Here is a 48,167-nt window from a genome sequence, read left to right on the forward strand (position 1 = left end):
CGACGCAGGCCGTCCGTCGGCTGGTGCTCAAGCTACCGCCCTCCGCGGCCTGGGGCGCCCGCACCCAGACCCTGTCCGTGCTGGGCAGCACCGACGGTTCGACGTACTCCACGGTCGTCGCCTCGCAGGGCTACCGCTTCGACCCGGCGACCGGCAACACCGTGACCGTCACCTTGCCTGCCGGCACCAGCCTGCGCCATGTGAGGCTGAGTGTGACCGCCAACACCGGCTGGCCGGCGGGCCAGTTCAGTGAGGTGGAGGCGTATCTGTCTTGACCATGTCCGGCCCGGCCGCGTCCTGAGGGGCTCCGCGCTTCGCCGCCTGGATCTGTGCGTAGACATGGGTGCGCAGTTCGGCGAAGCGCGGGGCCACCCGGGTGTGCAACTGGTCGCGCTCGTCCGGGAGGTCGACCTTCAGCTGTTCCTGGACGACAGTCGGGGAGGCGGACAGGACGACGACCCGCTCGCCGAGGTAGACGGCCTCGTCGATGTCGTGCGTGACGAACAGGATCGTGATCCCGCGCTCCCGCCACAGCCCCCGTACGAGATCCTCCAGGTCGGCGCGGGTCTGCGCGTCCACCGCCGCGAACGGCTCGTCCATCAGCAGCACATCCGGTTCGTACGCCAGCGCCCGCGCGATCGCGACCCGCTGCTGCATGCCGCCGGACAGTTGCCACGGATACGCCCCGGCGGCATCCGCGAGCCCCACCGACCGCAGTGCGTCGGCGACCAGCTCTTTGCGCCGCGTCTTACTCAAGTCCTTCTGTTTCAGGGGGAGTTCGACGTTCTCGCCGACCCGCATCCACGGGAAAAGGCTGCGCCCGTACTCCTGGAAGACGAACGCCATCCCGGGCGGCGGCCCGGTCACCTTCCGCCCCGCCAGGAGCACTTCGCCGGAGGTGGGCGCCAGGAGCCCGCCGATGCACTTCAGCAGGGTCGTCTTGCCGCAGCCCGACGGGCCCACGAGGCAGACGAGTTCGCCGGCCTCGACGGTGAAGGTCAGGTCGCGCACCGCCTCGACCCGGCGCCCGGACCCCTCGTAGACCTTCTTCAAGCCGCGTACGTCGAGCATGGACCGACCTTTCACGGAGTTCACGGGGACCGCCGCGCGGATGCGCGCAGCCCGTGGTACCAGGCGAGCACCCGCCGCTCTACCACCTGGAAGAGGGCGGAGAGCACGAAGCCGAGCAGACCGAGCACCAGGATCCCGGTCCACATGTCGGGAATGGCGAAACCCCGCTGGAACTGCACGATGGTGAAGCCGAGCCCGTTGCTGGCCGCGAACATCTCGCTGATGACCATCAGGATGATGCCGATGGAGAGGGCCTGCCGCAGGCCCGCGAAGATCTGCGGGCTCGCCGAGCGCAGCACCAGGTGCCGCAGCCGGGCGGGGCCCGTGATGCCGTAGGAGCGGGCGGTCTCCGTCATCACCGGGTCCACCGCCCGTACGCCCTCGACCGTGTTGAGGAGGACCGGCCACACGCAGCCGCTCGCGATCACCACGATCTTCATGGTGTCGCCGATGCCCGCGAACAGCATGATGACCGGGATCAGCACGGGCGGCGGCACCGCGCGCAGGAACTCCAGGACCGGTTCGCACACCGCGCGCACCCGCCGGTAGGAGCCGATGACCGTGCCCAGCGCGACCGCGACGACGGCCGCCGTCGCGTACCCGGCGGCCAGCCGTTCCACGCTGGGCAGGACGTCCGTGCGCAGCCGGTCGGCCGTCCATACGTCCGGGAAGGTCTTGAGGATGGTCCGCAGAGGCGGCCAGTAGACGTTCGTGCTGCCGTCGGACGCCGCCCACCAGAGGGCGACGAGTACGGCCGGCAGGGCGAACACGAACAGCAGCCGCAGCAGTGCGCGCCTCACACCGCCACCTCCCCGCGCACCGACTGGTGCCACGCCAGCGCCCGCCGTTCCACCGTCCGGGCCCCGACGTTGATCAGCAGCCCCAGCAGTCCGGTGACCACGATCAGCGCGTACAACTCGGGCACGGCCTGCGAGGTCTGCGCGACGGCGATGCGCGCGCCCAGCCCCGGTGCTCCGATGACCAGTTCGGCGGTGATGGCGAGGATCAGCGCGACGGCCGCCGCCAGCCGTACGCCGGTCATGACGTACGGCAGCGCGGTCGGCCAGAGCACATGCCGGACGCGCGCCCAGGTGCCGAGGCCGTACGACCGTGCCGTCTCCTCCGCGACCGGGTCGACGTCCTGGACGCCGTAGAGGACCTGGATCAGCATCTGCCAGAAGGAGGCGTACACGACCAGCAGCAGCACCGAGCGGAGTTCGGTGCCGTAGAGGAGCACGGCGAGGGGGATCAGGGCGACCGAGGGGATCGGGCGCAGGAACTCGATCGTGGAGGCCGTGGCCTCGCGGAGGTACGGGACGACGGAGACGACGACCCCGACCGCGATGCCCGCGCCGACCGCGATCGCGAGTCCCAGTGCCCAGCCGGTGAGGGTGTCGCCGAGGGCCGTCCAGAAGGCGCCGTCGGAGAGTTCGTCGGCGAACGCGTCGGCGATGCGGCTGGTTGGCGGAAAATAGACGTCCTTGACCAGGCCGAGCCGCGGCACCGCCTCGCCGAGGGCGAGGAAGGCCGCGAGTCCGGCCGCACCGAGTGCGGTGTTCAGGCCCCTCACGGAAGCAGCTTGTCCAGGTCGGGGGCCGTCTTGAAGAGGCCGTCCTGGTCGCCCAGCTTCTCCAGCGCCTCGATGGAGGAGCGGTTGGCGTCGGCCGGCCACTTCGGCAGCGTGACCTGCGCGAGGACCGAGGCGGGGATCTTCGTGTACGTGGTGACGATCTCGCGGACCTCGTCGGGGTGGGAGTCGGCGTAGGCCAGGGACTCGGCGGTGGCCTCCTGGAACTTCTTCACCACCTCCGGGTTCTGCTGCGCGTACTGCGTCGACGTGAAGTACATCGCCACGGTCAGGTTCGGGGCGACGTCGACCATGGGCGAGGCGATCTCCACGCCGCCCTGGCTCTTGATGGTGGCGAGCGCGGGCTCGACGACCATGGCGGCGTCGATCTGCCCGCTGTCGAGGGCGGCCGGCATCTGGTCGAAGGCCAGCTCGACGAACTTCACCTTGTCCGGGTCGCCGCCCGCCTTGCTCACCGACTCGCGCACCGCGGTCTCGTTGATGTTCTTGAGGGTGTTGATGGCGACCTTCTTGCCCTCCAGGTCCTTCGCGGACGTGATGGAGCTGCCCTTCTTCACGGTGATGGCCCCGAAGTCCTTGCCCTGTACGCCCGTTGAGGCGACGCCGTTGGCCACTGCTTTCACCGGCACGCTGTTGGACTGGGCGATCATCAGTGACGTCATGTTGGAGAACCCGAACTGGAACTGGCCGCTGGCGACGCCCGTCACGATCGCCGCACCGCCCTGCGCGCTCGTCAGGGACAGTTTCAGGCCGTGCTTGGTGTAGAAGCCCTTCTTCACGCCGAGGTAGACGGGCGCCACGTCGACGATGGGGATGAGGCCCAGCTTGACCGTGGTGGTGCCGCCGGACGAGGTGCCCTTGTCCGACGTACCGGAGTCCCCGGACGAGCCACAGGCCGCGGTGGCGAGCAGGATGGTGCCGGCCGCGAGACCGGCGAGCAGACGACGCATGGCTCCTCCTGTGCAGACAACGGTGTTCCGACAGGCTGTGCGCACACCGCACAGTAGTGCTCGGTTGGTGCTCAGCGGGAACCTAGATCCGGCCGTCCGGCCGGGTCAATGGGCTTGGCTGACAAAATTGTTGACAGTTATCGAACCGCGCTTTCACCGTGTTCGGGAAGAGTCCGTACGTGTTCGGAATCAGTCCGTACATGTTCCCCGTGCGTCCACCGGGAGGCGACGATGTCCACGGCGGCCCGCGCATCGCATTTCGTGCGGTCGTTCGAGCGCGGCCTGGCCGTCATCCGGGCCTTCGACGCCGAGCACCCTGCCCGCACGCTCAGCGAGGTGGCCCGCGCCTGCGACCTGACCCGGGCGGCCGCCCGACGCCTGCTGCTGACCCTCGCCGACCTCGGCTACGTCCACTGCGACGGCCGTCTCTTCCGGCTCACCCCGCGCGTGCTCGAACTCGGCCACGCCTACCTCGCCGGACTGACGCTGCCCCGGATCGCCGAGCCGCACCTGAAGCAACTCGTCGCGGAAGTGAAGGAGTCGTCGTCACTGTGCCTCCTCGACGGCGACGACGTCGTCCACGTCGCCCGGGTCCCCACCCGCCGCATCATGTCCGCGACGATCACCGTGGGCACCCGCTTCCCGGCGTACGTCACCGCCGTGGGCCGGGTCCTGCTCGCCCCGCTGCCGGACGAGGACCTCGACGCCCGGCTCGCCCGGGCGGAGCGGCGCCCCCTGACCGCGTACACGATCGTCACGCCTCAGGCGCTACGGGCCGAACTCGGCCGAGTGCGCCGGCAGGGGTACGCGCTGGTCGACCAGGAGTTGGAGGAGGGGCTCCGGTCGGTCGCCGCCCCGGTGCGGGACCGGGGCGGCGCGGTGGTGGCCGGCGTCGGTCTCGCGGTGCACGCCGGCCGGGTCTCCGCCGCGTCGGTCCGCCGCGACCTGCTGCCGCCGCTGCTGGCGGCCGTGGCGCGGATCGAGGCGGACCTGCGGATCACAGATCCAGGACCAGCCGCTTCCCCCGGCACCGGGACACACAGATCATCATCGTCTCGCCGGCCTCCCGCTCCTCCTGAGTGAGCACGGAGTCCCGGTGCTCCGGGGTGCCTTCGAGCACGTCCGTCTCACAGGTGCCGCAGGTGCCCTCGGTGCAGGAGAAGAGCACCTCGACACCGGCGGCGCGGACGGTGTCCAGCACGGAGACACCCGGCGCGACGGTCAGCGTGCGGCCGCTCTGCGCCAGCTCGACCTCGAACTCGCCGTCCTCGCCGGTCGGTTGCTCCTTCGGCTGGAACCGCTCGACGTGCAGAGCGCCGGACGGACAGCGCTCCTCGACCGCGTCGAGCAGCGGACCGGGCCCGCAGCAGTAGACGAGGGTGCCGTCGGGGAGCGCGTCGAGTACCGAGCCGAGGTCGAGCAGACCGGACTCGTCCTGGGGCGCGATGGTGACCCGCGCCCCGTATCCGGCCAACTCCTCAGCGAACGCCATGGAGTTGCGGCTGCGACCGCCGTACAGCAGGGACCACTCGGCGCCCGCCGCCTGAGCCGCCGCCAGCATCGGCAGAATGGGCGTGATCCCGATGCCGCCCGCGATGAAGCGGTAGCGGGGAGCGGGCCGCAGGGCGAAGTGGTTGCGGGGGCCGCGCACCCGGACCTTGTGGCCCTGCCCCAACTGCTCGTGCACATGGGCGGATCCGCCCCGTCCGTCCGGCTCCCGCAGCACCGCGATCCGCCAGGCGGTGCGGTCCGCCGGATCGCCGCACAGCGAGTACTGCCGCTCCAGGTCCGGGCCGAGCACGACATCGATGTGGGCGCCCGGCTCCCAGGCCGGGAGTTGCTCGCCCAGCGGATGGCGCAGGGTGACAGCGAGCACCCCGTCGGCCGCGAACTCCCTGCGGTCGACGACGAGTTCGGCTTCGTGGACGGTCATGAGCTGTTTCCTCGCGGCTGGTGTCCTTCGGGGTGGCCGAGCATCCACTCCCACATCTCGACCGGGTCCTGCGCGCAGTGCTCGGCGCCGCAGTGGCAGGTGCCGTGCAGGACGTCGGTGCCCGGCAGCCAGTCGATGCGGTAGATCTCGCGCGGCTCGGGAGAGAGTCTGCTCACCGGACCTGCTCCACCGGCTTGTCGCCCTCCTCGACCAGCCGGGCGAGGATACGGCGGGCGGCCAGGCCGCCGGTGTCGATGTTGATGCTCAGCTCCTGGTAGCCGCTGCGCTCGGTGCCGAGCGTCTTCTGCAGCAGGTTGAGCGCGTCGACGTCCTGCATGACGACGGTGTGGTTGTTGCCCCGCAGGAACTCGGTGACCTCGTCGTCGTCCGTCGCCCAGTCCCGCGAGACCGCCCAGAAGTCGTACACCTTGCCGTCGGACGACGGCGTGATCGCGTACGTGATCTCGGTGTGGAAGCCGTTCGGGTCGCTGCCGTCCGCCTCGGGCAGCACGCCGACCGGGGCGATCCGGCTGTGCAGCAGATACAGGCACGGCGCGTGGTACTCGATGTCCTGCCAGCGGGTGATCCGGCCCTCGATGCCGGTCGAACGGGCGTAGAACGGCGGGCACTCGGCGTCGTCCATGCGCCGGCTCACCCGCACGATGCCCGCACCCTCGTCGACCTCCGTGCTGATCGGCGTCTCGGCGACCTCGGGGGTGCCGATGTAGCCGCCGTGCAGATACGTCTCGTGGGAGAGGTCGAGGAGGTTGTCGACCAGCAGCCCGTAGTCGGCGTCGATCGGCTCCATACCGCATACAGTCGTCCAGCCGGGAGAGTCGAGATGCCGGGCCCGCGGAATCGTCTGCGGGTCGGCCAGTGCCGGGTCGCCGATCCACACCCACACCAGCGAGTCCAGTTCGGCCACGGGGTACGAGGTGACGCGGGCGGTGCGCGGGACGCGTTTCTGTCCCGGCACGTACACGCACGTGCCGGTCGTGTCGTACGTGAACCCGTGGTAGCCGCACACGATCCGGTCGCCGTCGAGCCGGCTCTCCGACAGCGGGAAGCGGCGGTGCACACACCGGTCGTGCAGCGCGACGGGCGTTCCGTCCCCCTCGGTCCGGTAGAAGACCAGCGGCTCCCCGAGGATCGTCCGGCCGAGCAGCTCCTCGCGCCCGACCTCATGGCTGTAGGCGGCGACGTACCACTGGTTCCTGGCGAAGGCGGTCGTGTGAGGCATGGCGTTCCCGTCCCTGAGAGCGGGGCGCCCTCGCCCCGCGTGCCGTGGTTGGACTCAGGGTCGTGATGCTTGCCGCGGCTGGGCAAGGCGGCTTCTGTCAGACGGAAGAAGTTCCGCGGTGGCCCGAGTGCTTCGAGGATGTGGCCCCCGTGTCTGTAGCTTCTGACGTCGCGAGTGCCCTGCGGGGTGTGGGCCGCACGCGGGGCGCCCTCACTGAGAGGTGAGCAGCTACCTGTGCTTCTGCCACCGGTTCGGGTCCTCTTCCAGGGCCGCTCGATCCCAGTCGCCGTGTTCCGCGGCAGCCTCGTAGGTCGTCTGCAGGAATTCAGCCACTGTCCTGTCCGGGTCGGCCGCAGTGCGCACTGCCTCGTAGGGCAGGAGGAACTGGCCGTGGTCGGGGCTGTAGAAGGCGTCGGCCGGGATGACCGGACGGTTGGCGAATCCATCCGGCTCGGGATACGCGTACGAGTAAAAGGCCCCTTCTTCACCGCCCCCGGGCCAGAAGCCGCAGCTGCTCAACTCGCGGGAGTAGCCCTCCGTCATCACCCAGTCACCGCAGTTCGGGGCGCCGCCGGGATGCGGCGGGGCTGTTCGTCCCGAGAACCTCGTGCAGGCCAGGTCCATGGCGCCCCAGAAGAAGTGCACCGGGCTGACCTTGCCGGCGAAGTACGAGCGGAACTCCCCCAGCACCCGGTTGGCCTGCAGCAACTGCCGCCAGAACAGCTCTGCGGCACTTGGGTCGTAGGAAGCGTGCTGGTGGTCTTCATCGAAGGGGATCGCCGGGTCCACCTCGTTCGGATGTGCCTGGATCCTTGTCTCGATTCCCAGCTCACCCAGGGCGTGCATCGTCTCGTGGTAGAAGTCGGCCACCGGTCTGGGCTCCAGAGCCACGCTGCGGTCGGTGCCGTCGCTGCCGCGGATACGCAGCAGATGGTCGAGGAAGTCGAACTCGATGTCGAAGAACCCTGAGTGGTAGGGAACCGCCGACGTGGTCAGGCCGCGCGGGCTGACATACAAGGTGACCTGCCACCAGTGATTGACCAGGGGCGCGTGGGCCAGTCGGATCTTGCCGACGATCTGGGTCCACATGTGCAGGGTGTCCCGGGTCTCGGTCCAGTCGGCGACCCGCAGCTGCGGCCACATCGTCCGCGACACCTGGTGGGAAGCCCCGGCCACAGAGAGCTCCTTCCGGGACAATATGGCAGATACTGGCCACGCTGCCCCTGGCTGAAGAATCAGGCAACCCGGCGCGCCTCACCGGCCACCGGAGAGGGACGCTTGCATGCTCCACGAGCAGCCGGTGCGCCGGCATCGCAGGAACAGTGATCCAGCGGCCCGGTCTCCCCGGTGGAGGCGAGGTCCTGCGGAGTCGATTCGGAAGGACTTTTCATCATGAGCCTTGACCAGCCGACCCTGGTACTCGGGGCAACCGGAGGGCAGGGCGGTGCCGTCGTCGGCGCATTGCTGTCCCGGGGTGCCGCCGTCCGCGGCCTGGTCCGCAACCCTCGATCCGCTGCGGCCCGGCGCCTGGCCGGCCAAGACGTCGAGGTCGTGGGCGGAGATCTCGAGGACCGAGAGTCCCTGGCCTCAGCCATGCGGGGAGTAGCCGGCGTGTTCGCGATGACCACGCCCTTCGAGTCAGGACCGGCCGCCGAGATCGCACAGGGCCGAGCCATTCTCGCCGCCGCGCATCAGGCCCGTGTGCCACACCTGATCTTCAGTTCCGTCGCAGGGGCCGACCAGGACACCGGCGTGCCGCACTTCGAGACAAAGGCAGTCATCGAGCGGGAACTGGCCGCAGGCGAGGTGCCCTATACGATCCTGGGACCCACCTACTTCTTCGACAACGCACTCGGTGACGAGGAGCGGATCCGCCAGGGTGTACTCGATCTGCCGCTGCCACCGGACCGCCCTCTGCAGCAACTGGCACGCCCCGACCTGGGTGAGTTCGCCACTGCTGTCCTCGCCGCGCCCGACGCGTTCATCGGACGGCGCATCGAGCTCGCCGGTGACGCCCCCACACCCGGTGACATGGCCGCCGCGCTGAGCACGGCACTCGGTGGGACCGTTCGGCACAACGAAGTGCGGCTCGACGAGATCGGCAACGACGACATGCGAGCGATGTGGGCGTTCCTGCGCAGCGTCGGCTACAGCGTCGACCTGCAGGCGCTGCATGCCGCCCACCCCGAACTGCGTTGGACGTCGTTCGCGGGCTGGGCCCGAAGCACCTTCTCAACGGCACCATGACCGGGCTGCCTTGCCCGCGGGCCCCGGGAGGCGCAGGCAGGCGCATGAGGGTCCGCCCTGACTCGACCGCGTCCGGGCAGCCCATCAGCCCGGTGGGTCGCGCCCGGGGCTCATGGGTTGGAGCGGAGTTCGAGTTGCCGAAAAAGCATTGCCCCTGATCATGGTGAGGGGGGATTGTGCCCGGCTTTTCACCTCACTCCGCAGGAGTCCAGCATGGCCGATCTGCCCCCTCCCCCCACGCCGACCCTGGAACCTGACGCCAAGGCACTCGCGGAAGCGACCTCGCCCCATCCCAGGATCTACGAGGTTCCGCCGGAGCAGGGACGGGACCTCCTCGCGGGACTTCAGACCGGTGAGGGTGTCGACAAGCCGCCGGTCGACGAGGAGTGGGTGACCGTCGAGGCGGGCCCGTACGGGCAGGTCCGCACCCGGATCGTCCGTCCCGAAGGAGCAACCGGCGACCTGCCCGTGGTGCTCTACATCCACGGCGCCGGCTGGGTCTTCGGCGACGAGAACACCCACGACCGACTGGTGCGCGAACTGGCCACCGGGGCGAATGCCGCCGCCGTCTTCCCGGTCTACGACCGGGCGCCGGAAGCGAAGTACCCGTCCCAGATCGAGCAGAACTACGCCGTGGGCAAGTGGATCGTCGATCACGGCGCCGAGCACGGTCTCGACACCTCCCGCGTCGCGGTGTGCGGTGACTCCGTCGGCGGCAACATGGCCACGGTCTTCGCCCTCATGGCCAAGGAACGCGGCGATGTGGACCTCACGGCGCAGGTACTGCTGTACCCGGTCACCGACGCGGACTTCGACACCGCCTCCTACCTGCAGTTCGCAGACGGCTACTACCTCACCCGGGACGGCATGATCTGGTTCTGGGACCAGTACACGACCGACCCGCAACAGCGCGCCGAACCGTACGCCTCCCCCCTGCGGGCCACCCTCGAACAGCTCGAAGGACTACCCCCGACCCTGGTCATCACCGACGAGGCAGACGTCCTGCGCGACGAGGGTGAGGCCTACGCGGCCAAACTCCGGGAGGCCGGTGTCGACGTCACCGCAGTGCGTGTGCTGGGCATGGTGCACGACTTCATGATGCTCGACAGCCTGCGTGACTGCCGCGCCACCAACGTGGCCCGCCAACTGGCCGTCGCCGCCCTGAACAAGGCCCTCGCCGGCTAGTGCCGGGTTCCTCTTGGGCTGGGTAGTTCGCCTGGTGGCGGGGTAGTGGATGGTGCTCGGCGCGGGTGCCGGCCATCCAGTACCAGGGAGTCGCCCAGTCCCTGGGAACGGTTACGCCGGGCTGTTGCTCTCGTTCGTCCCACGGCCCCGGCCGGGGGGCAGGGCGGCGCCGTGCAGGTCCCCGGGAGTCCGCTCCCGGGGACCCACGGTCATGCCGTCCGCGTCACGCCGGTGTCCGCTCGGCCGCTCGCTCCAGACGGACGATGACGCTCTTCGACGTCGGGGTGTTGCTGATGTCCGCGACGCTGTCGAGGGGTACCAGGACGTTCGTCTCCGGGTAGTAAGCCGCGGCCGAACCCCGGGGAGTGGAGTAGCCGACGACGCGGAAGGCGTCGGCGCGACGCTCCGAGCCGTCGGACCAAATGCTGACGAGATCGACGAGGGCGCCGTCGGCGAGACCGAGGTCCGTGAGGTCGGCCGGGTTCACGAGGACGACGCGCCGGCCCCCCTTGATGCCCCGGTACCGGTCGTCCATCGCGTAGGGAATCGTGTTCCACTGGTCGTGCGACCGCAGCGTCTGCAGGACCAGGTGGCCCTTGGGCGCCTGGAGCATCGTGAAGTCGTTGACGGTGAAGACGGCCTTGCCGCTCGGTGTGCGGAACACCTTGCTGTTGACCGGGTTGGGGAGGCGGAAGCCGCCCGGACGCCGTACCCGCTCGTTGAAGTCCGCGAACCCGTCGACGACCCGGGCGATGCGGTCGCGGACGGCGTCGTAGTCGGCCTCGAAGTCCTCCCAGGGGATGTCCGGCCCGGCTCCCAGGACCCTGCGGGCCAGGCGGCTGATGATGGACACCTCGCTCAGCAGGTGGGCCGAGGCCGGCGCGAGACGGCCGCGCGTGGCGTGGACCTCGCTCATGGAGTCCTCCACCGTCATGAACTGCTCGCCACCCGCCTGGACGTCCCGGTCGCTGCGGCCGAGCGTGGGCAGGATCAGCGCCGTGCGTCCGCACACGGCGTGGGACCGGTTGAGCTTGGTCGAGATGTGCGCGGTCAGGCTGCAGTTGCGCATGGCGCGTTCGGTGACGTCGCTGTCGGGGGTGGCGCGGACGAAGTTGCCCGCGACGCCGAGGAAGACCTTGGCCCGTCCGTCGAGCATGGCCCGGATCGAGTCGACGGAGTCCAGCCCGTGCGCCGTCGGCGGGGTGAACCGGAATTCGCCGCCCAGCCGGTCCAGGAACGCCTGGGGCATACGTTCCCAGATGCCCATGGTGCGGTCGCCCTGCACGTTGCTGTGGCCCCGCACCGGGCACACTCCCGCGCCCGGACGGCCGATGTTGCCGCGCAGCAGGAGGAAGTTGACGACCTCCCTGATGGTGGGCACGCCGTGCTTGTGCTGGGTCAGCCCCATGGCCCAGCAGACGATGACGCTGCGGCTCTCCAGGACCCGCGCGTGCACCTGCTCGATCTCGTCACGGCTCAGCCCGGTCGCCTGGAGGACGTCGTCCCAGGACGTACGGCGGATGTGGTCGGCGAACGCGTCGTAGCCGGTGGTGTGCGCCGCGATGAAGTCGTGGTCCAGGACGGTGCCCGGCTCCTTCTCCTCGGCCTCGAGCAGCAGCAGGTTCAGCGCCTGGAACAGGGCCAGGTCGCCGCCGGGGCGTATCTGCAGGAACTGGTCGGCGATGTCCGTGCCACGGCCGATGACGCCGCGCGCCTTCTGCGGGTGCTTGAAGCGCAGCAGCCCCGCCTCGGGCAGCGGATTGACCGCGACGACCCGGCCGCCGCGGCGCTTGGTCTCCTCCAGCGCGGACAGCATGCGCGGGTGGTTGGTGCCGGGGTTCTGCCCGACGACGAACACGAGGTCGGCGTCGTAGAGGTCGTCGAGGCTGACGCTGCCCTTGCCGATGCCCAGGGTCTCGTTGAGTGCCGAGCCGCTGGACTCGTGGCACATGTTGGAGCAGTCCGGCAGGTTGTTGGTGCCGAAGGCCCGCGCGAACAGCTGGAGCAGGAAGGCCGGCTCGTTGGCCAGCCGGCCCGAGGTGTAGAACAGTGCCTCGTCCGGGTGGTCCAGGGCGCGCAGTTCGCGGGCGAGCAGGTCCAGCGCCTCGTCCCAGCCGATCGGCTCGTAGTGGTCCGCACCCTCGCGCAGCACCATCGGCTCGGTGAGGCGGCCCTGCTGGTTGAGCCAGTAGTCGGACTTCCGGCTCAGTTCGTCGACCGAGTACTGCCGGAAGAACTCGGCGGTCACCCGCCGGGAGGTGGCCTCGTCACTGATGTGCTTGGCGCCGTTCTCGCAGTACTCGTTGCGGTGCCGCTTGCCCGGCGCGGGCTCGGGCCAGGCGCAGCCCGGGCAGTCGAAGCCCTTCGCCTGGTTGATGTTCAGCAGGGTCAGCGCGGTGCGCGTCGGCGAGGTCTGGCCCAGCGCGTACTTCAGGGCGTGCACGACCGCGGGAGCGCCGGTGGCCCACGTCTTGGGCGCCGTCACGGCCAGCTCGTCCTCGTCCGGTTCGTCGAAGTCCCGCATCGAACGTCACGCCCTCTCCGTCATGGCGGCGAGCTCGTTCGGCGACGTCCATCGCGCCCGGGTGCGGGGGCAGCCGACGCGCCATCGGAGACACGCGGGCAGGACATGTCTCGCCAGCCGTTCGCACCACACTCTTCGTCAGCGCGTCGTCCCAGGTCAAAGTGGCAGTTGTTATCGAGTGACAGGCAGCACCGATCAACGCGCCGCGACTGCGGCCACCGGCAGCGGGCGACCGGGTGCGGTGGATCGTCGACGAGTGCGGTGGACCACTGACGGGCGCGGTGGATCGTTGACGAGTGCGGTGGACCACTGACGGTCGCGGTGGATCGTTGACGAGCTCGGTGGAACGTCGACGAGTGCGGTGGACCACTGACGAGCGCGGTGGATCATTGAAGCGTGCTGCTCCGCCAACTCGAATACCTCGTCGCCCTCGCCCGCGCCCGCCACTTCGCGAAGGCGGCGCAAGCCTGCTACGTCTCGCAGCCGGCCCTGTCCGAGGGCATCCGGAAACTGGAGGACGAGCTCGGCATCCCCCTGGTCCGGCGTGGGCGCAGGTTCGACGGACTCACCCCGGAGGGCGAGCGAGTCGTCCTGTGGGCGCAGCGCATCCTCGCCGACCGCGACGCGATGCAGGGCGAGATCCAGGCGCTGCGCTCGGGGCTGAGCGGCCGGCTGCGCATCGGGACCGTCCCGACCGCGGCCACGGCGGTCGCCCTGCTGACCCAACCGTTCTGCGCCGCCAACCCCTTGGCGACCGTCCAGGTGTTCGCCGACCTGCGGGCCGAGGACATCGTGAACAGACTCCAGGCGTACGAGCTGGACGCCGCCGTGACCTACCACAGCTCCGCCGTCGCGCACGGCTTCAAGTTCGTCCCGCTGTACCAGGAACGCTATGTGTTCCTGACCCGGCGGGCCGCTGCCGGCCCCGGCCCCGCCGAGATCTCCTGGGACGAGGCGGCCCAGCACCCCCTGTGCCTCCTGCACCCCATGATGCAGGGGCGTCAGGTACTCGACGCGGTGTTCGAGGCGGTGGGCGTCTCCGTGACCCCGCGGGTGGAGACCGATTCGATCGCTTCCCTGTTCGCGCAGGTCAGGGCCGGTCAATGGGCGAGCATCGTGCCGCATGCCTGGCTGCACGTCTTCGGCGTCCCCGCAGGGATGCACGCCGTTCCGCTGGTCCGCCCGGTCCGCACCGAGCGGATCGACCTGGTGCTCCCGGCTCGTGAGCCGGTCTCCGTGCTCGGACAGGCGCTGATCGACGTCGTCGGCAGGGCCGGCATCTCCGCCGCCCTGGAGCAGGTACCCGACTAGCGATGACGCCTCCGGCCGTAGCGTGCTGTCGGCTCAGACTGCCTTCGGCTCAGGCCCGCTGCCGTCATGTGTCCACGCCGCCGTCGGAAGAGGTGCCGCGGACATCGAAGGTGATCGTCGAGAGGGACTGGAGCGACGGACTAGAACGATTAAGTGCCGCCCTGTAACATGACGGCCTAATCGATTTAGCATTCCTTTCCCGCGGTGGGACGCGGGATCAAGGGGGTTGTCGCCGATGCCGACCATGGAACGTGCCGCCGCCGTAGGGCGGTCGAGAGCACCGACCGAACTGGAGGGGCTGCCCAGGCCGGGCCGATGCCTGGTCATGGGGATCCTCAATGTCACACCCGACTCCTTCTCCGACGGTGGCCTGTACGCGGACAGCCGCCGCGCGGTCGACCGGGGACTGGAACTCGCCGCCCAGGGGGCCGACATCGTTGACGTGGGCGGCGAGTCCACCCGCCCGGGCGCGCGCCCTGTGGGTCTGGAGGAGGAGCTGGCCCGCACCGTCCCGGTGGTGCGTGACCTCGCTCGGGCCGGCGTGTGCACGAGCATCGACACCATGCACGCTCCCGTGGCCCGAGCCGCTGTCGAGGCGGGAGCGCGCCTGGTCAACGACGTCAGCGGCGGGCTCGCCGACCCGGCCATGGCGTCGACCGTCGCCGCGGCCGGTGTCCCGTACGTCGCCATGCACTGGCGTGCGCCGAGCCGCGAGATGGACCGCCACGCGGACTACCGGGACGTCGTCGCCGACGTCACGGCCGAACTCAGCCACCGCCTGCGGCAGTTGACGGAGCAGGGAGTCGACCCGGCCCGTATCGTCCTCGATCCGGGGCTCGGCTTCGCCAAGCGGCCCGAGCACGACTGGACGCTCCTGGCCGGTCTGGGGCCGCTGCGGCAGCTGGGGTACCCGCTGCTCGTCGGCGCTTCGAGGAAGCGTTTCATCGGCGCGGCCCTCGCGGGCGGGGGCGCCGGTGAGGTGCCGCCCGCAGGGCGGGACGTGGCGACGGCCGCCGTCTCCGCGCTCGCCGCCGCGGGGGGCGCGTTCTGCGTCCGAGTCCACGAAGTCCGCGCCGGCCTCGACGCGGTGCTCATGGCGTCCGCGTACCTCGAACACCTCGACCGTGACAGCGACCCGGGCCGCGACGGCCCGCCGGGCGCGGGGCGCGGCGGGCACCCTGAGAAATCCGCAACCCGGCTCTCGCCCCGGGCGAGGCCCCTCTGCTAGCTTTCGCTAGATCGTTTTAGTGACACCAATCGCCGGTGGATCACCTGCGTCGGTGGATCACCTTCATCGGTGGATCAGGTGTGCCGGTCCCTCCGGGGCGTCTACTAGATCGATTTAGCTTTCATGGGACAGATCGCTACGAACACGAAAGGGAGCCGCTATGGCAACCCCCACCCTCCAGGACGGCATCGACAAGGCCGGCTCGCCCGTCAACCTGCTGTGGCAGCCGGGTGCCGAGCCGTGGACCCCCGAGGTCGTCGAGCCCGAGTACAGCGGCTGGCGTCAGGAGCAGGCCGCGTGGCACGAGGGCGTCGCCCTGCTCAACCTCTCGCACCACATGTACGACATGTGGATCGAGGGGCCGGACGCCACGCGGGTGCTGGCCGACCACGGTGCCAACAACTTCGAGAAGTTCGCGATCGGACAGGCCAAGCAGTACGTGCCGGTCACCCGGGGCGGCCACATCGTCACCGACGGGATCCTCGCCCGCGAGGGCGAGAACAAGTACCTGCTCAGCGGGATCCCGGCCGCGCAGCACTGGGTGCAGTACCACGCGGAGAAGGGCGGCTACGACGTCGGCTTCGTCACCGACCCGTCCTCGGCCTTCCGCCCGGGCGGCGGCGACCCGAAGCTGTTCCGCTACCAGATCCAGGGCCCGCTGGCGGCGGAACTCGTCGAGCGGACCTTCGGCGGGCCGCTCCCGGAGACGAAGTTCTTCCACTCCACGCCGGTCACCCTCGACGGCCGCCCCCTCCGCGCCCTGCGCCACGGCATGGCCGGTCAGGCCGGCTTCGAGTTCATCGGCCCCTGGGAGCACGCCGCGTACGTTCACGAGGCGTTCCTGACGGCGGGCGAGCCGCTCGGCCTGATCCAGGTCGGCGCCCTCGCGTACGCCACGCCGAGCGTGGAGAGCGGCTGGATCCCCTCGCCGGTGCCCGGCATCTACACCGACCCGGACCTGCTGGACTACCGCAAGTACCTGCCCCTGTTCGGCATCGAGGGCAAGCGCCCGCTGAACGGCAGCTACTTCTCCGAGAACATCGAGGACTACTACGTCTCCCCGTACGAACTGGGCTACGGGAAGATGATCTCCTTCAACCACGACTTCGTGGGCCGGGACGCCCTCGAGAAGGCCAAGGGCGAGGTGCTCCGTACCAAGGTCACCCTCGTCCTCGACGCGGATGACGTCCGCACCGTCATCGGACAGGGCGAGGACCCGGGCTTCGTCCTCTCGTACGCCCGGCACCGGGTGGAGAGCGACGCCGGTCTGGTCGGCGTCACGATGCAGAGCGCCTCGATCGACCCGGTGGGCACCGTACTGGCGCAGACCCTGATCGACTCCGAGCAGGCCGCACCGGGCACCGAGGTCACGGTGGTCTGGGGCGAACACCCCGGTTCCGGCACCGACCCCGAGGCCGATCTCGGATTCCCCCGCATCCGTGCCACCGTCCAGCCCTCCCCGTTCAACCAGCACGCGCGCACCCTCTACCGCCGCGACCGCTGACGCCGGCCGACCGCACGGAGAGAAAGCGAGACGAAAGACGATGAATCCCGCGAGCACGGTTCGAACGGCGGTCAGTACGTCGCTGCTTGAGGACTTCTCCCTGGAGATGACGGGCAAGGACGTCCCCAAACTCGAGGAAGCCCGCGACGCCATTCCCCAGGGCACCCGGATCAATGTCACCTTCCTCGGCAATGAGGACCTTCAGATGCGGCTGGATGCGGCGCGGGCGGTGAAGCGGCTCGGCTTCGTTCCCGTACCGCACATATCCGCCCGCCGTCTCGGCTCGCGCGCCGACTTCGAGCGGTTCCTGGCCGGCCTGCACGCCGACGGCACGTCCGACAACGTGTTCGTGGTCGGGGGAGACCCGGCGCATCCCGAGGGCCCTTACGCCGACTCCCTGTCCCTCATCGACACGGGACTGCTGCAGAACTACGGGGTCCGCCACGTCGGCTTCAGCGGGTACCCGGAAGGGCATCCCGCGATCGATGGCGGCGTGCTCTGGTCCGCCCTGGAGGACAAGCACGCGGCCCTTGCCGCGCAGCCCCTGGAGGGCGGCATCATCACGCAGTTCGGGTTCGACGTCGACCCGGTGCTCGCCTGGGTGGAAGAGGTCCGTCGCCGCGGCATCGGGGTCCCGGTCAGGATCGGTGTGCCCGGTCCTGCCGGAGTGCGCCGGCTCATGTCGTACGCGGCCCGTTTCGGGGTCGGCACCAGCGCCTCCGTCGTCAAGAAATACGGGTTCTCCCTGACCAACCTCATGGGCACCGCAGGACCGGACCGCTTCCTGCGCGACCTCGCCGCGGCCCACGACCCCGCCCGCCACGGCGACTTGAAGATCCACTTCTATACGTTCGGCGGGCTCAAGGCCACCTCCGACTGGGCCACCCGCTTCCGGAAGGAAAGCTTGGCATGACCCTCACGCAAGACACTCCGGCCCGTACGGCCAGGAGCAAGTCCCCTGCCCCGCAGGCTTCGCTCATCGTGCAGGGCGCCGACGCCACGGGGATCGTCGCCGCGGTGACGTCGGTCCTGAGCCGTCACAGCGCGAACATCGTCTCCCTCGACCAGTACTCCGACAATCCGCAGGGCGGCGCATTCTTCCAGCGCACCGTGTTCGGCCTCGACAGCTTCCAGGCCGCGCTGCCCGCCCTGCGGGCCGATCTCGACGAGCACCTGGTGGACGCGTTCGGGCTGAGCTACACGCTGCGCGACCTGTCGGTGCCCAAACGGGTCGCGATCTTCGCCTCCAAGTCCGACCACTGCCTGCTCGACCTGCTCTGGCGCCATCGGCAGGGCCAACTGCCCGTCACCGTCTCCATGGTGATCTCCAATCACCCGGACGTGGCGGAGGAGGTACGCGGCTTCGGCATCCCCTTCTTCCACGTCCCCTGCCAGGGGCCGGACAAGTCCGCCGCCGAAGCGGAACACCTGCGACTGCTCCAGGGCAACGTCGACTTCGTCGTCCTCGCCCGCTACATGCAGATCCTCTCGGCCGACTTCATCGCGAACGTCGGCGTCCCGATCATCAACATCCACCACTCCTTCCTGCCCGCCTTCATCGGCGCCGGCCCCTACGCCAAGGCCAAGGAACGGGGCGTGAAGCTGGTGGGCGCCACCGCCCACTACGTCACCGAGGACCTCGACGAGGGCCCGATCATCGAGCAGGACGTCGTCCGCGTCACGCACGCCCACACCGCCACCGACCTCACCCGCCGCGGCGCCGACGTGGAGCGCGCGGTGCTCTCCCGCGCCGTGCTGTGGCACGCCGAGGACCGGGTCATCCGCAACGGCAACCACACCATCGTCTTCGCCTGACGGCGAGAGGGCTCATCGACTCGCGGCGACTCGCAGTGATGCGCAACGACTTGCAGCGACTCTCATCGACAGGGGAAACCGCCCGGTGCAGGGGCAAGCGGCCTTGTCGTGCCACACCCCCAGAGACCGAGCCGGCCGCCCCGCCGGCACCGCCCGCGTGCCACCGCAGGGCGACCGCCGCGACAACCGGCGGCCGGCTCGGTCACGGCGCCGTACAGCCGCGGTCACACCGACCGCACGCAGCACACCCCTCTCACCCGGGCGACTCGTTCCTCACGATCCTCACGACAGGAAACGACAAGAAAGCGGTTCGCCACCATGACCACCAGGATCGACGGCACCAGCATCGCCCGACGGATCCGTTCACAAGTAGCCGAGGAGGTCACCGCAGCCAGGGCCACGGGTTCGGGGAGAATCCCCGGCCTTGCGACTGTCCTCGTCGGCGACGATCCGGCCAGCGCCGTGTACGTCGCCGCCAAACGGCGCGCCATCAAGGAAGCCGGGATGCGCGACTTCCACCGCCACCTGCCCCAGCACGCCACCCCCGACGACGTGGCCGCGGTCATCGACGAGCTGGCCGCCGACCCGGAGGTCTCCGGCATCCTGCTCCAACTCCCGCTGCCCCGGCAGCTGGACGCGGCCACGCTGATCGAACGCATCCCCGTCACCAAGGACGTCGACGGCCTCACCACCGCCAGCGCGGGCCTCCTCGCGCGTGGGGAGCGTGGGTTGCGCCCCTGCACACCCAGCGGCGTCATCGAACTCCTCGACGCCGAGGGCATTCCCCTCCAGGGCGCCCGCGTCGCCGTGGTGGGCTGGGGCGAACTCGTCGGAAAGCCCCTGACCCAGCTGCTGCTGCGACGCGGCGCAACCGTGTCGGTGGCCCATGAGTTCACCACCGACCTCGCTGCGGTCACCCGACCCGCCGGCATCGTCGTGGTCGCCACGGGCGTGCGCGGGCTCATCGGCCCCGAACACGTCGGGCCCGGCGCGGTCGTCATCGACGTCGGCATCCACCGCACTCCCTCCGGCCTGACCGGCGACGTCCGTTCGGACGAACTCGACGGCATCGCCGAACGCATCACCCCCGTCCCCGGCGGCGTGGGCCCCATGACCATCGCCATGCTCATGGTGAACACGCTGCGTGCCGCCCGGTGGAGCGCCGAATGCGAGGCCGTCGCAGCCTGAGCGCTCCGCGGGACGTGGGTTCGGCAGTTCGCCGGAGGGGCGCCGATCCTGGCCATCGGTGTGCCCGCCGTCACGAGAGGGCGCTGACTCGATCTGTACAGCTACAGGTGCGCCGAGAACTGAATCGATCTAGTCGCGTAAGCTGATCCCAGCTGCTTAATCGTTCTAGAGCCTGGGCGCCACTTTTGGTGACGCAGCCGGCCGGGACGACTCGGTCGACGGAGAGGGAGTGTGCCGGCATGGGCCGTTCGGGCCGGGTGACGTTGAGCGACGTGGCCAGGGCGTCCGGCGTGTCGCGGGCGACCGTGAGCTTCGTACTGAACGACGACCCACGGCAGACGATCTCCGCGGCCACCCGGGAGCGGGTCATGGGGGCCGCCCAGGACCTGGGATACGTCCCGCACGGCATCGCCCGCGCGCTGCGCGAGGGGTCGTCGCGCATCGTCGTGCTCAACGTGGACTGGGGCATGGAGGGCAACTTCTCCCGCAGCTACGTCCGGGGCCTGGACGAAGAACTGGCCGAACACGATCACATTCTTCTGGTCCGGCACGGGCACGCGCTCCCGGAGGCCACACAGAAGGTCCTCGACGCCATCGTGCCGCGGGCGGTGCTGCGGCTCGGCGAGGTCTACATGCAGGGACATGAGCCGATCGAGCAGGACTGGTCGAACGGGTTCGCCGCCAACGCCGCGCTGCAGATCGGCTACCTCGCCGAACGAGGGCACACCCGGATCGCCATGGCGATGCCCGATCATGAGTTCCCGCTGACCGAGGCCCGGCTCGGATTCGCCCAGGAGGCCGCCCGACGACTGGGACTTCCGCCCTTGGAGCGCTTCGTCGTTCCGCGGCCCCGGGAGGCCGGCGCGGCCGGCGTCGAGGCGTTCCTTGCGGCTCGCGCGGACGTGACCGCCCTGGCCGCCTTCGACGACGACATCGCGCTGCGCGCCCTGACCGCCCTGCGTGACCTCGGGCTGCGGGTGCCCGAGGACGTGGCCGTGATCGGTTTCGACGAGACCGAGTACGGCTCGCTGTCCACGCCCGCCCTCACCACCGTCCACATCGACGCCGAAGTCCTCGGACGGGTTGCCGCCCGCAATGCCCTCGGCATCGACACGGGGGGTCTGGCACCCGCGGTCGGCCGGATCGTGGTCCGCACGTCGGCCTGAGTGCCACGGGCCCGTCAAGGACCGGCCCACCGCCACCGCTGCCCCGTGCGGGACATGACCGGACGAGCGAAGAAGCATGCAGTGACGGTGTGACGCCGTGCGGTTGCCCGCATACACGCACGACATCCCGCCGGGTGGTCGAATGGCTCGGTCGGACATCCTGACACCCGTCGGCGTCGAGTCCTGGGCGGGCAGTATTGGCGTGTACGGGATGTGCCGGATCCCGCGGAACGCCTGCTACCGGATGTGCGGCGGAGGCGTTCTGGGTCATCCGGTGATTTCCGGCCCGCCCGTACCGGAGCGCACCTTGACGAGGACTTGGCGCATCGCACATCTCGCGTACCGACGACTTTCACGTCGACGCCATCGGACCCTTCCCTGTCGTTTGGTGCTCTTGGAACACTCCTTGCGCGCACATTCCGTCACGTTCCGGCCAGTTGCGCACGCCACGACGAGAAGGGTCCCTCACCCATGCCCGAGGTCAACCGGCGCCGCTTCCTCCAACTCGCGGGAGTCACCACGGCGTTCACGGCTCTGTCGAACAGCATCGAGCGTGCCGCCGCGCTCCCGGCCAACCACCGCACCGGGTCCATCGAGGACGTCGAGCACATCGTCGTCCTGATGCAGGAGAACCGATCCTTCGACCACTACTTCGGCTCGCTGCGCGGCGTCCGCGGCTTCGGCGACCCGCGCCCGGCGTCGCCCACGCCCGGCAGGCCGGTCTGGCACCAGTCCGACGGCGCCAAGGACGTCCTGCCCTTCCACCCCGACGCCGACGACCTGGGCCTGGCGTTCCTCCAGGACCTCCCGCACGGCTGGAACGACGGACACACCGCGTTCAACGGGGGCAAGTACGACAAGTGGGTGCCCGCGAAGTCGGCGACCACGATGGCCTACCTGACCCGCGACGACATCCCGTTCCACTACGCGCTCGCCGACGCCTTCACCATCTGCGACGCCTACCACTGCTCCTTCATCGGCTCCACCGACCCCAACCGCTACTACATGTGGACGGGCTACACCGGCAACGACGGCCAGGGCGGCGGTCCCGTCCTCGGCAACGACGAGGCCGGCTACGGCTGGACGACCTACCCCGAACGCCTCGAGCAGGCCGGCGTCTCCTGGAAGATCTACCAGGACGTCGGCGACGGCCTCGACGCGGCCGGCAGCTGGGGCTGGATCCCCGACGCCTACCGAGGCAACTACGGCGACAACTCGCTCCTCTACTTCAACCAGTACCGCGACGCCAAGCCCGGCGACCCCTTCTACGACAAGGCCCGCACCGGCACCGACGCCCGCACGGGCGAGGGTTTCTTCGACCAGCTCAAGGCCGACGTGCAGGGCGGCAAGCTGCCGCAGGTCTCCTGGATCGTCGCCCCCGAGGCGTTCACCGAACACCCCAACTGGCCCGCCAACTACGGCGCCTGGTACGTCGCCCAGGTCCTGGACGCGCTCACCGCCGACCCGGCCGTCTGGGCGAAGACGGCCCTGTTCATCACCTACGACGAGAACGACGGCTTCTTCGACCACCTGATACCGCCGTTCCCGCCGGGCTCCGCCGCACAGGGCAAGTCCACCGTCGACGTCGGCCCCGACCTGTTCAAGGGCGACAGCGGCCACATCGCCGGCCCGTACGGCCTCGGCCAGCGCGTGCCGATGCTCGTCGTCTCCCCCTGGAGCAAGGGCGGATACGCCTGCTCCGAAACCTTCGACCACACCTCCATCGTCCGGTTCGTGGAACGCCGCTTCGGCGTGCACGAGCCGAACATCTCGCCCTGGCGACGCGCCATCTGCGGCGACCTCACTTCGGCGTTCGACTTCTCCCGCGGGGACACCAGGCCGGTCGCCCTCCCGGACACCGACGGCTACCGGCCCCCGGACGGCGACCGCCACCCCGACTACGTACCCACCCCGCCCGCCAACCCCGTCCTGCCCGGGCAGGAGCGCGGCTCGCGGCCCACCCGACCGCTCAGGTACACCCCGGTGGTGGACGGATCGGCGGACCCGGCCGCCGGGAAGTTCACGCTCACCTTCGCCTCCGGCGCCCACGCCGGCGCGGCCTTCCTCGTCACCTCCGGCAACCGCACGGACGGGCCCTGGACCTACACCACCGAGGCCGGCAAGTCCCTCTCCGACACCTGGAACACCACGTACTCCGGCGGCTCCTACGACCTGACGGTGCACGGCCCGAACGGCTTCCTGCGCACCTTCAAGGGCCCCGGCAAGGGCGCGGCAGGTCCCGAGGTCACCGCGCGGCACACCGGCGACGACATCGAACTGACCCTCACCAACAAGGGCTCCGCCACCGTGGAACTGAAGGTGACGAACGGCTACGGTGGCCGCGCGCGAACCGTCGGAGTGCGGCCCGGCGCCACCGTCCGGCACACCGTCGACCTGACGGCGAGCAGGCGTTGGTACGACCTCACCGTCACGTCCGCCGCTGACGCGACCTACCTGCGACGGTTTGCCGGACATGTCGAGAACGGCCGCCCCGGCGTCAGCGACCCCGCGATCATCACGGGGTGACAAGGTGTAAAAGCGCGATGAACAGCGCATCCTGGGGACTGGTCAGGGCCCCGTGCGCGCACGGTAGTGTGCCCCGGTGACCACGCAATCGAACACTCCTGCAGGCTGGTACCCCGATCCGCACGGGGCGCCCCAGACGCTCCGTTACTGGGACGGCGTGCAGTGGACCCAGCACACCAACCCCGATCAGCAACAGGGTGCGGGCCAGGCCCAGGTGCCGCAGCAACAGGGCGGTCCCGACCCGCGCGTGCAGCAGCAGGTGAGGCAGGAAGCCGGCGTCGCTCCGAGCGGCGCCGGCGGCGGCACGCTGTTCTCCGAGCCGGTCCTGGTGGTGAACCAGAAGGCCAAGCTGATCGAGCTGACCAACGAGTACAAGGTCATGGATCAGAACGGCAACGCGCTCGGCTCGGTCGTCCAGGTCGGACAGAGCGCATTGAGGAAGATCCTGCGCTTCGTCGCCAGCATCGACCAGTTCCTCACACACAAGCTGGAGATCCGCGACGCCTACGGCCAGCCCGTCCTGCTGCTCACGCGCCCGCGCAAGATATTCAAGTCGCGGGTGATCGTGGAGCGTCCGGGCGGTCAGCCGGTCGGCGAGATCGTCCAGCAGAACGTCTTCGGGAAGATCAACTTCGCCATCAACGCCAACGGCCAGAAGGTCGGCGCCATCAAGGCGGAGAACTGGCGGGCGTGGAACTTCGCGATCGTCGACCACGCGGACAACGAGGTCGCCCGGATCACCAAGACCTGGGAAGGCCTCGCCAAGACCCTGTTCACGACCGCGGACAACTACGTCCTGCAGATCCACTACCAGCTGCCCGAGCCGCTGCTGAGCCTCGTGGTGGCGACAGCCCTGACCGTGGACACCGCCCTGAAGCAGGACTCGCGGGGTCTGGGCTGAGGTCGGTGACGGCGGACGGCTTAGGCAGGGCGGGCGGGGGATCCTGCATACCGTATGTGCGAGGTGGGCGGTATCTCGTATGCCGTAGGCACCCGGCATGCGGGATCCCGTATGCCGTATGGGGACGGTATACGAGATCCCGTACACCGCATCCACGCGGTATCCGGTATGCCGTACGCCGCACTCGCGCCGTGTGCGGGATACCGCATCCCGGATTCCCGCACACGCACGCTTACAGCGAGGTCAGATGCCCCGGATCCGACTGCCGGGGCATCAATGCCGGTTCGGCCGACGCCGTTTCCGGTTCCAGTGCCAGTACCGCGGCCACGGGGTGCTCCTCGAGTGGATCGGGCAGTTCGGGCCGATCCGGTGCGGTGCGTGAGAGCAGCACGACGCCCCACGATGCGAGCCCTGCTCCCGCGAGCGCGAGCAGTACTCCTGCCGCGCCGCCTTGCAGGCGTTCGCCCAGCAGTACGAGCCCGATCGCCGCGGCGGCCATCGGATTCGCCAGCGTCACGACCGCCAGCGGCGCGCCCAGGCCGCCCCGGTAGGCGGTCTGTGACAGCAGCAGCCCGCCGGTGGCGAAGGCTGCGACGAGCAGTGCCACTCCGATCACCTGCACGCTGAGCACCGGGCCCGAGCGGTCGGTCGCGGCCACCGTCACCGTCTGTGTGAGTGCCGAGGCGACCCCGGAGGCGAAGCCGGACGCGGTCGCGTGCCGCAGACCGGGCCGCGCGCCCGGCCGTGACAGCAGGCCGATGGCCGCCGCCGTCGCCGCGGCGACCGTCAGTGCCTCGGGCACGCTCAGTACCTCGTCGGGTGCGGAGCCCGACGCGGTGACCAGGATCGCGCTCAGTCCGGCCAGGGTGTAGGCGGTGCCTCGCCACTCGTTCGCGCTGACCCGGCGTCCTGCGATCCGGGCGCCCAACGGCACCGCCGCGACCAGGGTGAGCGCGCCGAGCGGCTGCACCACGGTGAGGGGGCCGTACTTCAGGGCCACGACGTGCAGCAGGGCGGCGGAGGCGTTCAGTCCTACCGAGCTCCACCATGCGCCGCTGACCAGCAGTCCGAGTGTGCCCGAACCGGAGGAGCGGGAGGCCAGACGTTCCTGGGCGACGGCCGCGGCCGCGTAGGCGACGGCGGAGAACAGGGACAGGACGACGGAGAGCAGGGTGGCGTTCATCGGCCTGCCCCCGCCCCCGCCAGTACGTGTTCCTCGGCCGGTGCGAGGTCCTCGTGGGTGCGTCCCGCGGTCGTCGCCGTGCGGTGCGGCAGGTGGATCACGGCGAGCGCCAGGCAGAGCAGGGCGCCGGCCGCGATCGAGTCCAGCCAGTAGTGGTTCGCCGTGCCGACGATCACCAGCAGGGTCACCAGCGGATGCAGCAGCCACAGCCAGCGCCACCGGGACCGGGTCGCGGCGATCAGGCCGATGGCCACCATCAGTGCCCAGCCGAAGTGCAGTGACGGCATCGCGGCGAACTGGTTCGACAGGTGGTCGCTCCCGGGTGGCCCGTACACCGATGGGCCGTACAGCTGTGCGGTGTCGACGAGGCCCGTCGCCGCGAGCATCCGCGGCGGGGCGAGTGGGAACGTGAGATGCAGCACCAGGGCCGCCGCGGTGAGCGCGGCCAGGACTCGGCGGGCCCAGACGTAGTGGGTGGGGCGGCGCAGGTAGAGCCAGACGAGGAAGCCCACGGTGATGGGGAAGTGGACGGTCGCGTAGTAGGTGTTGGCGATGTGCACCAGGGTGTCGCCGTGCAGCAGTACGGCCTGTACGGAGCCCTCGCCGGGCAGGTGGACCGCTCGTTCCAGGTCCCACACGCGGTGTGCGTTGTGGAAGGCCTCGCCGGTGTGGCCCGTCGCCAGTTGCCGGCCGAACTTGTAGACGAGGAAGAGTCCCGCGACGAGCAGGAGCTCACGGACGAGCGGTGGCCGCGCTATCGTGTCGGGCTCCGCCTCTGCAGGCTCGGTTCGGGCATTCATCCCCCGGCCCCTTTGCTGACGGTGGTGCGTGTGCTGGTGCGGGCGAGCCTCGGGCTCGTCTTTCTGCGTACGCGAATCTGTACATGGCATCGATACGGCGTCGTACCGATACGTCAGTGTACCGATACGTTGGAGTACCGGTACACTGGCGTATCGATTGACATGCGACACACTTGAGTGGGGCCCTCGGGGGCCCGCCGGACACCAGTGAGGAGAAGTGCCGATGACGTCGCAGGCCGCGGACGAACCGGAGACGGTCGTCGCCTCGCGCCGCTCCAAGCTCACGCCCGAGCGCGAGCAGGAGTTCTTCGACGCCGTTCTGGAACAGATCCGCGAGTGCGGCTACGACTCCCTCACCATGGACGGCGTAGCCACGAGCACCCGGTGCAGCAAGTCCACGCTCTACCGGCAGTGGAAGACCAAGCCCCAGTTCGTGGCCGCGGCGCTGCGCGCCAACCGCCAGGTGCGCTTCGTCGGCATCGACACCGGATCGCTCGCCGGCGACCTGCGCGAGGTGGCGCGGGCCGCGGGCGACTGGTCGGGCAGGGACACCAAGCTGCTCCAGGCGCTCGCCCACGCGGTCACGCAGGACAGGGAGCTCCAGCAGGCGCTGCGCGAGGCGCTCGTCGAGCCGGAGGTCTGTGCGCTCCATGAGATCCTGCGGCGTGCGGTGGAGCGCGGCGAGGTCGCCGCCGACCAGCCGGCGCTGGAGTTCGTGCCCGCCATGATGTTCGGCATCTTGCGCGTGCGCCCCATCCTGATGGGCGAGTACGCCGACTCGGACTACCTCGTCCGGTTCGTGGAGGCCGCCGTGCTGCCGGCACTCGGCCTCGCCTGAGACCCAGGCCGCCGTCCACGGGATGACTGGACGGTGACCTGCTCGCGCCGCACCGTGGGGACGGGGGCGGCGCGCACCCCCCGGCCGGGTGGGGTTCCTCTTGAGCGGAGAGGCGCCCCACCCGGCCGACTGGTGTGCCGGGGTCGATCAGATGTCAGACGTCCTGGCCGCTGCCGCTTCCGGTCGACACCTTGATGCCCTTGGTTATGTCGTCGATCACCGACACCTTCTGGTCGGCGTCGATACCGAAGCGGACCACGACGATCTGCGAGGAGCTCGCCGGGGAGGGGAACGCCAGCGACTCGACGTAGCCGTCGGCGCCCTTGCTCGTGACTGCCTTCCAGCGGACCAGGTAGCCCTTCTGACCGGCCACCGTCACCGCCTTGGAGGCCAGCACCTGGTGCGAGGTGATCTTGCCGTAGGTGGTGCCGCCGTAGGACTCCTCGGCGTTCGCCGAGATGTCCGCCTTGGCGACCGCCTCGGCCGTGGAACCGCTGGTGCCCAGCGCCAGAGCGGGTGCCGAGTAGGCGCCGCCCTTGGTGCACGACTTGGAGGTGTCGCCGGGGCACTTGTAGGAGTCGTTCGATGTGACCTGCGCCCCCACGGTGATCTCCTGGCCGTACCAGTCGTCCGGGATGGGGATGCTGATCCCGCTCACCGCGTCGGTGACCGAACCGCTCTCGATCTTCGGCGCCTCGGACTGGTCGGGCGCGGGCGACTGCCCGCCGGTGCCGCCGGAGCCATCGGAACCACCGGTGCCGCCGGAACCACCAGGGCCGCCCTGGCCGCCCGACTCGCCGAAGGGGCCGCCCTGGCCGCCGGAGCCGTTCTGCCCGCCGGGCGCGCCCTGGCCCTGCTGCGTGGCAGTGTTGCCGCCGCCGCCGTCCTTGGTCAGCGCGTACACGCCGACACCGATGCTCGCGAGCACCGCGACGGCGACGCCGACGGCTATGCCGGTACGCAGCCCGCGCCGCTGTCCGCCCGCCGGAGGCTGGGCGGGATACGCCGGGTAGGGCGGAGAATCCGGGTATGCCCCGTCGGTCGGCGGCTGCGTCGGGGGACCCCATACGGCGGCCTCCCCCGCGGGGCGGGTCTGGTCCGTCCACGTCTTGCCGTCCCACCAGCGCTCGGTGGCGGGACCGTCACTTTTCTGCCCGGGGTCGGGGTACCACCCGGGAGGAGTCACCTGCGTCATGGCCCCACCGTATGAGGCGTCGGTGAAAGGGGGATGAGAGGGCCCCGTCTTCGGTTCGACGCAGGCCGCTCCGGCGCGGACGGACGTGGGGGAGCCGGTGCCCCCGCGCCCCGGGGGCCCCGCTCCACTGGCGTGATCCCGCCGTCAATTCACCATCCGGCAACCGACGTTGACGCCCCGGGGCGGCTCCCGCAGGCCTTCCGCGCCGTCCGGGCGCATCCGCCGTCACTCTTCACGGCAACAGGTGCGCGGACCGGCCTCCGCTTCGTGGGCCGGGCGGCTACGCTCGAGATCTGCACGTCGTTCGGGCGACTTGGGGAGGTAGCGGGATGACGGAGGTCAGGCCCACGGCGGCCGCCTCGGCTTCCCTGTGGGAGCGTGACAAGGAAGTCGCCGCCATCGCACGGGCGGTGGACACCCTGTGCGCCGACCGGTCGTCCCCGGGCAGCCTGCTGGTGTTCCGGGGCGAGGCGGGACTCGGCAAGACCGCGCTGCTGGCCGAGACACATCGCATCGCCGAAGCCCGTGGCTGCACCGTGTGGTCCGCCCGTGGCGGCGAGACTCTGAGGTCCGTCCCCTTCAATGTCGTACGGCAGTTGTTGCAGCCCGCCCTGGTGTCGCTGCTGCCGGAGGAGGCCCGCGAGTACCTCGGCGACTGGTACGACATCGCGGGCCCCGCCCTCGGCATAACGGAACCGAGCGAACCCCGTGCCGACCCGCAAGGCGTGTGCGACGGTCTTGTCGCCGCCGTGCGCCGGCTGGCCAAGCGGGACTGGCCGCTCGTCCTGCTCGTCGACGACGCCCACTGGGCGGACCAGGAGAGCTTGCGCTGGCTCAGCGCGTTCGCCGAACGTCTCGACGACCTGTCCGTCCTCGTCGTCGTGGCCCGCCGCCCCGGCGACGTCAGCGGCGAGAGCGCCCGCCACCTGGACAGCGTCGCCGCCGCCGTGGGCGGCCCCGTCACCAACATCAGCGCCCTGACCCCGGACGCGGTCGCCGGCCTCACCCGCGCCAGGCTCGGTGCCCACGCCGACGCCCCGTTCTGCCGCGAGGTGTGGGCCGTCACCGGCGGCAACCCGTACGAGACGAACGAACTCCTCGCCAAGGTGCAGGACAGCGAGCTCGAGCCCGCCGAGTCCTCGGCCGGTGAGCTGCGCGCCCTGAACCGCTCGGCCCGCGGCGGCGGCCTCGTCGCCCGCCTGGAACAGCTCGGCGTCGACGCCACCCGCTTCGCCTGGGCCGCCGCCATCCTCGGTACCGGCATCTCCGTCGACCTGGTGGCCAGGCTCGCCACGATGGGCCGCGACGACGCCGGGCGCTGCGCCGAACTGCTGCGCAGCGCCCGCATCCTGACCGAACCCGACCCCACGGCGGGCCCCGCGAAAGAGGGCGACCTCCAGTTCCTCCACCCGCTGATCGCCTCAGCCGTCTACAACTCCATCCCGGACGCCCTGCGCACCGCCATGCACGGCATCGCCGCCCAGGTCGTCACCGACTCCGGACGGGGTGCGGCTGCCGCCGCGCGCCACCTCCTCCAGGTCCACCCGGACGACGACGAGGAACTCGTCGAGCAGCTGCGTGAGGCCGCCCGTGAACACATCGCCGTCGGCGCCCCCGACGCGGCCCGCCGCTGTCTCGAACGCGCCCTGCTGGAACCGCCCCGGCCCGAGGTCCACGCGCGCGTGCTCTACGAACTCGGCTGCGCCACCCTGCTGACCGCGCCCGCCCGGACGATCGGCCATCTGCGGACCGCGCTCGCCATGCCGGGCCTCGACGGCGGCGAACGCGTCGACGCCGTCTTCCGCCTTTCCCAGGCCCTGCTCCACAACGACCAGCTGGAGGAGGCCGTCCGCACCGTCGAGGCGGAGGCCGCCCGGCACCGGGCCGGGCCCTCCCGGATGCGGCTGCAGGCCGTGCAGTACATGTGGGAGGGCATCCACGGCGAGGCGACCTCACCGGGCCGCTCGGAACGCCTCGCGGAGCTCGCCCGCACCTGCACCGGCCGCGACAACTCCGAGCGCGCCCTGCTCATCCTGCGCGCCTTCGACGCCATGGCCCACGGTGAGAACGCCGAGGAGGTCGTCGAGGTCGCCGACCGCGCCCTCGTCAACGGCCGTCTCGCCCCCGGCCTCGGCTGGACCGACACCGAGTGGGGCAGCGAACTGCTGATGATGCTGGGCAATTCGTACGCCTACGCCGACCGCCTCGACCGCGCCGAGAGCCTGTTCGCCGAGGCCCTGCGCACATACACCATCGCCGGCTGGAGCGGCGGCCACCTCGCCCTGTCCAACGCGTTCCTCGGCCTCGCCTACCGCAGGCAGGGCCGCCTCAGGGACGCGGAGACCATCCTGCGCGAGTCGGTGCGCCTGGCCGAACGGGTCGGCCGCGGCCTGCCCCTGTACTGGTCGGCGACCTGTGGACTCGTCGACACGCTGCTGGCCCGCGGCCATGTCGAGGAGGCCTGGTCGGTCGCCGAGCAGTACGGCTTCGCACCGCCCTACCCGTCCACCATCGTGCTGCCTGACACCCGCTCCGTGCGCGGCCGCCTGCTGCTCGCCGTCGGCCGCACCAAGGACGGCATCAACGAACTGGAGGCCGCCGAGAAGGCGGCTGCCGCCCGCGGCGGTCACAACCCGGTTCTTGCGCCGTGGACCGTCGACCTCGCCAGGGCCCTGGCCGTCGAGGATCCGGCCCGTGCCGCCCGGCTCGGCGCCGACGCCCGCCGCCAGGCCGAACGCTTCGGCACGGACACCGCCATCGGCGAGGCGCTGCGCTGCGCCGCCGCCCTGGAGACCGGCCAGCGCGCGGTCCGCCTGGCCGGCCAGGCGGTCGCCTACCTCGAGTCGTCGCCCTGCCAGTACGAACACGCGGCCGCCCGCGTCGAATACGGCATCGCCGCCCGTTCGGTCGCCGATCTCAACCGTGGCCTGGCGCTGGCCCGTTCGTGCGGTGCGGACGGGCTGGTGGCGCAGGCGCGGGAGGTGCTGGACACGGGACGGGGGCTGCGCTAGGTCACCTCCGGGTCACTTCGCCAGCAGCTGGTCGGTCACGGCCGCCAGCCGCTTGCGCACCTCCGGGTCGTAGGCGGCCTCGTGCGCCCGCGCCGGCCGTGTGCCGTCGAAGTAGCCGCCCGTGCCCAGGTCCCGGGTGGCCAGCGCCAGGACGCCGGGCGCTCCGTCGGCGACCGAGTTCCAGGGCGCGACGCCCGCCTCGCGGACCATCGCCGTGTCCATGTAGGTCGCCGGGTGCAGCACGTTCACCGCGACGCCGGTGCCTTCCAGCTCCTCGGCGAGCGCGAACGTATGGGCCGCGAGCGCGAACTTGGCGCGGCAGTACGCCGAGACGCCGCTGTAGCCGCGGCCGAGTTCGGGGTCGTCGAGGTCGAGGGGCTCCTGGCCGGCCGAGCCGACGTTGACGATCCGGGCGGGGGCGTTCGCCCGGAGTACGGGCAGGAGTGCGCGGGTGAGTGCGACCGGCGCCAGGTAGTTCACGGCGAGCCGCAGTTCGTGGCCGTCGCTACTCGTCTCCCGGCCCAAGCCGCGCGCACCCCCGCCCACGCCCGCGTTGTTGACCAGCACGTCGAGCTCGGGGCGCGTCTGGGCGACCCGAGCGCCCAACTCGCGCACCTGCGTCAGCGAGGCCAGATCGGCGACGAACCCCTCGGCCTCGCCCTCGGCGCGCAGTTCGGCCACGAGCCGCCGCGTACGGTCCGGGTCGCGGCCGTGGGCGAGGACGACGTGTCCGGAGCGGACCAGCTCGAAGGCGACGTACCGGCCGAGTCCGGAGGTGGCACCGGTGATCAGGATGGTGGACATGTCTCCACCGTAGGCATGCCGCGGGGGAGTCCGCGAGGTGCCGTTGAAACTACCACCAGCAGGGTCACCCTCGGCTGTCGTCCTCCTCGGCCAGCACCCGCTGCGCCGTCGCGAACGCCGAGTTCGCCGCCGGCACCCCGCAGTACACGGCCGTCTGCAACAGCACCGCGCCGATCTCCTCGGGCGTGAGTCCGTTGCGCCGTGCCGCCCGTACGTGCATGGCCAGCTCGTCGTAGTGGCCGTGCGCCACCAGCGCCGTCAGCGTGATCATGCTGCGTTCGCGGCGGCTGAGCGTCGGGTCGGTCCAGATCTCGCCCCACGCGTAGCGCGAGATGAAGTCCTGGAAGCGCGCGGTGAACGGGGTCTGCCGGGCCTGCGCCCGGTCCACGTGTGCGTCCCCGAGCACCTCGCGGCGTACCTCCATCCCACGCCTGGCGCCACCGTCGAGGTGGGTCCGCAGCGCCGTCAGCACGGCCTCCGGGCACTGCGCGGGCGCCAGGTGCGAGGCGCCGGGAAGCTCGACGAGCGCGGCGCCCGGCACCGCGTCCGCGATCTCCCGCAGATGTGCGGGCGGGGTCGCCGGGTCCTCGCGGCCGGCGATCAGCAGGGTGCGCGTGGAGATCTCGCCGAGCCGCTCCCGCAGGTCGAACGCGGCCAGCGCGTCACAGCAGGCCGCGTACGCCTGTGGGTCGGCCTCCCGGTGGTCCTGGACCAGCCGCGGCACGGTGAACCCGGGGGTGAACCAGCGGGCGTCCGCGCTCTGCGCCAGATCGGCCAGCCCCTCGCGCCGTACCAGCGCGGCCCGGTCCTGCCACGGCTGTGCGCCGTTGAAGTGCGCCGACGAACAGATGACGGCGAGGGACGAGACCCGCTCGGGGTGGTGCAGGGCGAGGTGCAGGCCCACCGCGCCGCCGAGCGACACCCCCGCGTAGGCGAACCGCTCGATCCCGAGCGAGTCGGCGAGTGCGAGCACCAGATCCGCGAGGTCCCCGACGGTGGCGCCGGGGCCGATGAGGTCCGGCGCGGAGCCGCCGTGTCCGGGCAGGTCCCAGCGGACCACCCGGTGGGCGATCGACAGTTCGGGGGCCACTGTGTCCCACAGGGCGTACGACGTGCCGAGGGACGGCCCGAGCAGCAGCGGGGGAGCGGAAGCGGGCCCCTCGGTACGGTGGTTGAGGAGTTTGGCGGTCAACGTCGCTCCAAGGCACGGTCGGTGAGGGCTCCGGCGGAGCCGGTGTAACGGGCGGGATCGGTGAGCTCGTCGAGGTCTACGTCTTTCAACTCCGGCTCTTCGGCCAGGAGTTCGGCGAGCGTGCGTCGCTCGGAGTAGGTCCGCCGGGCGAGGTCCGTGAGTAGCTCCTTGGCGCGGGCCCGGCCCAGTACGCCGGCCAGTTCGGCCGAAAGCCGCTCGGAGACGATCAGCCCGTGGGTGAGGCCGAGGTGTCGGCGCATGACGTCCGGCTGCACCCGCAGCCCCTCCGTCAGTTCGGCGGCGTCGCGGGCGGCGCCTCCGACGAGCCGCAGCAGCTCCCGCAGTGGCTCCCACTCCGCGTGCCAGGCGCCGGCCGGCCGCTCGTCCTCCGCGACCAGCGACCCGTAGAGCGTGGCCGCGAGCTGCGGCGCCCGGCGGGCCGCCGCGGCGATCAGGGTGGACCGTACGGGGTTCGCCTTGTGCGGCATGGCCGACGACCCCCCGCCGCTGCCCTCCGCGACCTCTCCGACCTCGGTGCGGGCGAGGGTGAGTACGTCCGTGGCCACCTTGCCGAGCGCCCCGGCCGCGAAGGCCAGGCCTCCGGCGAGGTCGGCGATCGGGGTGCGGAGCGTGTGCCAGGGCAACAGCGGTTCCCTGAGCCCGAGTTCACGGGCGTAGGCGGCCGGCAGGGCGAGGGCGTCGTCGGCGCCGTACACCGAGAAGGCCGCCAACGTCCCTGCGGCGCCCCCGAGCTGGGCGGGCAGCCGGTCCCGTACGGCCGTCAGCCGGTCCCGGGCGTCGAGCACCAGCGACCGCCAGCCGGCCGCCTTCAGCCCGAACGTCGTCGGCACGGCGTGCTGGGTGAGCGTCCGCCCCGGCATCGGGGTGTCGCGGTGACCGGCGGCCAGTTCGGCCAGCGCCCGTTCCGTGCGGGCGAGGTCGGCGAGGACGGGGCCGAGCGTCCGCACGGCGACCAGCATCGTCGCCGTGTCCATGATGTCCTGGCTGGTCGCACCCCGGTGGACGTAGGGGCCGTACTCCTGGCCGACCGCCTTCGTCAGGTCGGCGACCAGCGGGATGACCGGGTTCCCGCCGGCGCGGGCGCGCAGCGCCAGGTCCCGTACGTCGAAGCCGGCGCCGTCGGCCGCCTCGGTCACCGCCGTCGCCGCCGCGGCCGGGGCCAGGCCCAGCGCGGCCTGCGCACGGGTCAGCGCGGCCTCCGCGTCCAGCAGCGCCCGCAGGTAGGCGGTGTCGCCGGTCGCGGATGCGGCGGGGGAGCCTGCCCACCCGGGGGCGAGCAGGCCGCTGTCGGGTTCGGCAGCTGTCACTGGAACTCCAGGAAGACCGTCTCGTCTTCGCCCTGAAGGCGGATGTCGAAACGGTACGTGCCGTCGCCCCCGTCCCGGGCGATCAGCGTGTCGCGGCGCTCCGCTTCCAGCCGCGCCAGCAGCGGGTCGGCTGCGAGTGCCGCCTCGTCGCCCGGCAGGTAGATCCGGGTGAACAGGTGGACGAGCAGCCCGCGCGCGAAGACGCACACGCTGACGTACGGCGCGCTCTGCCCGCGCGCGCCGGGGCGCAGGGTGCGCGCGTACCAGTGTCCGTTGGCGTCGGTCTGGATGCGGCCCCAGCCGGTGAACTCCACGCCGTTGCGGCCCAGGTAGCCGCCGGTCGAGGGATCGCGCCGGATCGAGCCGTCCACCTGCGGCAGACGGCCGTCCGGGTCGGGGCCCCACAGCTCCACGAACGCGTCGGGCAGCGGTTTGCCCTCGCCGTCGTACACGTACCCCTGGAGGGTGATCGTGTCGGGGTGGCCGACGGGTGCGATGTCACCGCCGCCGGGGAAGGGCAGGGCGTACCCGTAGAACGGGCCGACGGTGTGCGAGGGGGTGGGCAGGACACTCTCCGGCCTGCCCGTGTCGATCTTCGTCATGGCGGGTCAGCGTCCCTCTTCGATCCAGGTGGCGTTCGGTCCGTCGAGCACCATGTCCCAGTGGTAGCCGAGTGAGAACTCCGGCACGGACAGGCTGTGGTCGTAGGTGGCGACCAGGCGCTGTCGGGCGGCGTCGTCCGTCACCGACTGAAGGATCGGGTCGTACGGGAAGAGCGGGTCGTTCGGGAAGTACATCTGCGTCACCAGCCGCTGGGTGAACGCCGAGCCGAACACCGAGAAGTGGATGTGGGCCGGGCGCCAGGCGTTGACGTGGTTGCGCCACGGGTACGGGCCCGGCTGAACCGTGGTGAAGCGGTAGAAGCCGGTGTCGTCGGTGAGCGTGCGGCCCACGCCGGTGAAGTTGGGGTCGAGCGGGGCGTCGTGCTGCTCACGCTGGTGGGCGTAGCGGCCGGCCGAGTTGGCCTGCCAGATCTCCACCAGCTGGCCGCGCACCGGGCGCCCGTCGCGGTCCAGGAGCCGGCCGGAGACGGTGATCCGCTCGCCGATCGGCTCGCCCCGGTGGTGCCGGGTGAGGTCGTTGTCGATCTCGGTGATGTCGCGCTCGCCGAACGCGGGGGAGGCCAGCTCCACCAGCTCCGGGTCCTTGGAGACGTCGATGGCGACCGGCGGCTGCCGGGGGTGGCGCAGCACCGAGGAACGGTACGGGGCGTAGTCGCGTCGCGGGTGGTGCTCGACGGGCGCGCCGTCGGCGACCCGCTTCTCGTACGCGGCGTGCTCGGCCGCGATCTCCTGGTCGATGTCCTGCTGAGTGAGAGCCATGGGGGTTCCTGATGCTTCCTTAGCGTTCGAGGACGAGGGCGAGGCCCTGGCCGACGCCGATGCAGAGGGTGGCGACACCGGTGCCGGTGCCGCGGCGGGCGAGCTGGTGGGCGACCGAGCCGGCGAGCCGGGCACCGGAGGCGCCGAGCGGGTGGCCCAGTGCGATGGCACCGCCCTGGGGGTTGAGGACCGCGGGGTCGAACTCCGGCCACTCGGCCACACAACCGAGGACCTGGGCGGCGAACGCCTCGTTCAGTTCGAGTACCGACAGGTCGCCGAAGCTCTTGCCGGCCTTGGCGAGCGCCCGGTTGACCGCCTCGACGGGGGCGAGCCCGAAGTACTGCGGGTCGATCGCGGAGACACCGGTGGCGCTGACGCGGGCCAGCGGCTCGCGGCCGGTGGCCTTCAGGCCCTCCTCGTCGACCAGCAGCAGAGCGGCGGCGCCGTCGTTGAGGGGGGAGGCGTTGCCCGCGGTGACCGTGCCGTTCTCCGTCCGGAAGGACGGCTTGAGCTTCGCCATCGCCGCGAGGGAGGCGTCCGGACGGACGCATTCGTCGGCGCCGAGGACGACCGGGTCGCCCTTGCGCTGCGGGATCGCCACGGGCGCGATCTCACCGTCGAACAGGCCGTCGGCCTGCGCCTGGGCCGCCTTACGGTGACTGCTCAGCGCGAACTCGTCCTGCTGCTCACGGCTGATCTTGTGCTTGTCGGCGATCAGCTCCGCGCTCTCGCCCAGCGGGATCGTCCACTGCGGATCCATCTTCGGGTTGACCATGCGCCAGCCCAGGGTGGTCGAGTACAGCTCGGTGTGCCCGGCCGGGAAGGGGCGGTCGTTCTTGGGGAGGACGTAGGGGGCGCGGGTCATCGACTCGACGCCGCCGGCCAGGGCGATGGAGGCGTCGCCCACGGCGATGGCACGGGCGGCCTGGATGACCGCCTCCAGACCGGAGGCACACAGCCGGTTGACCGTCACGCCGGGCACCGAGGTGGGCAGTCCGGCCAGGAGTGCGGCCATGCGGCCGACGTTGCGGTTCTCCTCGCCGGCTCCGTTGGCGTTGCCGAAGTACACGTCCTCGATCCGGGACGGGTCCAACTCCGGGGTACGGGCGAGGAGTTCGCGGATGGCGTGCGCGGCCAGGTCGTCCGGCCGGATGGCGGCCAGGGAGCCGTTGTAGCGGCCGATCGGCGTGCGTACGGCGTCGACGATGTAGACGTCCTTCATCGGAGGTCCTCCGCTACGGTCAGCTTGGCGTCGGTCCTGGCGGTGATGTCGTCGACGCTCACGCCCGGTGCGCACTCCACGAGCACCAGGCCGTCGTCGGTGACGTCGAGGACGCCGAGGTCGGTGATGATCCGGTTCACGCAACGCTTGCCGGTCAGCGGCAGCGCGCACTCCTGGAGGATCTTGGGTGAGCCGTCCTTGGCGGTGTGGGTCATCACGACGATGACGGTGCGGGCGCCGTGCACCAGGTCCATCGCCCCGCCGATTCCGGTGATCATCTTGCCGGGGATGGCCCAGTTCGCCAGGTCGCCGCCCGCCGACACCTGCATGGCGCCGAGCACCGCGACGTCGATGTGCCCGCCGCGGATCATCCCGAAGGACAGCGCCGAGTCGAAGAAGGACGCGCCGGGCAGGACCGTGACGGTCTCCTTGCCCGCGTTGATCAGGTCCGGGTCGATCTGGTCCTCGGTGGGGTAGGGGCCGGTGCCCAGGATGCCGTTCTCCGACTCCAGGACCACCTCGACGCCCGGCGGGAGGTAGTTGGGGATCAGCGTCGGCAGGCCGATGCCGAGATTGACGTACTGGCCGTCTTCGAGGTCGCGCGCGGCACGCGCGGCCATCTGTTCACGTGTCCAGGCCATCAGGAGGTCACCGTCCGCTGCTCGATCTTCTTGTCCGCCGCCTGCTCCGAGGTCAGCGCCACCACCCGCTGCACGAAGATGCCCGGCAGGTGCACCGCGTCCGGGTCGATCTCACCGGGCTCGACGAGCTCCTCCACCTCGGCGATTGTCACTCGCCCGGCCATCGCGGCCAGGGGGTTGAAGTTGCGGGTCGACTTGTTGAAGACGAGATTGCCGTGCCGGTCGCCCTTCGCCGCCCTGACCAGGGCGAAGTCGGTGCGGATGCCGTGCTCCAGTACGTACTCGGTGCCGTCGAACTCCCGTACCTCCTTCGGCGGCGACGCCAGCGCGACCCCGCCGGAGCCGTCGTAGCGCCACGGCAGTCCGCCCTCGGCGACCTGGGTTCCGACGCCCGCGGGGGTGTAGAAGGCGGGGATGCCGGCGCCGCCGGCCCGCAGCCGTTCGGCCAGCGTGCCCTGGGGGATCAGTTCCACCTCCAGCTCGCCGGCCAGGTACTGCCGGGCGAACTCCTTGTTCGCGCCGATGTAGGAACCGGTCACCCGGGCGATCCGCCCGGCGGCGAGGAGGACGGCCAGCCCGGACTCCATCGCCCCGCAGTTGTTGGAGACCACGCCGAGGCCGCCGACTCCGCGCTCGTGCAACGCCTGGATCAGCACGTTCGGCACCCCGGTCAGGCCGAAGCCGCCCACTGCCAGCGACGCGCCGTCGGGCACGTCGGCCACCGCCTCCAGGGCCGTGGCGACCACCTTGTCCATCCTAGAAGCCCCATCTCTTCCAAGCGCAGCGACCGACGAATTAGTCAGCGCACTGAGTATTTCTACGAGCTTCCCCTCACGCTGCCACCGGCGGGCCTAGGCGTCAAGACCCCAGTAAATGCCGAAGTCAATGCACTCCCCCTGCCCGCAGACGGTTCGCGCTTTGAACGGTATCGTTCAGTGCACCAACGAATATGCACCCATGCATACGACCACAGGAGCGCACATGGCCGCGGTGGACCTCAGCAGTCACCCCGGGCACCTGGCCCGGCGGCTGCAGCAGGCGCACTACCTGCTGTGGAACACGATGGTCTCCGAGGAGATCACCTCGCCGCAGTTCGCGGTCCTCAACGCGCTCGTCGCCGAGCCGGGCCTCGACCAGCGCACGGTGGGGGAGCGGGTAGGACTGGACCGGTCCACCATCGCCGAGGTGATCAGCCGGCTCGGCCGGCGCGGACTGCTGGACAAGGTCCGCGACCCGCAGGACGGCCGTCGCTTCCTGCTGCGCCTGACGGAGGACGGTCTGCGCACCCACCGCAAGCTGACCGTCCGTACGGCCCGGATGAACCAGGTCTTCCTGGCACCGCTCTCCGCCGAGGAGCAGACGCTGTTCTTCGACCTGATCCGCCGGGTCTCGGACGCGGCCGAGGAGCTGCGCAACCCCGCGGAACCCCTGGCCGCCCAGAACTGATCACGCCTTGGCGAACACCACCCACACCTGGCCCTGCGCGAAGTTCACCGGCGAGCCGTTCTCGGCCGTGAACTCGGTGCCGTCGGTGGCCGTCGCCCGCTCCCAGCGGACGTCGTAGGCCCGCCCGTCGCGCAGCACCTCCGCCTTCCCGGAGCCCACCGTCTCGGTGTACGGCGTGGAGTTGCCGAGCACGTCGTGGTAGGCGGACTTGTGGATCTTCACGTACTGCACGACGACCGTCGCGGGCGCCACCGGCCGCCCGTCGCTCGTCACCGTCGGTGTCCCGTCCTGGGCGACCAGCCAACGGTGCCGGTCCCCGGACCAGGTGAAGGTGAAGCGGGCCGCGGGGTAGCGGACGGTGCGCGTGGTGCGCGGCTGCCCGCCCTCGGGTGCGGCGCCGTAGTGGAAGCCGGTGGTCAGCGCGTCCGTCCCTGATGCGGAGGGCATCAGCCGGCTCGGCCGCAGATAGAGGTTGTGGGGTGCGAGGTGGTCGGCGCCGCGGAAGTAGGCGCCGGACACCTCGTCGGGCGGTTCGGCGCGCAGCGGCGCGTCGTCGATCAGCGGCAGCAGCTTGCCCTGCGCACCGGAGAACGCGAGCGTCGGCCGGTCGAACTGCCCCAGCAGCTCCAGGTCGGACTCGCGGGCGCTGCGCACCGGACCGACGACGTCCGGCAGCTTGGTGGCGTACACGGCCATCAGCCGGCTCAGCCCGCCCTCGACCTGCTCGACGTACACGACGTCCGCGGAGTCCAGGCCCGTCTGCGGCCGGGCGGCGCCCACATTGTCGATCTTCACGGCGAGCACAGACCCGTGGCCGCCGGCCGGTTGGGTGGGGTGGCCGGGTTGGCTCGATTGATTCTGTGTCGGTTCCTGTCGGCGGCTGCGTCCGTCGTCGCGCGGGCCGTGCGGTGTCGTGCAGCCCGCCGCCAGGGAAACCGTCACCGTGGCGACCAGCAGCGTCGCTGTCGTCGCGGCGCGTCGCGTGCGCTTTCTTCGTCCCATGCCCACCGTCGCCACCAAGTCCTGTGCCATCGATTGTGCGCTCATTAGGTTCATTGATGCCCGACCTCGCCCGGTTCTGACTGAACGCGTTGATCGGATCTTTCGGTTCTGACTGCACGCGTCGATCGGGTCTCTCGGTCCAGACCACGCGCGTCGGCCCGTCCGCGGTTCGGCGCGGGGCGCCCGGGTACCCGGGCGCCACCGCCGGGCGGACGCGCAGCGGCCACGAAGGGAGTGCGGCACGATGAAGGCAGTGACATGGCAGGGCAATCGGGATGTGCGCGTGGAGAACGTGCCCGACCCGACGATCCAGGAACCGACGGACGCCGTCATCCGCATCACCTCAACCGGGCTGTGCGGCTCCGACCTGCATCTCTATGAGGTCCTCACGCCGTTCATGACACCGGGCGACATCCTCGGACACGAGCCCATCGGCATCGTCGAGGAGGTGGGCGCCGGGGTGCCCGACCTGATGGCCGGCGACCGGGTCGTGGTGCCGTTCCAGATCGCCTGCGGCAACTGCTGGATGTGCCTCGACGGACTCCCCACACAGTGCGAGACCACGCAGGTCACCGGCGAGGGCATGGGCGCCGCCCTGTTCGGCTACACCCGCCTCTACGGCGCGGTGCCGGGCGCCCAGGCCGAGTACCTGCGGGTGCCGCAGGCGCAGTTCGGCCCGATCAAGATCCCGGAGGGGCCGCCCGACGACCGGTTCGTCTACCTCTCCGACGTCCTGCCCACCGCCTGGCAGGCGGTCGCCTACGCCGACCTCAAGCAGGGCGCCAGCGTCGCCGTGCTCGGGCTCGGGCCCATCGGCGACATGGCCTGCCGCGTCGCCCAGGTGCGCGGCGCCGGGCAGGTGTTCGGCGTGGACCTGGTCACGGAGCGGCTGCGCCGTGCGCGGGAGAGGGGCGTGAAGACGTTCGACCTCCGGGACTTCGACAGCGAGAAGGAGCTGCTCACCGCGATCCGCGACGAGACCGACGGCCGCGGCCCCGACGCCGTCATCGACGCGGTCGGCACGGAGGCCCACGGCAGCGCGGCCGCCCGCCTCGCCCAGCGGGCCTCGACCCTGCTGCCCCGGAAGCTGAGCGGCCCGCTCGCGGAGCACTTCACCGTGGACCGGCTCGCGGCCTTCCACACCGCCATCGAACTCGTGCGCCGCGGCGGCACGATCTCGATCGTGGGCGTGTATGGCGGCACGGCCGACCCGGTACCGATGATCACGCTGTTCGACAAGCAGATCCAGCTCAGGATGGGCCAGGCCAACGTGCGCCGCTGGAGCGACGAGATCATGCCCTACCTGACCGACGAGGACCCGCTCGGCGTCGACGACTTCGCCACCCACCGGGTGCCGCTGAGCGAGGCGCCGCACGCGTACGAGATGTTCCAGCGCAAACAGGACGGTGCCGTCAAGGTCCTCATGCGGCCCTGACCGCCCAGGGCCCTGACCGCTCAGGGTCGGGGGCCGAGGATCTCGCCGAGGTCGTAGCGCACCGGCTCCTCCAGCTGCGCGTACGTGCAGCTCTCCGGCGTCCGGTCCGGGCGCCAGCGGCGGAAGCGGGCCGTGTGCCGGAAGCGCGCCCCGTTCTCCATGTGGTCGTACGCCACCTCGGCCACCCGCTCCGGCCGCAGCGGTACCCAGGACAGGTCCTTCTTGCCCGACCAGCGACTGGGCGCGCCCGGCAGCCGAGCCGTCTCGTGGGCGGCCTCGTCCGACCAGGCCGCCCACGGATGCCCTTCGGCGTCCGCCATGCGCAGCGGCTCCAGCTCCTCCACCAGCTCGGCGCGCCGTTTCATGGCGAAGGCTGCGGACACGCCGACGTGCTGGAGAGCGCCCCGGTCGTCGTACAGGCCCAGCAGCAGCGAGCCCACGACGGGACCGCTCTTGTGGAAGCGGTAGCCGGCGACGACGACGTCCGCCGTACGCTCGTGCTTGATCTTGAACATCGCCCGCTCGTCCTGGAGGTAGCGCAGGGTGAGCGGCTTGGCGATGACACCGTCCAGGCCGGCTCCCTCGTACTGCTCGAACCACTCCTTCGCCACCTCGATGTCCGTGGTCGCCGGGGCCAGGTGCACGGGCGCCGTCACCCCGGACAGCGCCCGGGTCAGCAGCGCCCGCCGGTCGCTCAGCTCCACGTCGAGCAGCGACTCGTCCGCGAGCGCCAGCAGGTCGAAGGCGACGAAGGACGCCGGGGTCCGTTCGGCGAGCGTCCGCACGCGGGAGGCCGCCGGATGGATGCGCTCGGTGAGCGCGTCGAAGTCGAGCCGCCCCTCGCGCGCGATCACGATCTCCCCGTCCAGCACACACCGCTCGGGCAGCCGCTCCCGCAGCGCCGTCACCAGCTCGGGAAAGTACCTGGTCAGTGGCTTGCCGGTACGGCTGCCGAGCTCGACCTCGGCCCCGTCGCGGAACACGATCGCCCGGAAGCCGTCCCACTTGGCCTCGTACTGCATGTCCGGCGGGATCCTCGCCACCGACTTGGCGAGCATCGGCTTCACAGGCGGCATGACGGGCAGTTCCATGCTCCGATTCTGCTCGCATTCACCACGTAACACCCGGTATGCGAGGAATGCGGGGTAGGCCTACCGTGGCCGCATGGGTGACGCGGTGGAACTGGAAGCGGGCGGCCGGACCGTACGGCTGTCCAGTCCCGGCAAGGTCTTCTTCCCGGAGCGCGGCTTCACCAAGCTGGACCTCGCCCAGTACTACCGTGCCGTCGCCCCCGGCATCCTGCGCGCCCTGCGCAACCGCCCCACCACCCTGGAGCGCTACCCCGACGGCGTGACCGGCGAGTCCTTCTTCCAGAAGCGGGCGCCCAAGAACATGCCCGACTGGATCCCGACCGCCCACATCACCTTCCCCAGCGGCCGCAGCGCCGACGAGATGTGCCCCACCGAGGAGGCCGCCGTCCTCTGGGCCGCCCAGTACGGCACCCTCACCTTCCACCCCTGGCCGGTGCGCCGCGACGACGTCGACCGCCCCGACGAACTCCGCATCGACCTCGACCCGCAGCCCGGCACCGACTACGACGACGCCGTCCGCGCCGCCCACGAACTGCGCGCCGTCCTCGACGACTTCGGCGGCCTGCGCGGCTGGCCCAAGACCTCCGGAGGCCGTGGCCTGCACGTCTTCGTCCCCATCGCACCGCGCTGGACGTTCACCCAGGTCAGACGGGCTGCGATCGCCGTAGGCCGGGAGATGGAACGCCGGATGCCCGACCGGGTGACGATCAAGTGGTGGAAGGAGGAAAGGGGTGAACGTATCTTTCTGGACTACAACCAGACGGCACGGGACCGCACGATCGCCTCCGCCTACTCCGTACGACCCCGCCCGCACGCCCCCGTCTCCGCCCCCCTGCGCTGGGAGGAGATCGGCGACGCGCACCCCCGGGACTTCGACCTCGCGACGATGCCCGCCCGCTTCGCCGAACTCGGCGACGTCCACGCCGACATGGACGACCACGCCTTCTCCCTCGAAGCGCTCCTCGATCTGGCCGCGAAGGACGAACGCGACCACGGGCTCGCCGACCTGCCGTATCCGCCGGAGTACCCCAAGATGCCGGGAGAGCCCAAGCGGGTGCAGCCGAGCCGGGCCAGGCGGGAGGAGCCGAGCGGGGCCGGAAGCGAGGAGCGGCCGCCCGCTCCGCCGGACCGCACCCGTTGACCGGCGACGGCCGCCTCGGGTGAGTGCCAGGGGGGGCACCGACTTGTGACTCCTGCTCGGTGACGCCGCGGCAAACCGCCGTCGAACGCCCTGCGGAAGCGGGCTTCCGAGGGCGCGAGAGCGCTCTCACGGACGCCCCTGCGCCGGGGCTATCCTGATCGGCAACCGCCGGTGAGGAGCCCCGAAGTGACCGAGACAGCCGCCCGTCCCACGCTGGAGGCCGTGGCCGCGCGGGCCGGTGTGTCCCGGGCCACCGTCTCCCGTGTGGTCAACGGCGGTGACGGGGTGCGGGAGCCCCTCGTCGAGCGGGTCCGGCGGGCGGTGGAGGAACTCGGGTACGTTCCCAACCAGGCCGCCCGCAGCCTGGTGACCAAACGGCATGAGGCGATCGCCGTCGTCATCGCCGAACCGGAGACCCGCGTCTTCGCCGATCCCTTCTTTGCACTGCAACTGCGCGGCATCAGCAAGGAACTGACGGCTCATGACAGCCAGTTGGTCCTGCTCCTCACCGAGGGCCGCGACGACCATGCCCGCGTCGGCCGCTATCTCGCCGGCGGTCACGTCGACGGGGCTCTGGTGTTCTCACTGCACCTCGACGACCCACTGCCCGGGCTGATCCAAGGTGCCGGAGTACCGACCGTGTTCGGCGGCCGCCCGGGCTGGAGCGACGGCACGCCCGGTCCGGTCTACGTCGACAGCGACAACCGCGGCGGCGCCCGCGAGGCCGTGCGCCACCTCATCGGCCTCGGCCGGACCCGGATCGCGCACATCACCGGCCCCTTCGACCAGACGTCCGCGGCGGACCGGCTCGACGGGTTCCGGGACGTCATGGTGGACGCCGACCCGAGGCTGGTCGTCGAGAGCGACTTCACCCCCGCCGGAGGTGAACGCGCGATGCGTGAACTCCTCGACCGCCGCCCCGACCTGGACGCCGTGTTCGCCGCCAACGACCTCACCGCCTCCGGCGCCCTGCGCGTCCTGCGCGAGCGCGGGCGGCGCGTGCCCGAGGACGTAGCCGTGATCGGCTTCGACGACATGCTGCCCGTCGCCGAACAGACCGACCCGCCGCTCACGACGATCCGTCAGGACATCGAGGAGATGGGCCGGCTGATGGCCCGTCTCCTGCTGCGCCGCCTCGACCGCGGCCTCACACACCAGGCAGAGGCAGGCGCACCGGCCGCCGTGGTCCTGCCGACGACCCTGGTACGCCGAGCCTCCGCCTAGACTGCCGCCTCCGCCCGGTCTGGCGTCTCAGGCCTGCTGCGGCACGCTCTTGATCACCGCGAAGCGTGCTCCGTACGGGTCGGCGAGCTTGGCGATGCGGCCCACGTCCGGCACGTCCGTGGCGGGCATACGGACCTTGCCGCCCCGTTCCTGCGCCTTGGCGACGGCCGCGTCGGTGTCGGTGACCTCGAAGTACGGCAGCCAGTACGGGCCGCTCTCCGCCTCCGTCGGGTCGTCGGCCAGCGGGACCAGCCCGCCGAACATGGCATCCTCCCCGGCACCGGCGGGGTTGATACACGTATACGTGCCGCCGGGGAAGGCGACGGCCGAGGTCTCGTGGCCGAGCACCTTGTTGTAGAACGCGGCCGCCGCCGCGATGTCCGGCGTGTACAGCTCGACCCAGCACAGCGAACCCGGCTCGTTCGCCACGTCCACGCCCTTGGTCTGCCCCGGCTGCCAGATGCCGAACGGCACCCCCGCCGGATCGGCGAGGATCGCCATGTGGCCCTGGCCCATGACGTCCATCGGCCGGAAGAGCACGCTGCCGTGCGCCTGCTCGGCGGCCTTCGTGGTGGCCTCCGCGTCCGGGCTCTGGAAGTACACGTTCCACGACGGCGGGCCCTGTTCCGCCGTGGTCTGCATGCCGCCGGCCGTGGTTCTTGCGTCCAGTTGGAAGAAACCGTAGCCGCCGGCCTCGGGCCCCGCCGACTGGAACCGCCAGCCGAAGAGAGCGTCGTAGAAGGAGGTGGCGCCCTCGATGTCGGGCGTGCCGAGGTCGAGCCAGTTCGGGGAGCCGTTGACGAAACGGGTGGTGAGCATCTGCGCACTCCTTGAAGGGGTCCCGTTGCCTGCACAGCCGAGTCTTGCACCGCCCACTGACACTCGCTGCCGGAGCACCGGGACGCGAGGCGGCGGGAGGCAGCGGGAGGCCGGCGGACACGGCAGCCGCCGTCCGTGACGGCGGGCGTTCCGATTGTTTCCCGGCGCCCCGCGCGCCGCCGTGCGCCGCGGCGCCCCGCGGGGGCATCATCGGGGCGGCCAAGGGCCCTGAAACCGCCGCGTTGATCCCGCGTTGATCGAACGTTTTTCGCCGCCCGGCACGATCCTGGCCATGCACATCGACACCATCGCCACGCCCGACCTCGCCTGGCAGGCCCGGGCCCTGTGCGCGCAGACCGGGGCCGACTTCTTCTTTCCCGAGCCGGGCAGCTCGGTGCGTGAGGCGAAGCTCATCTGCGGCATGTGCGAGATGCGCTCCGCCTGCCTCGACTACGCCCTCGCCAACGACGAACGCTTCGGCGTCTGGGGCGGCCTGTCCGAGAAGGAACGGCTGCAGCTCAGGCGTACGTCCCGCTGAAATCCGGGCGACCGGCGCGTAGGAGTGCGGCTAGGATCCGGGGGCGCATCCGGACGTAGCGCAGAGGTAGGCGCACGCCTTGCTCAGGCGGACACGCCGGTTCGAATCCGGTCGTCCGGGTGCGTTCATGGTCCCGTAGAGCAGAGGCAGACTCGCCGCCTTATCAGGGCGGACACGCCGGTTCGAATCCCGGCGTTGGTACTGGTGGGCTCTCGTATTCCACTGTCGTCAGTTGACCTATCTGGCTCCGGAATCACTACTGACCGTGACACTCCTGGCGGGGACCTGGGTCTGGAGCCCCAAACGTTGACGAGGAGTAGCACCGACCTCTGCGCGTCGGGACGGCGATGACGCCGGCGTGTTGGCGTCCGTATCCTCAGTGGGTGAGTCTGATCGAGGTGGTTCCTGGGCAGGTCGAACTCGTCGTTCGGGGGTCGGGGTCGTCGGCGGCCTCTGTCCGGTTGTTCGACTGGTCGCGGACAGATGAGTTCGAGGTCGTATTCGCCGTTGAGGCTGTTGATGACGGCCTGCGCGCACGGATCGAGACTGTGACCGTGTCTGCCTGGGACGGTGCGGGATACTTGACCGAGTTCCTCGACGGTCTTGCGCGCGACTTCCGCGGTTGGGAGGGCGAGCGGTCATGGACCAACAACGAGCTGGTCGTGGCAGCGACGTTCGGCTCGGGCGGTCATGTGTATCTGAGCTGGACCCTGCGAGCTGGGGTCTTCTCCGGCGGCTGGGAGTCCACCGTGACGACCGTGATTGAGGCTGGTGAAGAGCTGACGACTGTCGCTGCCGACGTGCAAAAATTCTTCCGCCAGGGGTAGTCGTCCCAGCGCCCCCGAAGCAAGCACTCACGCGCTCTCAAGCCCTCGGAACTTGTGGGCCCTCGTATCCAAGTGTCACTGCTTCCCCGAGGAACCCAGCCTGTTGGTGGCCTTGCGTGATCTCCTGGGGCGTATCGGCTCCATGTCCCGCCGGTTTCTCTGATGAGGCGGCTGGTGGTCTTGTCGTGGTAGCCGAGGGCGTCCGCGACGACGGGGCCGGGTAGCCCAGGTCATCGGCATCGGGCAGATGGTGGTGCCCGGCACCCCGCGCGACTCCCTATTCATCGTGGACGCCCTGCTGAACCTGGACGGCGGGGTGAAGCCGGAGGTGGTCGCCACCGACAACGCCTCGTACTCCGGCATGGTCTTCGGCATCTTCAAGATGCTCGGCTACCGCTTCTCCCCACGCCCGGCCGTGGTTGGCCGGATCAGAAGAAGGTGGGCAGGCGCGGGGTGTAGGGGTCTTCCAGTGCGGCGATCTCGTCCGCGGTGAGCGTGAGGTCGAGCGCGGCGACGGCGTCGGTGAGGTGGTGGGTCTTGGTGGCGCCGACGATGGGCGCGGACACGACAGGGTTCTTCAGTACCCACGCCAGTGCGACCTGGGCCATCGGGACACCGTGCGCGTCGGCGATCTTCTGGACGGCGTCGACGATGGCTTCGTCGGTGTCGAC

45 protein-coding genes, 1 tRNA gene and 1 pseudogene (1 of these 47 cut by a window edge) are annotated in these 48,167 nt (G+C 70.7%); 23 read left to right on the forward strand and 24 right to left on the reverse strand.

Features of this window, described 5'->3' with window-relative positions; translation table 11 throughout:
- On the forward strand, positions 1–275 hold the end of the coding sequence (locus ABT114_RS38755) for a discoidin domain-containing protein (RefSeq protein WP_351148474.1). 1,906 nt of this gene lie to the left of the window's left edge; the window shows 275 of its 2,181 coding nt (coding positions 1,907–2,181); its start codon lies off the left edge, out of view; its stop codon occupies positions 273–275.
- Here ABT114_RS38755 and ABT114_RS38760 read toward each other — a convergent pair.
- The 4 genes from ABT114_RS38760 to ABT114_RS38775 are packed head-to-tail and all read right to left on the reverse strand — an operon-like array spanning position 247 to position 3,609.
- Positions 247–1,071, reverse strand: a complete 825-nt coding sequence (locus ABT114_RS38760) for an ABC transporter ATP-binding protein (protein WP_351148476.1) — start codon at positions 1,069–1,071, stop codon at positions 247–249. The two genes, ABT114_RS38755 and ABT114_RS38760, sit on opposite strands and share 29 nt — an antisense overlap.
- A gap of 20 nt (positions 1,072–1,091) precedes the next feature.
- On the reverse strand, positions 1,092–1,871 hold the full coding sequence (locus tag ABT114_RS38765; protein WP_351148479.1) for an ABC transporter permease: 780 nt from the start codon (positions 1,869–1,871) through the stop codon (positions 1,092–1,094).
- The gene (locus tag ABT114_RS38770; RefSeq protein ID WP_351148482.1) at positions 1,868–2,641 is read right to left on the reverse strand and encodes an ABC transporter permease; all 774 of its coding nucleotides are present in this window, start codon (positions 2,639–2,641) and stop codon (positions 1,868–1,870) included. The genes ABT114_RS38765 and ABT114_RS38770 overlap by 4 nt, the downstream gene beginning before the upstream one ends.
- Complete coding sequence (locus ABT114_RS38775; RefSeq protein ID WP_351148485.1) at positions 2,638–3,609, reverse strand: ABC transporter substrate-binding protein; 972 nt, start codon at positions 3,607–3,609, stop codon at positions 2,638–2,640. The genes ABT114_RS38770 and ABT114_RS38775 overlap by 4 nt, the downstream gene beginning before the upstream one ends.
- A gap of 231 nt (positions 3,610–3,840) precedes the next feature.
- Between ABT114_RS38775 and ABT114_RS38780 the strand changes: the two genes are divergently transcribed.
- Complete coding sequence (locus tag ABT114_RS38780) at positions 3,841–4,692, forward strand: IclR family transcriptional regulator domain-containing protein (RefSeq protein WP_351148488.1); 852 nt, start codon at positions 3,841–3,843, stop codon at positions 4,690–4,692.
- Here ABT114_RS38780 and ABT114_RS38785 read toward each other — a convergent pair.
- From ABT114_RS38785 to ABT114_RS38800, 4 genes are all read right to left on the reverse strand, one after another.
- Positions 4,607–5,542, reverse strand: a complete 936-nt coding sequence (locus ABT114_RS38785) for a PDR/VanB family oxidoreductase (protein WP_351148490.1) — start codon at positions 5,540–5,542, stop codon at positions 4,607–4,609. The two genes, ABT114_RS38780 and ABT114_RS38785, sit on opposite strands and share 86 nt — an antisense overlap.
- Complete coding sequence (locus tag ABT114_RS38790; protein WP_351148493.1) at positions 5,539–5,718, reverse strand: hypothetical protein; 180 nt, start codon at positions 5,716–5,718, stop codon at positions 5,539–5,541. The genes ABT114_RS38785 and ABT114_RS38790 overlap by 4 nt, the downstream gene beginning before the upstream one ends.
- Positions 5,715–6,782 carry an aromatic ring-hydroxylating dioxygenase subunit alpha gene (locus ABT114_RS38795; protein WP_351148495.1) on the reverse strand — a complete coding sequence of 356 codons (1,068 nt, stop codon included), beginning with the start codon at positions 6,780–6,782 and terminating at the stop codon, positions 5,715–5,717. Before ABT114_RS38795 ends, ABT114_RS38790 begins: the two co-directional genes overlap by 4 nt.
- Before the next feature lie 228 nt (positions 6,783–7,010).
- Positions 7,011–7,925, reverse strand: a complete 915-nt coding sequence (locus tag ABT114_RS38800; protein ID WP_351148590.1) for a DUF5996 family protein — start codon at positions 7,923–7,925, stop codon at positions 7,011–7,013.
- Positions 7,926–8,174: 249 nt separating this feature from the next.
- Between ABT114_RS38800 and ABT114_RS38805 the strand changes: the two genes are divergently transcribed.
- Entirely contained in the window at positions 8,175–9,029 is an 855-nt protein-coding gene (locus ABT114_RS38805; RefSeq protein WP_351148498.1) for an NmrA/HSCARG family protein, read from the forward strand.
- A 213-nt stretch (positions 9,030–9,242) separates the two neighbouring features.
- Positions 9,243–10,214, forward strand: coding sequence for an alpha/beta hydrolase (locus ABT114_RS38810; protein ID WP_351148501.1), 972 nt, complete (start codon positions 9,243–9,245; stop codon positions 10,212–10,214).
- Positions 10,215–10,437: 223 nt separating this feature from the next.
- On the opposite strand, the gene ABT114_RS38815 is transcribed toward ABT114_RS38810, so the two are convergent.
- Positions 10,438–12,738 (reverse strand): FdhF/YdeP family oxidoreductase, encoded by a 2,301-nt coding sequence (locus ABT114_RS38815; protein ID WP_351148504.1) that lies wholly within the window; start codon positions 12,736–12,738, stop codon positions 10,438–10,440.
- A 396-nt stretch (positions 12,739–13,134) separates the two neighbouring features.
- On the opposite strand from ABT114_RS38815, the gene ABT114_RS38820 reads away from it, so the two are divergent.
- The 9 genes from ABT114_RS38820 to ABT114_RS38860 all read left to right on the forward strand — a co-directional run bounded on the left by ABT114_RS38820 (position 13,135) and on the right by ABT114_RS38860 (position 24,377).
- Complete coding sequence (locus ABT114_RS38820; RefSeq protein WP_351148507.1) at positions 13,135–14,049, forward strand: LysR family transcriptional regulator; 915 nt, start codon at positions 13,135–13,137, stop codon at positions 14,047–14,049.
- A gap of 244 nt (positions 14,050–14,293) precedes the next feature.
- Entirely contained in the window at positions 14,294–15,277 is a 984-nt protein-coding gene (gene folP, locus ABT114_RS38825; protein ID WP_351148593.1) for a dihydropteroate synthase, read from the forward strand.
- A 160-nt stretch (positions 15,278–15,437) separates the two neighbouring features.
- Positions 15,438–16,781, forward strand: a complete 1,344-nt coding sequence (locus tag ABT114_RS38830; protein ID WP_351148510.1) for an aminomethyl transferase family protein — start codon at positions 15,438–15,440, stop codon at positions 16,779–16,781.
- Between the two features lie 40 nt (positions 16,782–16,821).
- Positions 16,822–17,694, forward strand: a complete 873-nt coding sequence (locus tag ABT114_RS38835) for a methylenetetrahydrofolate reductase (protein ID WP_351148513.1) — start codon at positions 16,822–16,824, stop codon at positions 17,692–17,694.
- On the forward strand, positions 17,691–18,596 hold the full coding sequence (gene purU / locus ABT114_RS38840; RefSeq protein ID WP_351148516.1) for a formyltetrahydrofolate deformylase: 906 nt from the start codon (positions 17,691–17,693) through the stop codon (positions 18,594–18,596). The genes ABT114_RS38835 and purU overlap by 4 nt, the downstream gene beginning before the upstream one ends.
- Before the next feature lie 318 nt (positions 18,597–18,914).
- The gene (locus tag ABT114_RS38845) at positions 18,915–19,784 is read left to right on the forward strand and encodes a bifunctional 5,10-methylenetetrahydrofolate dehydrogenase/5,10-methenyltetrahydrofolate cyclohydrolase (RefSeq protein WP_351148519.1); all 870 of its coding nucleotides are present in this window, start codon (positions 18,915–18,917) and stop codon (positions 19,782–19,784) included.
- A gap of 239 nt (positions 19,785–20,023) precedes the next feature.
- Positions 20,024–20,950 carry a LacI family DNA-binding transcriptional regulator gene (locus ABT114_RS38850; protein ID WP_351148521.1) on the forward strand — a complete coding sequence of 309 codons (927 nt, stop codon included), beginning with the start codon at positions 20,024–20,026 and terminating at the stop codon, positions 20,948–20,950.
- Positions 20,951–21,421: 471 nt separating this feature from the next.
- A complete protein-coding gene (locus ABT114_RS38855; protein ID WP_351148524.1) occupies positions 21,422–23,476 on the forward strand; it encodes a phosphocholine-specific phospholipase C in 2,055 nt (684 codons plus the stop codon).
- A gap of 76 nt (positions 23,477–23,552) precedes the next feature.
- Positions 23,553–24,377 carry an LURP-one-related family protein gene (locus ABT114_RS38860; RefSeq protein ID WP_351148526.1) on the forward strand — a complete coding sequence of 275 codons (825 nt, stop codon included), beginning with the start codon at positions 23,553–23,555 and terminating at the stop codon, positions 24,375–24,377.
- A gap of 232 nt (positions 24,378–24,609) precedes the next feature.
- On the opposite strand, the gene ABT114_RS38865 is transcribed toward ABT114_RS38860, so the two are convergent.
- Positions 24,610–25,560, reverse strand: a complete 951-nt coding sequence (locus ABT114_RS38865; protein ID WP_351148529.1) for a DMT family protein — start codon at positions 25,558–25,560, stop codon at positions 24,610–24,612.
- Positions 25,557–26,360 carry a phosphatase PAP2 family protein gene (locus ABT114_RS38870; RefSeq protein WP_351148532.1) on the reverse strand — a complete coding sequence of 268 codons (804 nt, stop codon included), beginning with the start codon at positions 26,358–26,360 and terminating at the stop codon, positions 25,557–25,559. The genes ABT114_RS38865 and ABT114_RS38870 overlap by 4 nt, the downstream gene beginning before the upstream one ends.
- A 223-nt stretch (positions 26,361–26,583) precedes the next feature.
- On the opposite strand from ABT114_RS38870, the gene ABT114_RS38875 reads away from it, so the two are divergent.
- Positions 26,584–27,198, forward strand: coding sequence for a TetR/AcrR family transcriptional regulator (locus ABT114_RS38875; RefSeq protein ID WP_351148535.1), 615 nt, complete (start codon positions 26,584–26,586; stop codon positions 27,196–27,198).
- A 154-nt stretch (positions 27,199–27,352) separates the two neighbouring features.
- Here the strand turns inward: ABT114_RS38875 and ABT114_RS38880 are convergent, their stop codons facing one another.
- A complete protein-coding gene (locus ABT114_RS38880; RefSeq protein ID WP_351148537.1) occupies positions 27,353–28,393 on the reverse strand; it encodes a DUF2510 domain-containing protein in 1,041 nt (346 codons plus the stop codon).
- 329 nt (positions 28,394–28,722) lie between these two features.
- Between ABT114_RS38880 and ABT114_RS38885 the strand changes: the two genes are divergently transcribed.
- Positions 28,723–31,404, forward strand: a complete 2,682-nt coding sequence (locus ABT114_RS38885; protein WP_351148540.1) for an ATP-binding protein — start codon at positions 28,723–28,725, stop codon at positions 31,402–31,404.
- A 12-nt stretch (positions 31,405–31,416) separates the two neighbouring features.
- On the opposite strand, the gene ABT114_RS38890 is transcribed toward ABT114_RS38885, so the two are convergent.
- From ABT114_RS38890 to ABT114_RS38925, 8 genes are all read right to left on the reverse strand, one after another.
- Positions 31,417–32,208 (reverse strand): SDR family NAD(P)-dependent oxidoreductase, encoded by a 792-nt coding sequence (locus ABT114_RS38890; RefSeq protein WP_351148542.1) that lies wholly within the window; start codon positions 32,206–32,208, stop codon positions 31,417–31,419.
- 64 nt (positions 32,209–32,272) lie between these two features.
- Positions 32,273–33,400: a bifunctional 3-oxoadipate enol-lactonase/4-carboxymuconolactone decarboxylase PcaDC gene (gene pcaDC, locus ABT114_RS38895; RefSeq protein ID WP_351148545.1), complete on the reverse strand. Its 1,128-nt coding sequence runs from the start codon at positions 33,398–33,400 to the stop codon at positions 32,273–32,275.
- Positions 33,397–34,728 (reverse strand): 3-carboxy-cis,cis-muconate cycloisomerase, encoded by a 1,332-nt coding sequence (gene pcaB / locus ABT114_RS38900; protein WP_351148547.1) that lies wholly within the window; start codon positions 34,726–34,728, stop codon positions 33,397–33,399. The genes pcaDC and pcaB overlap by 4 nt, the downstream gene beginning before the upstream one ends.
- The gene (pcaG, locus tag ABT114_RS38905; protein ID WP_351148549.1) at positions 34,725–35,330 is read right to left on the reverse strand and encodes a protocatechuate 3,4-dioxygenase subunit alpha; all 606 of its coding nucleotides are present in this window, start codon (positions 35,328–35,330) and stop codon (positions 34,725–34,727) included. The genes pcaB and pcaG overlap by 4 nt, the downstream gene beginning before the upstream one ends.
- A 6-nt stretch (positions 35,331–35,336) precedes the next feature.
- Positions 35,337–36,110 (reverse strand): protocatechuate 3,4-dioxygenase subunit beta, encoded by a 774-nt coding sequence (gene pcaH / locus ABT114_RS38910; RefSeq protein ID WP_351148552.1) that lies wholly within the window; start codon positions 36,108–36,110, stop codon positions 35,337–35,339.
- Positions 36,111–36,129: 19 nt separating this feature from the next.
- The gene (locus ABT114_RS38915; protein WP_351148555.1) at positions 36,130–37,332 is read right to left on the reverse strand and encodes a thiolase family protein; all 1,203 of its coding nucleotides are present in this window, start codon (positions 37,330–37,332) and stop codon (positions 36,130–36,132) included.
- The gene (locus ABT114_RS38920) at positions 37,329–37,973 is read right to left on the reverse strand and encodes a CoA transferase subunit B (protein ID WP_351148557.1); all 645 of its coding nucleotides are present in this window, start codon (positions 37,971–37,973) and stop codon (positions 37,329–37,331) included. Before ABT114_RS38920 ends, ABT114_RS38915 begins: the two co-directional genes overlap by 4 nt.
- Positions 37,973–38,728, reverse strand: a complete 756-nt coding sequence (locus tag ABT114_RS38925) for a CoA transferase subunit A (RefSeq protein WP_351148559.1) — start codon at positions 38,726–38,728, stop codon at positions 37,973–37,975. The genes ABT114_RS38920 and ABT114_RS38925 overlap by 1 nt, the downstream gene beginning before the upstream one ends.
- Before the next feature lie 226 nt (positions 38,729–38,954).
- On the opposite strand from ABT114_RS38925, the gene ABT114_RS38930 reads away from it, so the two are divergent.
- On the forward strand, positions 38,955–39,419 hold the full coding sequence (locus ABT114_RS38930; RefSeq protein WP_351148596.1) for a MarR family winged helix-turn-helix transcriptional regulator: 465 nt from the start codon (positions 38,955–38,957) through the stop codon (positions 39,417–39,419).
- Here the strand turns inward: ABT114_RS38930 and ABT114_RS38935 are convergent, their stop codons facing one another.
- A complete protein-coding gene (locus ABT114_RS38935; protein ID WP_502988464.1) occupies positions 39,420–40,451 on the reverse strand; it encodes a DUF3048 domain-containing protein in 1,032 nt (343 codons plus the stop codon).
- A 214-nt stretch (positions 40,452–40,665) separates the two neighbouring features.
- On the opposite strand from ABT114_RS38935, the gene ABT114_RS38940 reads away from it, so the two are divergent.
- On the forward strand, positions 40,666–41,856 hold the full coding sequence (locus tag ABT114_RS38940; RefSeq protein WP_351148561.1) for a zinc-dependent alcohol dehydrogenase: 1,191 nt from the start codon (positions 40,666–40,668) through the stop codon (positions 41,854–41,856).
- 20 nt (positions 41,857–41,876) lie between these two features.
- Here ABT114_RS38940 and ABT114_RS38945 read toward each other — a convergent pair whose 3' ends face one another.
- Entirely contained in the window at positions 41,877–42,947 is a 1,071-nt protein-coding gene (locus tag ABT114_RS38945; RefSeq protein ID WP_351148563.1) for an ATP-dependent DNA ligase, read from the reverse strand.
- A 73-nt stretch (positions 42,948–43,020) separates the two neighbouring features.
- On the opposite strand from ABT114_RS38945, the gene ligD reads away from it, so the two are divergent.
- Positions 43,021–44,088: a non-homologous end-joining DNA ligase gene (gene ligD / locus ABT114_RS38950; protein ID WP_351148566.1), complete on the forward strand. Its 1,068-nt coding sequence runs from the start codon at positions 43,021–43,023 to the stop codon at positions 44,086–44,088.
- 186 nt (positions 44,089–44,274) lie between these two features.
- The gene (locus ABT114_RS38955; RefSeq protein WP_351148569.1) at positions 44,275–45,312 is read left to right on the forward strand and encodes a LacI family DNA-binding transcriptional regulator; all 1,038 of its coding nucleotides are present in this window, start codon (positions 44,275–44,277) and stop codon (positions 45,310–45,312) included.
- A 27-nt stretch (positions 45,313–45,339) separates the two neighbouring features.
- Here ABT114_RS38955 and ABT114_RS38960 read toward each other — a convergent pair whose 3' ends face one another.
- Positions 45,340–46,131 carry a VOC family protein gene (locus tag ABT114_RS38960; RefSeq protein ID WP_351148572.1) on the reverse strand — a complete coding sequence of 264 codons (792 nt, stop codon included), beginning with the start codon at positions 46,129–46,131 and terminating at the stop codon, positions 45,340–45,342.
- A gap of 292 nt (positions 46,132–46,423) precedes the next feature.
- On the opposite strand from ABT114_RS38960, the gene ABT114_RS38965 reads away from it, so the two are divergent.
- The 4 genes and pseudogenes from ABT114_RS38965 to ABT114_RS38980 all read left to right on the forward strand — a co-directional run.
- Positions 46,424–46,669: a WhiB family transcriptional regulator gene (locus ABT114_RS38965; RefSeq protein WP_351148575.1), complete on the forward strand. Its 246-nt coding sequence runs from the start codon at positions 46,424–46,426 to the stop codon at positions 46,667–46,669.
- Between the two features lie 49 nt (positions 46,670–46,718).
- Positions 46,719–46,789 (forward strand) — tRNA-Ser (locus ABT114_RS38970).
- 263 nt (positions 46,790–47,052) lie between these two features.
- Positions 47,053–47,496, forward strand: coding sequence for a DUF6228 family protein (locus ABT114_RS38975; protein ID WP_351148577.1), 444 nt, complete (start codon positions 47,053–47,055; stop codon positions 47,494–47,496).
- Between the two features lie 226 nt (positions 47,497–47,722).
- Positions 47,723–47,911 (forward strand): annotated as a pseudogene (locus ABT114_RS38980) (Tn3 family transposase); the annotation flags it as partial.
- A gap of 13 nt (positions 47,912–47,924) precedes the next feature.
- Here the strand turns inward: ABT114_RS38980 and ABT114_RS38985 are convergent.
- On the reverse strand, positions 47,925–48,167 hold a 243-nt coding region (locus ABT114_RS38985; RefSeq protein WP_351148580.1), incomplete at its 5' end, for an aldo/keto reductase.

The sequence above is a fragment of the Streptomyces sp. NPDC002088 genome (genome assembly GCF_040296605.1).
Lineage (GTDB): Bacteria > Actinomycetota > Actinomycetes > Streptomycetales > Streptomycetaceae > Streptomyces.

What these genes read in the sequence shown, in the direction of transcription:
- ABT114_RS38925 (WP_351148559.1), bottom strand. Translation starts at nt 38,728, where the DNA reads ATGGACAAGGTGGTCGCCACGGCCCTGGAGGCGGTGGCCGACGTGCCC.
- ABT114_RS38885 (WP_351148540.1), top strand. Translation starts at nt 28,723, where the DNA reads ATGACGGAGGTCAGGCCCACGGCGGCCGCCTCGGCTTCCCTGTGGGAG.
- ABT114_RS38830 (WP_351148510.1), top strand. Translation starts at nt 15,438, where the DNA reads ATGGCAACCCCCACCCTCCAGGACGGCATCGACAAGGCCGGCTCGCCC.
- ABT114_RS38960 (WP_351148572.1), bottom strand. Translation starts at nt 46,131, where the DNA reads ATGCTCACCACCCGTTTCGTCAACGGCTCCCCGAACTGGCTCGACCTC.
- ABT114_RS38875 (WP_351148535.1), top strand. Translation starts at nt 26,584, where the DNA reads ATGACGTCGCAGGCCGCGGACGAACCGGAGACGGTCGTCGCCTCGCGC.
- ABT114_RS38785 (WP_351148490.1), bottom strand. Translation starts at nt 5,542, where the DNA reads ATGACCGTCCACGAAGCCGAACTCGTCGTCGACCGCAGGGAGTTCGCG.
- ABT114_RS38800 (WP_351148590.1), bottom strand. Translation starts at nt 7,925, where the DNA reads ATGTGGCCGCAGCTGCGGGTCGCCGACTGGACCGAGACCCGGGACACC.
- ABT114_RS38795 (WP_351148495.1), bottom strand. Translation starts at nt 6,782, where the DNA reads ATGCCTCACACGACCGCCTTCGCCAGGAACCAGTGGTACGTCGCCGCC.
- ABT114_RS38965 (WP_351148575.1), top strand. Translation starts at nt 46,424, where the DNA reads ATGCACATCGACACCATCGCCACGCCCGACCTCGCCTGGCAGGCCCGG.
- ABT114_RS38835 (WP_351148513.1), top strand. Translation starts at nt 16,822, where the DNA reads ATGAATCCCGCGAGCACGGTTCGAACGGCGGTCAGTACGTCGCTGCTT.
- ABT114_RS38845 (WP_351148519.1), top strand. Translation starts at nt 18,915, where the DNA reads ATGACCACCAGGATCGACGGCACCAGCATCGCCCGACGGATCCGTTCA.
- folP (WP_351148593.1), top strand. Translation starts at nt 14,294, where the DNA reads ATGGAACGTGCCGCCGCCGTAGGGCGGTCGAGAGCACCGACCGAACTG.
- ABT114_RS38930 (WP_351148596.1), top strand. Translation starts at nt 38,955, where the DNA reads ATGGCCGCGGTGGACCTCAGCAGTCACCCCGGGCACCTGGCCCGGCGG.
- ABT114_RS38855 (WP_351148524.1), top strand. Translation starts at nt 21,422, where the DNA reads ATGCCCGAGGTCAACCGGCGCCGCTTCCTCCAACTCGCGGGAGTCACC.
- ABT114_RS38865 (WP_351148529.1), bottom strand. Translation starts at nt 25,560, where the DNA reads ATGAACGCCACCCTGCTCTCCGTCGTCCTGTCCCTGTTCTCCGCCGTC.
- ABT114_RS38940 (WP_351148561.1), top strand. Translation starts at nt 40,666, where the DNA reads ATGAAGGCAGTGACATGGCAGGGCAATCGGGATGTGCGCGTGGAGAAC.
- ABT114_RS38810 (WP_351148501.1), top strand. Translation starts at nt 9,243, where the DNA reads ATGGCCGATCTGCCCCCTCCCCCCACGCCGACCCTGGAACCTGACGCC.
- ABT114_RS38775 (WP_351148485.1), bottom strand. Translation starts at nt 3,609, where the DNA reads ATGCGTCGTCTGCTCGCCGGTCTCGCGGCCGGCACCATCCTGCTCGCC.
- purU (WP_351148516.1), top strand. Translation starts at nt 17,691, where the DNA reads ATGACCCTCACGCAAGACACTCCGGCCCGTACGGCCAGGAGCAAGTCC.
- pcaH (WP_351148552.1), bottom strand. Translation starts at nt 36,110, where the DNA reads ATGGCTCTCACTCAGCAGGACATCGACCAGGAGATCGCGGCCGAGCAC.
- pcaG (WP_351148549.1), bottom strand. Translation starts at nt 35,330, where the DNA reads ATGACGAAGATCGACACGGGCAGGCCGGAGAGTGTCCTGCCCACCCCC.
- ABT114_RS38915 (WP_351148555.1), bottom strand. Translation starts at nt 37,332, where the DNA reads ATGAAGGACGTCTACATCGTCGACGCCGTACGCACGCCGATCGGCCGC.
- ABT114_RS38945 (WP_351148563.1), bottom strand. Translation starts at nt 42,947, where the DNA reads ATGGAACTGCCCGTCATGCCGCCTGTGAAGCCGATGCTCGCCAAGTCG.
- ABT114_RS38920 (WP_351148557.1), bottom strand. Translation starts at nt 37,973, where the DNA reads ATGGCCTGGACACGTGAACAGATGGCCGCGCGTGCCGCGCGCGACCTC.
- ABT114_RS38815 (WP_351148504.1), bottom strand. Translation starts at nt 12,738, where the DNA reads ATGCGGGACTTCGACGAACCGGACGAGGACGAGCTGGCCGTGACGGCG.
- ABT114_RS38880 (WP_351148537.1), bottom strand. Translation starts at nt 28,393, where the DNA reads ATGACGCAGGTGACTCCTCCCGGGTGGTACCCCGACCCCGGGCAGAAA.
- ABT114_RS38780 (WP_351148488.1), top strand. Translation starts at nt 3,841, where the DNA reads ATGTCCACGGCGGCCCGCGCATCGCATTTCGTGCGGTCGTTCGAGCGC.
- ligD (WP_351148566.1), top strand. Translation starts at nt 43,021, where the DNA reads ATGGGTGACGCGGTGGAACTGGAAGCGGGCGGCCGGACCGTACGGCTG.
- ABT114_RS38890 (WP_351148542.1), bottom strand. Translation starts at nt 32,208, where the DNA reads ATGTCCACCATCCTGATCACCGGTGCCACCTCCGGACTCGGCCGGTAC.
- ABT114_RS38850 (WP_351148521.1), top strand. Translation starts at nt 20,024, where the DNA reads ATGGGCCGTTCGGGCCGGGTGACGTTGAGCGACGTGGCCAGGGCGTCC.
- ABT114_RS38870 (WP_351148532.1), bottom strand. Translation starts at nt 26,360, where the DNA reads ATGAATGCCCGAACCGAGCCTGCAGAGGCGGAGCCCGACACGATAGCG.
- ABT114_RS38805 (WP_351148498.1), top strand. Translation starts at nt 8,175, where the DNA reads ATGAGCCTTGACCAGCCGACCCTGGTACTCGGGGCAACCGGAGGGCAG.
- ABT114_RS38760 (WP_351148476.1), bottom strand. Translation starts at nt 1,071, where the DNA reads ATGCTCGACGTACGCGGCTTGAAGAAGGTCTACGAGGGGTCCGGGCGC.
- ABT114_RS38935 (WP_502988464.1), bottom strand. Translation starts at nt 40,451, where the DNA reads ATGGCACAGGACTTGGTGGCGACGGTGGGCATGGGACGAAGAAAGCGC.